The sequence below is a fragment of the Streptomyces sp. NPDC002676 genome (assembly GCF_053592455.1).
The window spans coordinates 392,874-449,891 of record NZ_JBSFVT010000002.1 but is presented as its reverse complement, the minus strand read 5'-3'; the positions used below and the strand labels follow the sequence as shown (position 1 = coordinate 449,891).

Below are 57,018 nucleotides of genomic sequence, written 5' to 3'. Positions count from 1 at the left end.
AGGCGGCGTTCCTGCTGGCCCGTCGTCACCGGCGAATTGAAGGTGTACACGCCCGGGGCGAAGGTGTTGCGGAAGACGCCGTAGCCCGCGCTGGAGAGGTAGAACGGCTGCGAGTTGTTGTAGCCGCCCTCGTTCCAGTCGAAGCTGTTGGCCACGTACATGGTCTGCCCGCGGTGCGAGAAGCTGCCGTTCTGCTCGCCGCCGCCGAAGAACTGCTCGTCCGCGCCCCGCTCCAGGCTCTGCCGCATCCCGCCGGTGGACCAGCGCAGCGGCTTGTCCTCCTGCCAGATCCGGGTGCGGTTGTCCGGTTTGTACAGACCGAACCGCAACGGGCTCTTGTACACGCGCAGGACGGCCTCGGGGGAGCGGATGCCGTAGTAGTCGCCCGCGTCGAAGGATGAGGTGTGCCGTTCGGGGGTGGGCTGGTCGCGCACGATGGCGGTGCCCGCCGGATCGCTCAGCGAACCGGACGGGTCGGCCTGGAGCCGGAGTTGACCACCCGTGAGGAAGTCGGCGCGGGCTGTCAGCTGCCCGGCCCCGATGGTGTAGCTGCCGTCGCCGCCCGAGAAGGACGTGAGGTCACCGGCGTCCGTGGTCGCGGGCAGATACGCGGTGCCCGTGAAGGAGTTGTCGTGGACGTCGTACGGCACGACGACCACGTGGTACGTCCCCGAGGCGCGCGGGATGACCGTGGCCTCGGGGTCCGCGGTACCGGCGCTGGACGCGACCTGCTTGCCGTGGTCGTCGAAGATGTAGAGGTCGAAGTCGTCGGACGGCCGCTCCCACTTGATGGACAGCGGGACGCCGCCCTCGGGGTTGTCGTCCCAGTAGCCGTCCGGCACGGACACGGTCAGGTCGAAGCGGTCGCAGACCTTGTTGTCGGGGTCGCCGGCGGCGTCGGGGCAGCTCTCGGTGCCGCCGCCGGTGCCCTTGGCGTAGACCGGACTCTGCCAACTGACGCTGCTGCGGGCGGAGTCCAGCACGCCGCCGGACGTGGTGTCGGCGGCTGCGGAGGGTGCCGGGGCGACGAGCAGGGCCTGGGCCAGGGCGGTCGCCAGCCCCAGCGGAATCCAGGCCGGCCACGGCACACGGTGTCGGAGTCTTCGCACGGCGGAACAGCTCCCATCGCACCATTGCGGACTGAGTGTTCTTGCTGAGCTTGCCTTGGTGTAGTGCTCGTATGCGCTCAAAACAAGCACCAATCGAGCAACTTCACGCACGAAGCCTCGGGTTGGCGGAGGTCGATGTCAATACCGCCGACGTATGAGCGGCGGCCTTCGTTCCGCCCTGCGTCCGACTTACTGGCGGGTACGCGTCAAGATTTGGCCAAGTGTTGGACGTGCGCGATTACGCATGATCGGGTCTCCAGCGTCGGCCTTGGCGATGCCTTTTCTTGGAGGTCCTGGTGCCCTTGCCAACCCGCAGTAGACGGTGGATCACCGTCTGCGCGCTCACCGCGTCCGCAGCGCTGGTGGCGATACCCCCGTCCACCGCGTCCGGCCGCACGACCAGCCCCTTTGGTGTCCGCGTCCTCGGTCAACTCGCCAAGGAGCGGGCGCATTCGACGGGCCACATGTCGCCCAGCCTGGCGGCGGACGATGACGACGGCAACGAGGCGGACGAGATAGCCGAGGGTGCCGACCAGTTCGCCGAGGCCCGCACCTCGCCCGGCGTCGTCGCCCCGGGCGCCTACGGCGCCGCCTGGGAGGGAATGAACAACCTTCGTAAGACCGACGGCAGTTGGCGTCACCTCACCGGCCTGCCGTACAACTCCGACGACCCCCGCTACCGCGACATCGACTCCAACTCCAGTGGGGGAGCGGGCAACGTCACCGGCCGGATGGCCGCGGTCGCGGCCGACGACGACGGCTATGTCTACGCGGGCAGCGCCGGCGGCGGGGTGTGGCGCTCGCGCACCGGCGGCGGCCACTGGCAGCCCATCAGCGACCGGCTGCCCGCCCAGACCACCGGCGCCCTCGCCCTGGACCGGGGCGGCCGGCTGTGGCTGGGCACCGGCGAGGCCACCACCAACGCGGACGCCTACCTCGGCAGCGGCGTCTACGTCCTGGCCGACCCGCACGACGGCACCTTCTCCCCGCGCCGCCGGGTCGGCGGCGACGAACTGGAGAGCACCACCATCCACCATCTGCGCTTCGGCGGCGGCAAGGTGTGGGCGGCCACCAGCGAAGGCGTGTGGAGCCACTCCACGAAGCGGCTGAGCGGCCCCTGGAAGCTGGAGTTCGCGCCCAACCCCGACTATCTGCCGGGCGGTTCCAAGGCGGGCGACCCCAGCGCGCCGTACAAGAACATCACCAACGACATCGCCATCGACCCCAAGGACCCGTCCAAGGTGGTCCTGGCCGTCGGCTGGCGCGGCGGTGACGCCTACAACGGCTTCTACACGAAGACGGGCGGCGCCTGGACGCGGATCACCAGCGGCCTCGGTGACCTCCCCGCCGACCCGGAAGGCGTCGGCAACGTCACCTTCGCCCGCGCCGCCGACGGCTCCCGCTACTACGCCATCGACCAGTCGCCCGAGCAGATGGCCGAGAACCCGGACAGCGGTCTGGAAGGCATCTTCGTCTCCAAGTCCGGTTCGCCGACCGGCCCGTGGACAAAGATCGCCGACTACAAGGATCTCGCCGCCGACGGTTCGGCCCTCACCTCCAGCGGCTACATGCCGGGTGTCCAGGCCTGGTACAACCAGTTCCTCACTGTCGACCCGAGCGACCCGCAGCACGTGTACGCGGGCCTGGAAGAGGTCCACGAGACCAAGGACGGCGGCAGCACCTGGTCGGCGGTCGGCCCGTACTGGAACTTCGGCTTCTCCTGCTGGAGCATCGACCCGGCCAAGCAGACCGGTGACTGCCACCAGACCACCCACCCCGACCAGCACGGCGTCGCCATCGGCCGCTACCACGGCAAGAGCTGGGTGTACGTCGGCAACGACGGCGGCGTCTACAAGCGCCCGGTCGCCGGCTCCCAGGACGCCTCCGGCCACGGCACCGACTGGACGTCCCTGAACGACGGCACCATCGACACCCTTCAGTACTACTCGGTCGGCATCGGCAAGGACCTCGACCACGGTGGCCTCGCCGTCACCGGCGGTCTCCAGGACAACGGCCAGTCCGTCCTGCGCGGCGGCGACAAGGTGATGGGCTCCAACTTCGGCGGCGACGGCGGCGACACGCTCGCCGACCCCGCCAACGGCTGCAACATCGCCCAGGAGTACGTCTACCTCGCCGTCCAGGTCACCCAGAACTGCGCGGTCAACGACGGAAGTTGGACCACCGACCCGAGCAAGGTCACCTCGTACGGCGTCGCCCCGCCGGACAACGCCACCAGCGAGGCCCGCTTCATCGCCCCGCTCGCCGCGGACCAGAAGAACAGCGCGACGTGGGTCGCGGGCGGCCGTCACGTCTGGGTGCAGACCCACGGCTACGCCATCCGCAGCGGCTCCGAGTGGACCAGCGCGCACGACTTCGGCCCCGGCCGCGTCGCGACCGCCGTCGCCGCCTCCGGCGGCAAGATCTACGCCGCCTGGTGCGGCCCCTGCAACAACCAGGGCTTCGCCCGCGGCATCGCCGTCGGCAACGCGGACGGCACCGGCTGGCACGACATCAACCTGCCGGTGGACGGGACCGTGCCCAACCGCTACCTCAGCGGCTTCGCCATCGACCCGAAGAACGCCGACCACGTGTTCCTCGCGGTCAACGGCTTCTCCCGGCACTGGACCGAGGGCCCCGGCGCGGGCGTCGGCCACGTCTTCGAGTCCACCGACGGCGGCACCACCTGGCACGACATCTCGGCCAACCTGCCTGACGTGCCGACCAACTCGGCGCTCGTGACGGCAGACGGCGGCCTCGTCGTCGGCACCGACCTCGGCGTCGTCTACCGCGCGCCGGGCCACACCGCCTGGCAGCGCGTCGGCAGCCTCCCGGCCGTCGCCGTCCTCCAGCTCAAGACGGGCCCCGACGGCCGCACGCTGTACGCGGCCACCCACGGGCGCGGCATCTACACCATCAGGCTGCGCGACCTCGACTGAGCACACCGCAGGCTGTAAGGCCGTACGGAACGGGTGACCCCGGTGTCTTCGGGGTCACCCGCTCCGCGCATACGGCACCACGGTCACGTCCAGCGTGAAGACCGTCCGGGCGGCACCGGCCACGTCCGGCGCCTTCGCGGTGACGGTGACCCCGGCGCTGCCGAACCGGGTTCCCGCACACCGCAGGGTGGCCCGGGCACCGCCGCCCGCCGCCACCTGCCAGCCGGCCGGCAAGACCAGGGCGGGCGCGGAACTGTGTACGTCCACCCACCGCTTGTCGTCCACACGCGGCTCCAGGACGAGGGTCACCACGGTTCCGGGCCGCACGCACAGCGCCCGGCGCACCGGGTCGCCCGGGGCCACGCCGACCTCCACCTCGCCGCTCACACACTGCTGCGCCGGGGCAGAGGGCGCCGGGGAGGCTGCCGAAGGGGGCACCGCCGACGACGGCCGTGTGGCTCGCGCGCCGGACGGTCCGCCGCCCGTGCCGCGCCCCGCCGGGGCACCGCACCCCGCCAGCACGACGACGGCGACCACCGCGACCGCCGCGCACCCGCCGACCCAGCACCGCATGGCGAACCTCCGCATCACCCTCCGCCCTCCAGCATGCCCCCGCCTGCGCGCAGCCGCCTGCGCAAGCACACAACCCCCTCGCGAAGACAGAGCGCCCCCGTCCCTCGCTCCGCGAAAGTGCAAGAGGCGGAGCACCGGAGTCCATTGCCGCGGAAACCGCCGGGCCGGATCGTTCCGGTTGCAATCGGCCCTTCGGCAACAAGGAGCATCCGTGCGACTCTTGAGCAGAGCGGGCGGCGCCGCGGCAGCGTTCTCCACGGCCGTCGCCCTGGTCCTGGGCGGCGGCACAGCGTCGCCGGTGTCCGCCGCGACAGCGTCCCCCGTGGCCGCCGCCACCTACAGCGTGACCGTGGGCACACCGGTGCCCTTCACCCACCCGACGGACACCCCCGCGACGCCGTACACCGACAAGGACGGCACCTTCCACTACCAGCAGTCCGCCGCCCTCTACGGCGCGAACGACCCGCGCACCTGGGACTTCTACACCGGCACGGACTTCGACAGCGCGACCTTCGACAAGACGCTCAGCAGGTCGGTGAACCCCGCCAACTCCAACGACCGTAACAGCGACACCACTTGGCGCTGCAACAACAGCCCGACCGGCCGCGAGGCGACGTACGCGCCGAGCGGCTCGGGCTACGCGCAGAAGAACTACTGCGACCTGTCGGGCGTCTGGGTCGACCCCGACACCGGCGCCTGGTACGGCCTCGTGCACAACGAGTTCACCCCGCAGCCCTTCGGTGACGGACTGCACTACGACGCCATCGACTACGCCGTCTCCACCGACCAGGGCCGCACCTGGACCATCAAGGACCACGTCATCACGTCCCCGTACAGCACCAGGCGCGGGGACACCACGGCCTTCCCGAACCAGACGTACTCCTACGGCGACGGCGACCAGCGGCTCTTCGTCGACGCAGCCTCCGGTTACTTCTACGTCTACTACGGCTCGCGGATCATCGACAAGAGCGGCGGCTGGAAGGCGTTCCACGAGCACGTGGCCCGCGCCCCGATCTCCGCGAAGATGGCGCCCGGCTCCTGGCGCAAGTGGTACGGCGGCACCTGGTCCCAGCCCGGCACGGGCGGCCGGGAGAGCAACATCGTCCCCGCCGACGCCGGCCACCCCACCGGCTACACGCCCGTCGCCGACGAGTACGACCCGACGAACACCGGCACCGCCGCCGAGCAGATCGCGGCCGGCAAGATGCCCCCGACCTCGCCCCTGTTCGTCATGAACATCGCCTACGACGCCTACCTCGGCCTCTACATCGGCGAACCGCAGGCCGTGGACCAGAGCGGCAACTCGCCGCAGTACCTGTACGCCACCGACGACCTGGCCACCCAGCAGTGGCACCCGATCGGCGACACCGGCAGCTACACGAACGCCTCCTGGTACCGCTGGTTCCTCGACCGCGCCAACCGCACCAGCTCCACGATCGTCGGCAAGACCTTCCGCTCGTACTGCGCCTTCGGCTGCTCCCACAACGCCTCCGGCGAGTACGTCGACGTCACGATCGGCTCCTCCGCCCCCGCCGCACCGCCCATGGACACCACCCGCAGCTACCGCATCGCGAGCGGGGCGGGCCGTGTCCTCGCCCGGGTCCCCGGCGGCTCCGGCACCACCTCCGTGGCGAGCCCCACCGGCGCCGCCGAGGAGTCCTGGGTCTTCGCCCCGACCGGTGACGGTTCCTTCACCATCGCCAACGCGTCCGGCGGCGGGCTGCTCGGCGTCGACTCCACCACGAAGGCGGGCCGCGCCTGGGGCTCGCGGCCCACGGTGACGGCGGCGCCGACGGGTGGCCCCACGGTCGGCCAGCAGTGGTTCGTGATCCCGGGCAGCCCGGCCGACGGCACCTACCGGTTCGTCAACCGCTACAGCGGCCTCGTGCTCGGCCTGTCCGGAGCCTCCGGCCGCCTCGCCGAGACCACCCCGGTCCGCAACTGGACGGACAGCAGCGGTAGTTCGGTCGGCGGTGGCCGTACGCCGGCCGAGCAGACCCTCTCGCTCACCTCGACCGGAGCGGCTCCCGGCACCCCGGTCATCACCGGCGCCCACACCCTGCGCGCCTCGGGCCGGGCCCTCGACGACCCCGACCACTCCACGGCCGCCGGCACCCAGCTCGTCACCTGGACGCCCAACGGCGGCTCCAACCAGAGCTGGGAGTTCACCCGCCGGTCCGACGGCTCCTACGAGATCCGCAACACCGAGTCCCACCTGTGCGTGGACGTCTCCGGCGGCTCCGCCTCCGCCGGCGCCGCCGTCATCCAGTGGACGTGCACGGGCGGCAGCAACCAGCGCTGGCTCGTCACCGCCGTGCCCGGCGCCGGCTACACCCTCGCCTCGCAGAAGAGCGGCCTGCTCCTGACCACGGCCACCACGGCCGACGGCGCCAAGGCGACCCAGCAGCCCGACACCGGCTCGGCACTCCAGCACTGGGCCATCGACGGGAGCTGACCCGCGTACGGCCGTCCGCGCGGGCGGCCGTACAACCCGTGGCTGCAGAGGCCGAGTTGATCCCGCACCCGGCTGGCTATCCTGCACGCATGACGAAGATCGACATGGCGGCATCGGACGCCGAACTGGCCGTGGCGGCAGCGCAGGCGGGCGCTGCCGTGGTGCGCGAGATGCACGGGGAGCCGCTGGCCCGCTTCGAGAAGTCCGCCGGTGACTTCGCCACGGCGGCCGACCTCGCGGCCGAGAAGGCCATCCTCGACGTCCTGCGCGCCGCCCGGCCCGAGGACGCCGTGACGGGCGAGGAGAGCGGACGCACCGGAGCCGAGGAGGCCCGGCGCCGCTGGCTGGTCGACCCGCTGTGCGGCACCCTCAACTACGCCGTGCGCAACTTGCTCGTCGGCGTGAACGTGGCCCTGCGGATCGGTACGGACATCACGGCCGCCGCGACGGCCGACCCGTTCAGCGGCGAGGTGTTCTGGACCGACGGCACGAGGGCCCGGCTCCGCCTCGACGGCAGGGACGAGGACTTGGCGCCGTCGCCGGATTCCCGGCTGGTGGACATCAACCTCGACCCGCCCTTCCCCAACGCGCCCGGCTTCCAGGCGGCGCGCCTGCTGGCCGAACCGGGCTTCGTGCAGCGGTTCCGGCCCCGGGTGGTCTCCACGACCCTCGCGGTGGCCTGGGTCGCCGCCGGTCGCAGGGCCGCCTACGTCACCGACGGCGACCTGCGCGACAGCGTGCACTTCGCGGCCGGGATCGCCCTGTGCCGGGCCGCCGGCTGCACGGTCACCGGCATCCACGGCCAGCCCCTGCACACCGGCGCGGGCGGACTGATCGTGGCGGCCGACCAGGACACACACGCCGCGCTGCTGGAGCTGGCTGAGCGCCAGCGCCGCTGAATTTCGAGGTTTCAGGTTCCGAAGGCTTGTGGCCCGCTTGACTCATCACTTAAATCAAAACATGAACTAAGCCTTGGGGTCGGCGTCTTGACCCACTTCCGCATGGAGCCATGGAGCCGCAGCATGAAACTGAGAAGCCTGGGCACAGCGCTCGCCGCAGCGGCGGCGCTGATCGCCATGCCCACCACCCACCCACCGGCCGCCGCGGCCGAAACCCCCTTGTCGCAGGGGAAGACGGCCACCGCGTCGTCCGAGGAGAACTACGGCACCGCCGCCGCCAGGGCCGTCGACGGTGACACCGGCACACGCTGGTCCTCGGCCGCCACCGACGACCAGTGGCTGGAGGTCGACCTCGGCGCCACCGCCTCCGTCACCCAGGTGGTGCTCAACTGGGAGACCGCGTACGGCAAGGACTACAGGGTTCAGATATCGAAGGACGGCACCTCCTGGACCGACCTGAAGTCCGTCACCGGTGGTGACGGCGGCGTCGACACGCTCGACGTGTCCGGCCAGGGCCGCTATGTGCGGATGCTCGGCGTGCACCGCGCGACCCAATGGGGCTACTCCCTGTGGGAGTTCCAGGTCTTCGGCTCGACGAGCCAGCCCACCTGCGGCACCGCCAACGCCGCGCAGGGCAGGCCCGCCACCGCCTCCTCCACCGAGAACGCCGGCACCCCGGCTTCCGCCGCCTTCGACGGCAACACCTCCACCCGCTGGTCCAGCCAGGCCGCCGACCCGCAGTGGCTCCAGACCGACCTCGGGTCGGTACAGGACCTGTGCAAGGTCGACCTGAACTGGGAGACCGCGTACGGCAAGGACTTCCAGATCCAGGCCTCGGCCGACGGCCAGAACTGGAGCACCCTCAAGAGCGTCACCGGCGCCGGCGGCGGCACGGCCTCCTACGACGTCAGCGGCTCGGGCCGCTACGTCCGGATCTACGGCACCGCCCGCGGCACCGGGTACGGCTACTCCCTGTGGGAGGTCGCCGTGCACACCGGGTCCACGGGCGTACCGCCCGTCCAGGGCGGCGGTGATCTCGGCCCGAACGTCATCGTCGTCGACCCCTCCACCCCGAACCTCCAGCAGAAGTTCGACGACGTCTTCAAGCAGCAGGAGTCGAGTCAATTCGGCACCGGCCGCTACCAGTTCCTGCTGAAGCCCGGCACCTACAACGGCATCAACGCCCAGATCGGCTTCTACACCTCGATCTCCGGGCTCGGCATGAACCCCGACGACACCCAGATCAACGGCGATGTCACCGTGGACGCGGGCTGGTTCAACGGCAACGCCACGCAGAACTTCTGGCGTTCGGCGGAGAACCTCGCCATCAAGCCGTCCAACGGCACCGACCGCTGGGCGGTCGCCCAGGCGGCCCCCTTCCGCCGCATCCACGTCCAGGGCGGCCTCAACCTCGCCCCGAACGGCTACGGTTGGGCCTCCGGCGGCTACATCGCCGACTCGAAGATCGACGGCACGGTCGGCCCGTACTCCCAGCAGCAGTGGTACACCCGTGACAGCTCGGTCGGCGGTTGGACCAACGGCGTCTGGAACATGACCTTCTCCGGCGTCCAGGGCGCCCCGGCGACCAACTTCGACAGCGGCCCGTACACGACCCTCGACACCACCCCGATCTCCCGCGAGAAGCCGTTCCTCTACCTGGACGGCTCCACGTACAAGGTGTTCGTCCCCGCCAAGCGCACCAACGTCCGCGGCGTCTCCTGGCCGGCCGACGCGGGCTCCTCCCTCCCGCTGGACCAGTTCTACGTCGTGAAGCCGGGCGCGACCGCCGCCACCATCGACGCGGCCCTCGCCCAGGGCCTCAACCTCCTCTTCACGCCCGGCGTTTACCACCTCGACCAGACCATCGACGTCACCCGCGCGAACACCGTGGTCCTCGGCCTGGGCCTCGCCACCCTGGTCCCGGACAACGGCATCGACGCGATGCACGTGGCCGACGTGGACGGCGTGAAGCTGGCCGGGTTCCTCATCGACGCGGGCCCGGTCAACTCCGACACTCTGCTGCGGATCGGCACCCCCGGCGCGACTGCCGACCACTCCGCCAACCCCACCACCATGCAGGACGTGTTCTTCCGTATCGGCGGTGCGGGCCCCGGTCTCGCCACCAACTCCGTGGTGGTCAACAGCAACGATGTCGTCATCGACCACACCTGGATCTGGCGCGCCGACCACGGCAGCGGCGTCGGCTGGGACACCAACCGCGCCGACTACGGCCTCCGGGTCAACGGCGACGACGTGCTCGCCACGGGCCTGTTCGTCGAACACTTCAACAAGTACGACGTGTACTGGAGCGGAGAACGCGGCCGGACGATCTTCTTCCAGAACGAGAAGGCGTACGACGCCCCGAACGCCGCCGCCATCACCCACGACGGCATCGTGGGCTACGCGGCCTACAAGGTCGCCGACTCGGTCGGTACGCACGAGGCGTGGGGCCTGGGCAGCTACTGCAACTACACGGCCGATTCCTCGATCGTGCAGGCCCACGGCTTCCAGGTCCCGGCGACCCCGGGCATCAAGATGCACGACCTGCTGGTGATCTCTCTCGGCGGCAACGGGCAGTACGCCCACGTCGTCAACGACACCGGCGCCCCCACCTCGGGCACGAGCACCGTCCCCTCCAAGGTGACCCAGTTCCCGTAGGCGGACCGGCGTCACCCACCGGGACCAGCAGAACAGACGCGCGGCGACCGGGGTGGGTGTGATGGACCCGTCCCTTCGTCAATCAGTGAGGCGACTCATGCGTGTACGTACCTTCGCTGCAACAGCGCTCGTCGCAGGCGCTCTCGCGCTCGGCGGCTCGACGACCGCATTCGCGGCGGACCCGGACCCGACCACCGGCGTCGCACAGAACAGCCCCGGCGTCTTCTCGGGCAACGTGGTCCAGTTCCCGGTCGACGTCGACGCCAACGTGTGCGGCAACACCATCGGCCTCGTCGGGCTGTTGGACCCGGCCTTCGGCACCTTCTGCAGCAACGCGGGCTGACGCCACCCGTGCGCCGGCCCCCTGCCCAGGGGCCGGCGCACGGTCATGCGGTGGCACGCCTCAGTCGTGCGTCGCGGCAGGCCGGTCGATCGTGCTGAGGCCGCGGCGGCGCAGCAGCAGCCGTCTCGCGGGCCGTTCCACCGCCTCGTACAGCACCCAGGACAACGCGAGCGACACGGTGAACGCGATGGCGGTCACCGCCAGCCCCGCGAGCACACCGAAATGCGGCTTGTTGCCCAGCAGGTGCGTGCCGGCGCGCAGCACCAGCAGGTGAATCATGTAGAAGGCGAACGACAGTTCCCCCAGCCGTACCACCAGCCGGTGTCTCCACAGCGACGGCTGCCCCTGCAGATCCGCGATGGCCGCCGCCGGGATGAGCAGCACGAACCCGGCGAGTGTGCAGACCGTGGCCGAGTAGCCCGGCGTGACCTGCGGGACGAGGAAGTAGCCGATGATCGCCAGGGCCAGCGAGGCCTCCAGCCCGGGCCCTCGCCAACGGCCCAGCACCACCAGCCGGGCGGTGACCGTGCCGAGGACGAACTCGGGCAGCCGGGCGCCGGGGAACGAGTACAGCGACTGGGTCGTCCAGTCGTGGGCGTCCGCCCAGGCCAGCACGAGGACCGCCGCTACCGCCAGCGCGCCCACGGCGGCCGAACCGCGCGCGCCGAGCCTGCGCAGCACCAGGAACAGCAGCGGGAACGACGCGTAGAAGAACGCCTCGCAGGCCAGCGACCAGCTGACCGGATTCAGCGTCTGCCACCACGGGTGCCACCAGGAGTGCAGCAGCAGGGCGTTCGCCAGGGCTTGCTTCGCCGTCGGTCTCGGCTGGTGCGCCAGCGTGTACGCCATCACGAGCGCGACGGCCAGCGTGACCAGGTGCACCGGGTAGATCCGGGCGATGCGCCGCCGCCAGAAGCCCAGTGCGCGGTCGCCGGGTCTCGCGGACCACGTCAGCACGAAACCGGACAGCACGAAGAAGAAGGACACCCCCGTGGCACCGGCTCCGAAGGCCCAGAACACGATCCGGCCGCCGCCACCGCCGAAGTAGCCGAAGTTGTTCACGTGCAGTCCGAACACCAGCAGCGCCGCCATCCACCGCAGTCCCGTGAGGGACGGCAGGGACGTCAGGACGGCCGGCGGGGAGCGTCGGCCGGCCGTCGAGCCGGTTCGGGTGGGCGGCGTCGTCCGGGTGGTCCGGGGCGTCGCCGTGCTCATCGAATCACCTGCCGCAGGGGTTTCGCGTGGGGCATGAAGGGGAGCGTTGCCCGTTCACCGCCGATCCATCACGTCACGTGGCAAACATCACACTGCTGCCGAACGACACAACCGCCGCGATGCTACGGACGGCCGGACCGGTACGCCCGTACGAGTGACCCCTGCCTGGGCGTTGCCCCGCGGGCCGGCGGTGTCAGCCGGCCAGGGCGGCGAGGGTGGCGTCGAGGTCGGTGCCCCGGGGCTGGTTATGGGGGAGCTTGGCGAGGAGCTTGGCCATGCCGCAGGTATTGGTGAGGGCGGAGAAGGCCAGGCCACCGGCGACGCCCGCGGAGAGCAGGCGGACCTTGGGCCAGCGCTGTCCGGCGATCAGCCCGGTCAGGACCAGGGAGCCGGCAGCGAGGCGGACCTGGCGGTCCATGGCCCAGGGGGTCCGGGTGGCGCCGGAGGGCCGGTGGGTGTCGTGGCCGAGCTGCGTCCAGGCGGTGGTGCCACCGGTGAGGGTGGCGGCGGTGATCCCCTGCGCGGCCAGGCGCTCGCCGGCGGTCGCGGAGCGGGTGCCGGAGGCGCACACGACGAGGAGGTCGCCGCGGCCGGCGGCTGTCCTCAGGGCGGGCAGGGCCTGGTCCAGGCGGTCGAGGGGGATGTTGTGGGCGCCGGGCAGGTGACCGGAGGCGTACTCACCGGGGGTGCGCACGTCGATGACGGTCAGCTCGTGCAGGCGGGCGTGGGCCTGGTCCGCGGTGAGGGAAGTGGTGGGTGCCACGGGGACTTTCCTTTGCTGTTCAGTGGTTACCCCTTCGCTAGGATACCCAAGGGGGTATCTCGAAGGAGCGTGGGTCGTGGAACTGTCGATGGCGGCTGAGGAACTGAAGACGGCGGTCAACCGGCTGCGCCGGGCGCAGGGCCAGATCGCCGGCGTGATCAAGATGATCGAGGACGGGCGGGACTGCGAGGACGTGGTGACGCAGCTCGCGGCGGCCTCCCGCGCCCTGGACCGGGCCGGCTTCGCGATCATCGCCACCGGCCTGCAGCACTGCCTGACCGACGGGGACACGGAGACCTCCGAGGACCGGGAGCAGATGCGCGCCCGCCTGGAGAAGCTGTTCCTTTCGCTGGCCTGAGCACAGGTGGGGTGCCATGCACCCCACCGCTCCGGCTCCTCGGGCTCAGGTGAACTCATGCGGCTCACGGGGATTCACCGGCTCAGGTGAGGGCGTCGACGAGCATGAAGGCGGCCACGGCCAGGAGCACGACCGCGAAGGTCCGCTGCAGCAGGGCGCCGGTGACCTTGGCGGCCAGGCGCTTGCCGTCCCACGCGCCGAGGATCGCGGCCCCGGCGAAGGGGCCGATCACCGCCCAGTGCAGGCCGGCCGTGGTGGCTCCGCGGGTGGCGAGCGAGGCCATGCTGTTCGCCGAGATGACCAGCAGGCTGGTGCCGACGGCGGCCTGCATCTCGAAGGCCAGCACCGTGACCAGGGCGGGGACCGCGAGGAAGCCGCCGCCGACCCCGAGCAGCCCCGTCAGCGCCCCCAGCCCCGCCCCGGCCCCCGCTGCCTTCGCCGGCCGTACCGCCGGCGCCGGACCGGTGCTCGCCCGGCCGGCGGGACGCAGCATGCGCACGGCAGCGAGTGCGGCGACGGCGGCGAACGCGGCGGTCAGCGTCGGCTGTGGCAGGCGGGAGGCGGCGGCTCCGGCCGCGGCGGCGGGCAGAAGTCCGGCCGCGGCGAAGAGGGCACCGGCTCTCCAGCGCACGTTCCCGGCGCGGGCATGGGCGTACAGGGCGGTGAGCGAGGTGACAGTCACGATGATCAGGGCGGCGGTGGTGGCCGCGGCCGGGGTGAAACCGAGCAGGTAGATCAGCGCGGGCACCGCGAGGACGCTGCCGCCCCCGCCGAGCGCGCCGAGTGCGAGCCCGACCACGGCACCGGCGAGCAGGGCCAGGATCAGCTCGCTCACGCTATGACACCGCTGCCGCCGCGGTCGTCGGTGACCGGCAGGCCCTCGCGGGCCCATGCGGTCATGCCGCCGACGACGTCGGTGGCCTCCACGCCGCGCGCGGCGAGGAGCTCGGCGGCCGTGCGGGAACGGTTCCCGGAGCGGCAGATCGCAACCACCGGCCTGCCCTGCGCGGCCGCCGGAAGCCCGGCCCCCGCCGTCAGGCGGCTCAGCGGCAGGTGCAGCGCGCCGGGCGCGTGCCCGGCCTGCCACTCCGGTGTTTCGCGGACATCCAGCAGTACGGCCTGCCCGTCGCCGGTCTGCCGGTGGGCCTCGTGCGGGGTGAGGCGGCCGGTGCCACGGCGAACACGTGAGAACAGCGAGAACATCGTTTGATCACTCCGTGCGGGTGGTGAGGGGAAAGTCGTTCAGTCGGTGCCGTGGGACCTGGCGAGAGTGAGGCCCGCGGCGCCGGCGGCGTCGAAGCCGTCGTCGACGGCGACCACGTCACGGCCGGCGGCATCGAGCAGGGAGGCGGCGATCGCAGCGCGCATGCCGCCCGCGCAGTGCACCCACACCACCCCGTCCGGCACCTCGCCGATGCGGCCGGGCAGCTCGTGGACCGGGATGTGGACCGAGCCGTCGACGTATCCGCCCGCACGCTCGGAGTCGCGCCGCACGTCCAGCACCACCACCTGCTCACCGCGCCCACGCACCTCGGCGAGGTCGGCGAAATCGGCGCGCGGGAAGGAGGCGAGCGGCTCGCCTTCCCGGACCCAGGTGGCCGCCTCGCCCGTGGCTGCGGCGGCCGGGCGGTCGATGCCGACCCTGGCCAGCTCCCGCTGTGCGCCGGTGACCTGCTCGGGTGTCTCGGCGAGCAGCGTCATGGGCTTGCCCCAGGGGATCAGCCAGGCCAGGTAGGTGGCGAGCTTGCCCGCGCCCTCGAAGTTGAACGATCCGGCCACATGCCCCTCGGCGAAGGCGACCCGGTTGCGCAGGTCCACGACCCATTCCCCGGCAGTCAGCCGGGCGGCGATCTCCTCGGCGTCCGCGGGCTTCGGCGGGGTGAGGTCGAGGGGCGCGGGACCTGCGGCGTTGGCCGGGGCCATGTGCGCGTAGTAGGCCGGGACGTCGTCCAGTCCGGCGAGCAGCTCGGCGACGAAGGTGTCCATGTCCTTGGTCAGTGCGTCGTTGGTCCTGCGCTCCCGGCCGATCGTGCTCGCGTGCCCCTCCGCCTGGGAGGAGGAGCAGAAACTGCCGAAGCCGTGGGTGGGCAGCACCGGGACCTCGTCGTCCAGCTCGTCCGCCAGGCGGTGCGCGGAGGCGTGCTGGGCGCGGGCCAGCTGCTCGGTCAGCCGCGGCTCGACCAGGTCCGGCCGGCCCACGGTGCCGATCAGCAGCGAACCGCCGGTGAACACGGCGACCTCCCGGCCGTCCTCCGCCAGCACGTAGGAGGTGTGGTGCGGGGTGTGACCGGGGGTGGCGATCGCCCGCAGGACCAGGTCCTCGTCCACGAGGAACGTGTCGCCGTCGGCGACCGGGGTGCGGGCGAAGGCGACCGCCGCCGCGGCCGGCACCAGGTAGCGGGCGCCGGTCACGCGGGCCAGCTCCAGACCGCCGGTGACGTAGTCGTTGTGCAGATGGGTCTCGGCCACCAGCGCGATACGCACCCCACGCCGGGCTGCCGCCGCGATGACCTGCTCGAAGTCCCGAGGCGGGTCCACCACGACCGCGACCCTGGCCCCGCCGGCCAGGTAGCTGCGATTGCCCAGGCCCTCGAACTCCAGCGTTTCAACGAAGAACACGACTACGACTCCTCTTGAGCGATGTACCCCCGGGGGTATCTGTCATTCAGCCTAACAGGGGTACCCCCGGGGGTATTCCGGCGAGGCTGCGAAGGTCCGCACCCCAGGGGGAGGCGAGCCCTCCCTCGTTCGGAGGACACCCCGGCCTGCCGCGCCGCTGTCCGCTGGTCGCCGCCGGATGATGCGTGGGTGCTCCCGCGTCACCGCCGGACGGTGCCCTGACGTCGCGCCCGGCGGTGCCGTGTGGAGCAAAGCCGCGCAGAAGCAAATCCTTGGCGGCGACACGCGATCAGAATTGCATCGTTCGTTTTCTTGAATGATTCGTGTTTATGGGGGTAGGTTCGGTCTCATGACCGCCTCCCCGACCCCGAACACCGCCGAGCAGCTCCGCGGTGCCGGCCTGCGCGTGACAGCAGCCCGCGTCGCGCTGCTGGAGACCGTCCGGGACGGAGACCACCTCGGCGTCGAGGCCATCGCCTCCGGGGTGCGTGCCCGCGTGGGCCACATTTCTTTGCAAGCCGTATACGAGGCCCTGCACGCCCTCACCGGGGCGGGTCTCGTACGCCGTATCGAACCGGCCGGCCACCCGGCCCGGTTCGAAGGACGGGTCGGCGACAACCACCACCACATCGTGTGCCGGGCGTGCGGTGTCGTCGCCGACGTCGACTGCGCTGTCGGCGACGCGCCCTGCCTGACCGCATCCGACGACCGCGGCTTCGCCATCGACGAGGCCGAGGTCGTCTACTGGGGCACCTGCCCCGACTGTTCCACCGGCCGCAGTTTCTGAGCACCGTGTTCCGTACAGTTCGGAAGGATTGCCATGACTGACAACTACGACGAGTTCGCCGCGAATAAGTCGGAGGAGGGGAGCGGCGGCTGCCCGGTCGTGCACGCTCGGGCCCCGCACCCGACCCAGGGTGGCGGCAACCGCCAGTGGTGGCCGGACCGGCTCAACCTGAAGATCCTTGCCAAGAACCCTGCCGTGGCCAACCCGCTCGGCGAGGACTTCGACTATGCCGAGGCGTTCAAGGCCCTTGACCTTCCGGTCGTGAAGCGGGACATCGAGGAGGTGCTCACCACCTCCCAGGAGTGGTGGCCGGCCGACTTCGGCCACTATGGCCCGCTCATCATCCGTATGGCCTGGCACAGCGCGGGCACCTACCGCATCAGTGACGGCCGCGGTGGCGCCGGTGCCGGTCAGCAGCGCTTCGCGCCGCTGAACAGCTGGCCGGACAACGCCAACCTGGACAAGGCCCGCCGTCTGCTGTGGCCGGTGAAGAAGAAGTACGGCAAGAGCCTGTCCTGGGCCGACCTGATGATCCTCGCCGGCAACGTCGCGCTGGAGTCGATGGGCTTCACCACCTTCGGCTTCGGCGGTGGCCGCGAGGACGTGTGGGAGCCGGAGGAGGACGTCTACTGGGGTCCCGAGACCACCTGGCTGGACGACAAGCGCTACACCGGCGACCGCGAGCTGGAGAACCCGTTCGGCGCCGTCCAGATGGGCCTCATCTACGTCAACCCGGAGGGCCCGAACGGCAACCCGGACCCGCTGGCCGCGGCCCGCGACATCCGCGAGACGTTCCGCCGCATGGCGATGAACGACGAGGAGACCGTCGCCCTGATCGCCGGCGGCCACACCTTCGGCAAGACCCATGGCGCGGGCCCGGCCGACCACGTCGGCGCCGACCCCGAGGCCGCCGACCTGGCGGAGCAGGGCCTGGGCTGGAAGAGCAGCTACGGCACCGGCAAGGGCGCGGACGCCATCACCTCCGGCATCGAGGTCACCTGGACCACCACGCCGACCCGGTGGAGCAACAACTTCTTCGAGAACCTGTTCGGCTACGAGTGGGAGCTGACCAAGAGCCCCGCCGGCGCCCATCAGTGGAAGCCGAAGGGCGGCGCGGGCGAGGCCACGGTCCCGCACGCCCACGACTCCTCGAAGAAGATCGCGCCGAACATGCTCACGACGGACCTGTCGCTGCGCTTCGACCCGATCTACGAGCCGATCGCGCGCCGCTTCTACGAGAACCCCGACCAGTTCAAGGACGCCTTCGCCCGTGCCTGGTACAAGCTGACCCACCGTGACATGGGCCCGAAGTCCCTGTACCTCGGCCCGGAGGTCCCGGAGGAGACGCTGCTGTGGCAGGACCCGCTGCCGGAGCGCGAGGGTGAGCTGATCGACGCCGCGGACATCGCGGCCCTCAAGGCCAAGCTGCTCGACTCGGGCCTGTCCGTGTCCCAGCTGGTCACCACCGCCTGGGCGTCCGCCTCGACCTTCCGGGGCAGCGACAAGCGCGGCGGTGCCAACGGCGCCCGCATCCGCCTGCAGCCGCAGCGCGGCTGGGAGGTCAACGAGCCCGACGAGCTGGCCCAGGTGCTGCGCGCGCTCGAGGGTGTCCAGCAGGAGTTCAACGCTTCCTCCGGCGCCAAGAAGGTCTCCCTGGCCGACCTCATCGTCCTCGGCGGTGTCGCGGCCGTGGAGAAGGCCGCGAAGGACGGTGGCTTCGACGTCGAGGTGCCCTTCACCCCGGGCCGCGTCGACGCGACCGAGGAGCACACCGACGTCGAGTCCTTCGAGGCGCTGGAGCCGGCCGCGGACGGCTTCCGCAACTACGTCGGCAAGGGCACCCGGCTGCCGGCCGAGTACCTGCTGCTCGACAAGGCGAACCTGCTGAACCTGAGCGCCCCCGAGACGACGGTCCTCGTCGGCGGTCTGCGCGTGCTGGGTGCCAACCACCAGCAGTCGCAGCACGGCGTCTTCACCGAGACGCCCGGCGTCCTGTCCAACGACTTCTTCGTCAACCTGCTCGACCTGGGCACCACGTGGAAGTCGGCGTCCGAGGACCAGACCACGTTCGAGGGCCGCGACGCCGCCACGGGCGAGCTGAAGTGGACCGGTACCCGTGCCGACCTGGTCTTCGGCTCGAACTCCGAGCTGCGCGCGCTCGCCGAGGTCTACGCCTGCGACGACGCGAAGGAGAAGTTCGTGAAGGACTTCGTCGCCGCGTGGGACAAGGTCATGAACAGCGACCGGTTCGACCTGGTCTGATTCGTCGGCCGATCACCACCGCCGAGGGCGTCCAGCCGGTCCGCAGGGGCTGGCCGGGCGCCCTCGGCGTATGTGATCGGCGTCAGCGGCCGAGCGCCGCCGCGCCCGCCTGGGCGTACTTCTCGTCCAGGTCGCCGGACGGGGCGCCCGCGACGCCGATGCCCGCGACCGGGGCGCCCTTGGCGGTCACCGGCGCGCCGCCCGCCAGGAACAGCGTGCCCGGGATGTCCTTCAGGGTCGGCGCCTGCGTCAACCGCTCGGCCAGCTCCGAGGTGGGGGCGTTCCAGGAGACGGCCGTGAACGCCTTCCGCTCGGCGGACTCGTACGACTGCGGGCCCGCCCCGTCGCCGCGCAGGGTGACCAGGGCGTTGCCGTTGCGGTCGACGACGGCCACCGACACCTTCTGGCCCTCCTTCTCGGCGGCGTCCACCGCGGCCTGCGCCGCCTTCGTCGCCGCGTCGAGTGGGCGGCACCCTGACCGTCGAATCGGCCCCCGGCCAGGGCACGGCCCTGTCGGCGTCGATCCCCCTGGAGCCCCGATGAGCACACCGCCCGAGACACCGGGGACGGGCCGCCCGAGCGCACTCCCGTCCGCATCCTCGTCTGCGACGACCACGCCGTCGTACGCGCCGGTCTGCCGGCCCTCCTGCACAGCGCTCCGGACATCGAGGTCGTCGGCGAGGCCGGCAGCGGGGAAGAGGCCCTCGCCCTCGCCCGCAAGGCGGCCCCGGACGTCGTCCTCATGGACCTCCAACTCGGCGCCGGCATCGACGGCGTGGAGACCACCCGCAGGCTGCGCGAGCTCACCTCCGCCCCGCACGTCCTGGTCCTGACGACGTACGACACCGACGCGGACGTCACCCGGGCCATCGAGGCGGGCGCCACCGGCTACCTTCTGAAGGCCGAGCGCGCCGAGAACCTGTTCGCGGCGATCCACGCCGCCGCCCAGGGCCGCCCGGCGCTGTCGGCCCCGGTCGCCGACCGGGTCATGTTCCGGCTGCGCAACCCCCGCCCGGCGCTCACACCACGCGAACGCGACATCCTCGCCCACCTCGCGCGGGGCCTGCCCAACCACGCCATCGCCCGCGCCCTGTTCATCAGCGAGGCCACGGTCAAGACCCACCTGAGGCGCATCTACGACAAGCTCGGCGTGGACACGCGTGCGGGCGCGGTGGCCGTGGCGAAGGAACAGCGGCTGCTGCCCTGAGTGTTCTGAGTAGGAGTACTCATGACACCCCCTCCGCGGGCCGCGAGGATCGGGGCCTCACACCGGTGAGCCGCCCCCGGAGATCACCGGTGGTCGTGCTGCTCGCCGCTGGTTTCCCAGTACCGGCAGTAATATGATCACCTAGTTTCCGGTTGCACCAGTCAGTCAACTTCTGCGCCGCCCGACGGACGCGCGCCCTGCCCGGAGATGCCCCATGTCCTCTGTCAACGACGCCTTGGAAAACGCCCGTATCACGTACGAGCAGCACGTCGCCGCCTGCCGCCAGTGCCAGGCCGATGCCGCTCTCTGCGCCGTGGCGAAACACTTCTGGCGTCAGTACAACAACGCCCGCAGAGACCAGCTCCGTGCGACGGGGTCGGGAGCCCCGACGACCTGACGGATCGTCAACTTGCGCTTAGAATCAAATCGTTGTGCCGTACACCTCGGTTACGTTGCTCCGGGGTGCCGGGCCGTACCGTGTCGACGGACCCTTGGCGAAGGTGCGCAGGACATTCTCCGTGGTGCGCGTGACGAACGTGCGGGTGCGGCCGTCCATGCCGTGGTCGCGGCCGAGCTCGCCGGTGCCGGCCAGCAGGGCCTCCACCCAGCGCATGGTGCCGGTCGCGAACACGCCCGCCCCGCCGGCGGTCGTGTAGTACGCCGAGTCGCTGTGGCTGGGTCGGCCGCCGCAGACCAGCGGGGAGTGCGCCACGATCTCCAGCGGGCCCGGGGTGGGAGCGGCGGGGGTGACCCTGTCGTACTCGACGCCGACCAGGTGGGCGAAGCGGTCACCGGCGCGTACGCCCGTGCCGTCGTACAGCCAGTGATCGGAGGCGTGGACGACGTAGGGGGCGTCCACCGGATACCCCTCGTAGAGCACGCCGGTGAGGGAGGACTCCGGGTCGGGGGCGGGCGGGCGCCGGTAGTCGGTGGTCACCAGCTCCGGGGCGGAGGCGTAACAGGGGTCGCTGCGGTAGGCGGACTTGTAGCAGATCACCGTGCGGTCGCCCGCCCCCTGCCCGGCCTCCAGCCGGACCCGCCGGAAGCACGTGTTCGCGCCGAGGAAGGCGATGTTGGTACCGGCGTCGCGCGCCTGCGTGACGTGCGCCCGCTGCTGTGGCGTCCAGTACTCGTCGTGGCCCAGACAGACGACCGCGTGCGCGCCGCGCAGCACCGCGGGGTCGCGGTGGACGTCGACACCGGTGGTGTAGGCGAGCGGGATGCCCAGGCGTTCGGCCAGCGCCACCAGCGCCCGCTCGTACACCAGGAACTTCTCGGCGCCGTTGCCGTCGTAGGGGCGGTCGAAGCTCACCGCGAGCGAACGCGTGGCGTACCCGCCCGCCGGGCCGTCGTAGAGGCTGTAGCCGCCCCAGCGGTTGTACGCCTGCCAGGTGGCCGGGGCGTGCAGCAGGACCGTGCGGCCCGCCGCCTCCGTGGAGCGGACGATCAGCGGGACGTACCGCTGCCGCCCGGTGTCCGCCTCCAGCCGTAGCAGATAGGCCCCCTCCGGCCAGCCGGTGGTGTCCAGGGACAGCGTCGCGGGCCAGTCGGCGCGCACCGTGCGGGTGGCGGGCAACAGGTGCGGGGGCGGCTGGGCGCGGCCCGGTATCCGGGGCGAGGTCCATATGCGGCGGGCCTGCGCACCGCCGTACCAGCCGACCCGGAAGGCGGAGACACGGAACGACGCGGCGGTGGTCGACACGTGCAGGCCGCACGCCTCGCCCGGCGTCACGCTCACCCGGTCCGTGTACCCGGCCACCGCGTCCGGCGGGCCCGCCGAGCGCAGGCGCCAGTCGGTGGTGCCGGGCGCGTCCCGCTCCGCCTCCGGCCGCAACCGGGTGGCTCGGGTGCCCTGGGCATCCCGATGCGCAGGTGTGCCCGTGCAGGCCGTCGCCGTGCCGAGGCCCAGGCCCGCGCACAGGGTCAGGAAGCGCCGCCGGTCCGGGCGGGGACCGGCCGACGGCGACGTGCCGTGTTCCGTAGCCACCACACCTCCCGGACCGCGCCTCGGGGTTCGTACCTCAGCCAGGCTTGCGAGCCCTGCGCGTCTCGCGCAACCGCGACGCGGGCCGGGCCGCCCGGTATCGGCGCAGGCACGTACGGGCGGGGGCCGCCCGCCGCCGGGAGCCGGCCGTTGACCCGTTCGGGTGAGCCGCACGCCCTACAGCGGCGGCTCGTCCAGGAGTTCCCGCAGCCAGTCGGCGCTGTGCGTGTCTCCCGGGCCGGTGCCGGAGGCGGTCGGGAACAGGCGGCCCCAGGAGCAGGCGCGGCCCAGGGCACTCAGGCGCCAGGCGAGGCTCAGCGCGCGCCGCAGTTCGGCCGCGGTGCGGCCGGTACCCGTCCAGGGCTCCAGGTAGGCGTCGCGCAGCCGGGGCAGGACGTCGGGGCCGTACCGGTCGACGGCCCGTTCGGCCGGGACCCGGAGGCTGCAGAACGGGTGGGAGACGGCGGCGTCGCCCCAGTCGAAGAAGGTGAACCGGCCCGGCGCAGGGTGGAACAGCTGGCCGTCGTGCAGATCCGAGTGGTCGAGGGTGTCCTCGATGCCCACGGCAGCCAACTCCACGCACCAGTCGACGAGTTGCGGCCTGAGTGCGCTGAGCCGCGCGCGGTCTTCCGTCTCCAGCGCGGTGTTCTGCGCGAGCAGCGCGTCGAAGACCTCGGGCAGGGCGGGGGTCCGTGCGCTCGGGACGCCCAGCCGCTCGATCTCGCTCGCGTACGGCACCAGGGCGCGCTGCATGCTCGCGTACTGCCGCAGCAGGTCCTCCCAGGCGCGGGGCTCGACGGCCGTCCGGGAGAGAACGTCCCGGAACAGCTCGCCTCCGTCGGGCAGCAGCGACCAGCCGCGCTCGGCGTCGACGGCCAGCGGCTCCAGCACGTCTCCGGGCACCCGGCGGGCCAGCGCTGCGGTGAGCGGCCCCTCGAACGCGCTGGCCGGCGGATTCGCCTTGAACCAGACCGGGTCCTCGCCCGCGACAGGCACCCGCGCCAGGACGGACCACGGCCGCAGCCGCACCCGCCAGCCCCCGGTCGCCCGCAGCCCCTGCGCCGCGAGCCCGTCCGCCACCCAGTCGAGGGCGGCGGCCCGCCAGGACTCGTCCTCCCACGGAGTCACAGCGTCCTCGTACTGCCCGCGGTCCACCGCCGTCAGTGCTTCGTCCAGCATCACGCCATTCCAGCAACCGGGCCGCCCCGTGGCCAGCGGTTTTCGTCGGTATTGACGGGCCCGGACCACAATCCCGAACCGGGGGTACCGTGCCTCGACGGCGACGCCCCCGGCTGTCGGCCGAGGGCGTCGTTCATTGCGGGGCGGTGGGCGGTGTCAGGCGGTCGTGTGCTGCCTGCGGCGCCGGGTCAGGTACGTGCCCGTGATGCCCGCGGCCAGCAGGGCGCCCACGCCGAGGCCGACCGGCACGGCCGGGGACGACGAGGAGGTGGACGCGGTGTTCTGCATCGCCGGGCCGGGGGTGATGCTCGTGGCCACCGGGGCGACCGGCTCGATCGGGCCGATGTGCTTCACCGAGCCGTCCGCGTGCAGCAGCACCTGCTTGTTGTTCGGGTGCGCGAAGTCGAACATGCCCGCGAGCGAGCCGGCACCGGCGTCGAAGGAGTGGTCGCCGATGCGGCCGGTGTGCCAGTTGTCCTCGATGAACCGGGTGATGGATGCCTGGTTGGTCAGCGTGTGGTCGACCTTGTTGACCTTGCTGTAGGGCGAGACGACGAGCAGCGGCTGGCGGGTGCCGGGGCCGCAGCGGTCCGCGTAGCCGCCGGACGCCGCCGGGCCGGCCTGGCAGGCGGGGCTGTCCGTCGCCTTGCCGTTGGAGCCGAGCGAGGTGTCCTTCGAGCCGTTGCGCGGGGCCGCGTAGGCGTGGTCGTACCAGCCGTCGGAGTCGTCGTAGGCGATCACGATCGCGGTGGACTTCCACTGCGGGGAGCTCTGGATCGCGTTGATCTGCTTGACCAGGAAGTGCTGCTCGTCGGTCGGGTCCGAGTAGGCCGCGTGGCCGTCCTGGAACTCGGGGGCCTTCACGAAGCTGACGGCCGGCAGCTTGCCCGCCTTGAGCGCCGCGCCGAAGTCGGTCAGGTCGTAGTTGTGGTTGGCCTGTCCGGCGTGGCCGATCTCGTCCACGTTCTTGGGCGCCAGGTGGTGCGGGTTGGAGGTGGACTTGTAGTACTCGAACGGCGAGTGGTGCGGGCTGTAGTCGGGCACGGACGCGCCACCGACGTTGGTGTGCGCGGCCTCGCACTTGGCGTAGTGGCCCTGCTGCCCGTCCCACGCGGTGGTCGGGCGGAAGCCGCCCTGGAACCAGCCCCAGCTGACGCGCTTGGCGTTGAGCAGGTCACCGATGTTCCGGCCCTGCATCGAGGCGAGCGCGTTGGTGCTGGTGTGGTTCTTGTCCGAGCAGTCGTCGAAGGCCGGGTCGGGGTCGTTGATGACCGTGCCGACACCCTTGGCGTCGGGGGACGTGACCGTGTACGCGTCCGGCGTCGAGGTCTGCTTCGGGTTCTCGGTGCCGGAGGCGGGGTCCACGGAGATCACGCCGTGCGTCTGACCGGAGACCAGGTTGAGCGCGCCGGGCGTGGAGGGCCCGTAGACCGAGCTGAAGGAGCGGTCGGACAACGAGTAGTGCTGGGCGTAGTTCCACAGCGCGGTCACGGTGTTGCCGTCGTAGTAGTCCATCACCAGGCCGGGCTCGCCGAACAGGCCGCCGCTGCACTTGTCGACCTCGGTGTTCTGCACATACTGGTCGGCCTTGCCGCCGTCGGCGGCGTACTGCTCGGCGCCGTAGCCGTGGTTCTGGTCGCAGGTCATCGCCTGGGACGGGGCGAGCCGCTTCGGCGTGTACTGGTTGGGGTTCTTCGTCAGCAGCCCGGCGTGCGCGAGCGTGTCGATGTTCTGCGGCGTGGTCCGCGACGCGTGGAACTTCGTGCCGTCGGTGTTCGCGGCCTTCGGGTAGGTCGCGAAGTAGTGGTCGAAGGAGACATTCTCGTCGAAGAGCACGACGACGTGCTTGATGGGCGTCGCGGTCGCCGCGTACCCGCCAAAGGGCGTGGCCGCCCAGCCGGCCGCGCCACTGCCGAGCATGGTGAGCGCTGCCGCACCGGCGAGCACTCCCAGGCTGCTCATCGCTGCTCGTCTTCCATCGCTGGCCATGGTGGTTCACCCTCCGAACAGGAACGTCTGTAACGTCGTACGAGCACGGATGCTGCGCGAGGTGTACGGCGCGTCGGCGGAGCCATGGTGGCCCATGAGTGAACAGCGAGTCAGGGAACCTGGGGCAAAGTTTGACGGTGTGTTGACCCGAAAGGGTGCCGAACCACGCCAAGTTGTCCGGACAGGCTCAGCTCAGCAGGGCCCGCCCGTACCAGTCCGACGCGTCCCGGACACCGGGCAGCGCGAAGAAGTAGCCGCCGCCGAACGGGCTGATGTAGTCGGTCAGCGGCTCGCCCGCGAGCCTGCGCTGCACGGCCTCGAACTGCCGCGCCACATCCCGCTGGTAGCAGCAGAACAGCAGGCCCATGTCGAGATTGCCGTTGTGGTCCATGCCGCGGTCGTAGTTGTAGGCGCGGCGCAGGATGCGCCGGCCTTCCGTGGCGGCCGTACGGGGGTTGGCGAGCCGGATGTGGGCGTCCAGCGGGATGACGTCACCCTTCGGGTCGTCGGCGTACTTCGGTGTGTCGTGCTCCTGGTCGCCGTCCAGCGGCGCGCCGGAGGACCGGGACCGGCCGAACATGCGTTCCTGCTCGCCGAGTGAGACCCGGTCCCAGAACTCCACGAGCATCCGGATCAGCCGCACCACCTGGTAGCTGCCGCCGGCCGCCCACTCCGGTTCGCCCGCACCCGCGTCCACCCACACCAGGCGGTTCATCTCGCGGGCGCTGCTCGTGTCCGGGTTGGCGATGCCGTCCTTGAACCCCATCAGATTGCGCGGGGTACCCGAGGGCCGGGGCGGGCTGGTGAAGCCGTCCAGCCGCCAGCGGACCTGCATGCCGCCCCGGGTGTGCCGGGCGATGTCGCGCAGCGCGTGCAGGGCGGTGTCCAGGTCGTCGGCGTGCAACTGGAGGCTGAGGTCGCCATGGCACCAGTCGGCCCGGAGGTCGTCGTCCGGGAAGACGGGCATGGCGGTCAGCCGCCGGGGCCGCAGCGCGGCCAGACCGAACCGGTCGTCGAAGAGAGAGGCACCGGCGCCGACGGTCACGGCCAGCGCCCCGGCGGGCAGCCGGTCGCCGAGGATGCCCGAGTCGGCGGGCGGGGCGGTGATGCCCACCGGTGCGGGTGTCCCGCCGGACGTCAGGAAACGCGCGCGGTCGGTGAGCGTGCGCAGCAGGTCGGCGAGGTCCGCCCGATTGCCGGCAGTCACGTCCAGGGCGGCGAACACGCTCGCGCGGCGCGGCGCGGCGAGCACGGACGCCTGGTGGACGCCGTGGAAGGGCGCCACGGGTGCTGCGTTCGGGCCGGGCTGCGTGGCCGGAGCCGCCGCACCGCCCGCGGCAAGTCCCGCGCCCGCGAGGGCGGCACCGCGCAGGAAACCGCGCCGCGCCACCCCGCCGGTCGGCTCCTGGGAGCTCACACCGTCCTCCTCGGGTCACACAGGGTCGCCACCGAGGCCAGCCGTTCCACCAGGCCGCCGAGGACCGAGTCGGTTCCTTCCCGCTGGGCGCGGCTCAGCCGGTCCAGGGGGATCCACCGGTCGCCGTGCCGGAAGCCGTCGAGCGTGTGCTGCGCGCGGTCCAGCTCCCGGTCCAGGCCGGCCAGACGGGGATAGCGGGTGGCGAGCAGCGGACGCAGCCGGGACAGCACCTGGCGGGTGCCGTCGAGGTTGGCGCGGGCCGTGGCGAGGTTGCTGCCGCTGCCGTAGTCGGTCCGGCCGGTCAGCTCGAACTGCACGGTGTTCTCCAGGATCTCGTGTGCGCGCAGACCCAGCTGGGCCGGGTCCATGCGGGTCTGCGACCAACTGTCGCGCAGCCCCGACACGGCCTTGGCCAGGGCCGCCGCCGGGCCGCGCAGCTCCGCGGCCGACTGCCCGTGCCACAGGCCGTACTCGACGCGGTGGAAGCCGGTGAAGTCCTTGTCGCGCACCCCGCCGGCGAGCCCCGCGTCCGTGCCGTTGATCCGTCCGTCAGCGTCCCCGAAGGCGTCGTACGCCGCCCCCAGCCGCTCGTACTCCAGATGTGCCGGCAGCCAGGCGGAGCGGGCGGCGGCGAGGTCACCCCGGTCGATCGCCTGCCGCAGCCTCCCCGTGAGCCCCACGACCTTGTCGAGCCCGCCGCCGACCCACTTCTGGTACTCGATCGCCGGGGGGATCAGATCGTGCTCCGTGACGGGGACTGCGCCTGGGCCGCGGCGGCCCGAGCCGACGCGGACTCGGGGCCCGGTGACGGCGTCGGCGTCGTCGGGCACGCACAGGAAGGCGTACGTCCCCCGGCCCAGGCGCACGGTCAACTGCCGCGTCGTCCCGGGGCCGATGCCCTCCACCTCGCCGTACGCCGTCCGGCTGCCCGGGTCTTCGAGGTAGACGTCGGCGGCGTCGTCGGAGGTGTTGTGCAGGTCGAAGGTCTGCACCCCGGACACCGGCCGTGTCCAGCCCCGCCCGCAGCGGCTCGGCGACACCTCGACCAAGATGTGCCGGGACGCGTCAGCCGGGTGCCGTCGGCCGAGGAAGGCGGCCAGGGTCCCGGCGCAGCCCACCGCGAGGACGAGGAGCACCACCGCGGCCGACCGCAGGGGCACGGACCGGCTGCGGAGGCGGGGCAGCGGCATGGCGAGCCTTTCGGGGGCGAGCTGGGACGAGGTCCGCGCCGGTGTGAACGCCGAGGGGACACCTTCATGCTAGGCAGTCGCCGGAAACGAACGGTTGTTCAGGTGATTCGGTGACCAAGAATTCCCCCTGGGTTCACCGGCCGTCCCCCGAGAGCAGCCGTCCCGGGTGCGGCCGGTCCCTGGGCGCTCTCACGGTGTGAGCATGAGGTCCTGCTCGGCGAGCGGCGCGCCGGCGTGCCAGTCCAGGGCCTGGCCGAAGCGGACCAACTCCCCGTAGAGCCCGGGCTCGACGCGCTCGGCGAAGACCAGGCCGAGTACCGCGCGGGCGGCGTCGGCGGGGGACTGGGCCTCGCTGAAGTCGCTGAACCAGGGGCGGGAGGTGGCGGTGTCGACCATGCCGGGGCACACGGAGGCGATCAAAGTGTCCGTGGCGAGGTCCTTCGTGCGGCGTTCGGCCGCGACCGCGCGCACGGCGGCGACCTGGGCCACCTTGGAGGGCACGTTCAGCCAGACCGGCCAACCCGCCTCCTGCGCCGTCCTGTTGTGGACGGCGGTGCGCCAGGACTCGACGGCGTACTCGACCTGCTCCAGGCTCGCCCCGTCGAACAGCCGGTGCAGCCTGGGGTCGAGGTGGCCGAGGGTGCCCAGGCCGCTGGCGACGACGAGCAGCCGCCCGCCGGGCCGCAGGATCGGGCCGAAGGAGCGAAGGATCGCGTGGGTGGCGGAGTTGGAGACGTCGATGAACTCGTCGGCGCGCGCGGACTGCGACTCCCCGGGCAGCACCCGGGCCACGGCGTTGGAGATCACGACGTCGACCCCGCCGTACTGCTGCCGCAGTTCGTCGGCCAGTTCGGAGATGGCGGCGGTGTCGGTCACGTCCAGGACCCGCCCCTCGACCCGGCTGCGGGTGCCGGCCAGTTGCGCCACCTCGCGGGCCGCGTCGGTGACCCGCTGCCGGTCGCGGCCGGTGAGCAGGACGAGGTCGTCGGGTCCCATGCCGGCCGCGAGGCCCTCGACGAGCGCGCGGCCGAGCCCCTGGTTGGCGCCCGTGACGAGGGCGATGCGGGAGGCCTTGATTCGAGTTGCGTGGGTTCGCGATGCGTTCATGACTGCAACGTTAGGAACCGTCGGATCATGCGTCCAACGATAGTTACGCACCACTAGTATGCGTAATCGTCATGGACTTCACGGATGTGTCGCTGACCGCGCTGCGGGTCTTCCGCGCGGTGGCCGAACAGGGAACCTTCACCGCTGCCGCGGCGACGCTGGGCTACACCCAGTCCGCGGTGTCGCGGCAGATCGCCGCGATCGAACGGGCCGCGGGCGCCGAGTTGGTGGAGCGCCGGCGCGACGGCGTACGGCTGACCGCGGCGGGCCGCGTGGTGATGCGCCGGGCGACGGTCGTCCTGGACGAGATCGACGCCACCGCGCGGGAACTGTCGGGCCTGCCCGGACAGGCAGGGACCGTGCGCCTCGGCTGGTTCCCGAGCGCCGGAGCCGTGCTGCTGCCCAAAGCCCTTGCCGCCCTGCGTCATTCGGACCCCGGACTCCTTGTCGTCACCCGGGAGGGCAGCACCCCGGCGCTGGTGCGCGCCCTGCGGGCCGGCAGTATCGACCTCGCCCTGCTGGCCTCGGCGCCGCCGTTCCGTCCGCCGGACGCCGAGTCGCCCGCGCTCGTGCTGTGGACGCTCACCGAACGCGCGCTGTGTCTCGCGGTGCCCGAGTCCCACCCGCTGGCCCGCGGTGACTACGTCGACGTGGCCGACCTGCGCGGGCAGCGCTGGATCGCCGGCTCCACCGCCGGTGAGGACGGGCTCATGGGGGTGTGGCCGGGGCTGGACGAGCGGCCAGAGATCGCCCACACCGCCCGCGACTGGCTGGCCAAGCTGCACCTTGTCGCGGCCGGGTGCGGGCTGACCACCGTGCCCGCCTCGCTCGCCTCCGCGGCCCCGCCGGGCGTGCGCATCCTGCCGGTGCGGGGCGGACCCCAGGAGCAGCGCCGTCTGCTCCTGGCCCGACTGCCCCACCCGCCGAGCGCTGCGGTCACGCGGGTGGCGGCGGCGGTCCGCGCCGCGGCACTCGACATCGGCCCGCCGGAGCGGCCGTCACCGTCCCCCTGACCGGGGGTGACACACAGGCATTTCCACGCCTCAGGCCGTGCCTGCTCTCCTGTATGCTCATAACTCGAAACGAGGTACTTCGAATCGAGGTATGAGCATGAGTGTGTCCCGTGTCCCTGCCTCCCCGCTCCCGCTCCGCTACGGCACACATCCGGACCAGGTCGCCGATCTCTTCCTGCCGCTCTACGACAACGCCCCGGCGGACAAAGGGACTTGTCGGCCCGCACCTCTGGTGCTGTTGTTCCACGGGGGGTTCTGGCGTGCCGAGCACGACCGGCAGCACGTCGCCGGATTCGCCCGCGCGCTGGCCACCGACTCCGGGTGCGCGGTCGCCAGCGTCGAGTACCGGCGGGTCGGCGACGGCGACGGCGGCGGCTGGCCGGTCACGCTGACCGACAGCGCGGCGGCCGTCGACCGGCTGCCCGGCCTCGCCGCGCAGGCCGCGCCAGGCCGGATCGACCCGGCGCGGGTGGTGTACGCGGGGCACTCCGCCGGCGGCCACCTGGCGCTGTGGGCCGGTGTCCGGCACCGGCTGCCCGAGGGCGCGCCCGGCCGTACGGTCGCCCCGCCCCCGGTCCTCGGCGTGCTGGCCCTCGCGCCCACGGCCGACCTGGCCCTGGCCGACGAACTGGGCAGCGGTCGCGGCGCGGTCGCCGCATTCCTCGGTGGCGCACGCGACGAGGTTCCGGAGCGGTACGCCGCCGCCGACCCCGCGGTCCTCGGCGCGCCCGCCTGCCGTACGGTCGTGATCCACGGCGCGCTCGACGAGGCGCTGCCCGTGGCCATGGCCCGTGACTACGCGGCCCGCGTCGGCGCGACGCTCCACGAACTGCCCGACTGCGGGCACTTCGAGGTGATCGAACCGGCCTCGGCAGCCTGGCCCGTGGTGGTCGATGCGCTGCGTACGATCGTCACCGGGGAAGGTGAGGCCGCCGGCCGGGAGGTTCAGCGCACCGGGAAACCGAACGCGTAACCCTGCTGCTTCAGCCACGGCAGCAGCGTGCGCAGGGCGGCCACGGTCTGTGAGCGGTCGCCGCCCGCGTCGTGGAACAGGAGCGTCGGGCCGTTGCCCAGCTCACCCTTGACGGTGGCGACGATGGCGTCGGTGCCCGGCCGCTCGAAGTCCTTCGAGTCGACGTTCCAGCCCAGGGGCCGCATCCCGTGCGAGGCCGCCAGTTTCCGGCTGTACGGGGTGAACGCGCCGCCCGGGGCCCGGTAGTACATCGGCCGTACGCCCCCGGACGCCTTCGTTATCTGCCGCTCGGCATCCAGGATCTGCTGCGACTGGTAGGCCTCGGACTTGGTGTCCATGGTGGTGTCGTGGGACACCGTGTGGTCGCACAGCCGGTGCCCGGCCGCCACCACCTGCTTGACCAGATCCGGGTGCGCCTGGGCCTGGGTGCCGACCATGCAGAACGTCGCCTTCACACCGTACTCGCGCAGCACTTGGAGCACCTGCGGGGTCCAGGCCGGGTCCGGGCCGTCGTCGATGGTGATGTTGACGGCGTGGTCGCCGTGGTCGGAGGCGTGGGCGATGGTGGCGGACACGGCCGCCGCCTTCGGCGCGGCGGGGCGGGCCGCGGCGCCCGCGCCGGCCTGTCCCTGGCCGGTGGCCGAGCCGGCCTGCGCCGTCCACACCGACGTCGCGGCGGCCAGTGCCGTCACCCCGACCGCCGCCGCTGCCACCCGGCCGTACCAACCCCGCCCGCTGTGCCGCCCCATGTCCGCCCCGCTCCCAGCCCGTGTGCCGATGTCTCCCGTGCACCTGCCAGGACGGATTTGGACGATCAAGGGATCCCGCTGTTACCAATGGCGGACAATTCCGCGGCGCCCCTGCTACAGGCGGTCCGTTCCGGCGAGTTGCCGGGAGGCCCGGTCGGCGTACTCGCTGTCGCCGAGGCGGACGCATTCCTCCAGGTCGGCCCGCTGCCCGGCCGCGTCCCCGGCCTGCGCCCGGCACTTCGCCCGCTCCCACAGCAGCTCGGCCCGGTCGGCCCCGGGCAGGCCGAGCGCGGCGGTGAAGTCGGCCTCCGCCTGACGGAGTCGGCCCGCGGCCCGGTGCACATAGCCGCGGTTGTACAGCAGTGCGGGGTCGGGACCGGTGAGGTCCAGGGCCCGGTCGAGATCGTCGAGCGCGTCCTGGTGCCGGCCGCGGTCCAGGGCGATCACCGCCCGGTTGGCGAGGGCCTGGTACAGCCCGGGATCGAGATCCAACGCGGCCGAGAAGTCCCGCAGGGCGGCGTCGGCGTCGCCCTCCTCCAGCGCGGCGAGCCCGCGGGTGCACAGCAGGCCGGCGCTGTCCGGGTGGTGGGCGAGACCCTCCTCGGCGTCGGCGCGGGCGCCCGCCGGGTCGCCGTTCTCCAGCAGCAGCGCGGCCCGGTTGATCCGCGCGTCCAGGTGGTCCGGCTCCAGCTCCAGCACATACCCGAAGTCGGCGATCGCGCCCTCCGGGTCGCCGGTGGCCGCGCGCAGGTCGCCCCGGTTGTAGTGGGCCTCGGGGAACGGCGGGCTGACGTCGATGGCCCGCTGGTAGTCGGCGGCGGCCTCGGCGTGCCGGTCCATGCGGCGGTACAGGGCGGCCCGGTCGAAGTAGTACTCGGGGTGGTTCGGGTCGGCCGCGATGACGGCCGTGAAGTCGGCCAGCCCCTCTTCCAGCCGGCCCAGCGCGGCCCGCACCTGGCCGCGGTTGTGCAGCAGCACCGACCGGTGCAACAGGTGTTCCCCTTCGGCGAGTTCGGCGTCCAGCTCGGCCAGCCCCTCGCTGACCAGCTGTTCGGCCCGGTCCAGGTTACCGAGGTGCATCTCCACCAGGGCGAGCCCGTTCTGCTGGAAGACCCGCTGGAAGGAGCGGGACGCCTCGGGCATGAGCGAGGCCAGGGCGATGGCCGTGTGCAGGTGGACCCGTGCGGTGGGATGGTCCCGCTGCTGGGGCGCGCGGTGCCGGGTGTGGAGCATGCCCAGCGCGTAGTTGGAGAAGAGATGGACCATCGGCGTCGTATAGCGGCTGCGCAGGTCGAAGTAGATCTCCCCGGCCCGGTCGGCCTGGCCCAGCACCGCCAGCGCGCTGGTCAGCCGGGTGCTGATCACGCAGTACTGCTCCTCCTGCCGCTCGGGGTCGGCGAGTTCGCGTGCCCGGCCGCCGAGTTCGAGGACCGCGTGGTAGTAGCCCATGTCCACGCAGCGCCCGGCGGCGTCGATCAGCGCCCGCAGCCCCGCGCCGCCGGGGTCGGTGCCGAGCGCCCGGTGGTACGGCAGGGCGCCGAGCCGGAACTCGGTCGCGTCCGCCAGCTCCAGCACGGCGGCGCGGGCGTCGTGCAGAGCGGCCCGGACCCCGGGCTCGGCCGCGTCGTACGCGGCCTTCTGGGCGAGGGATTCGGAGGTGCCGTCGGACTCCACGAAGGCGCGCGCGAGTTCGCCGGGCGTACGGTCGTCTTCGAAGGCGGGCCGCGCGGGGGCCGCCAAGTGGACGGCATAACGCCGCAAGGCACGGCCCAGTTCGGCGGCCCGCTCCGGCAGTTCGGCGCCGTCGGTGCCGATCACGACGCGCAGCCGCGCGGGGTCGGCGCGGCGCAGCAGGATCGCGAGCAGCTCCTGCTCGGTGGCGTCCGCCTCGTGGACCGCGTCGAACGAGACGGTGACCAGGTGCGGGGCATGTGAGGCGGCGTAGGCGTTCAGGAACTCCACGACACCGTGGGCGAGTCGGCGGGTGCGGCCGGGGCCGTAGAAGCGGGTGCGCTCCTCGGGGATGGCCACGGACGTCAGCGTCTCCCGGGAGGGCTGGACGGCATGCTCCACCGCCGGTGCCACCGACAGCAGTTCGATGTCATGGGCCTTCACCAGGCCCGGGTCGGCGGACTGGACGGCGGGCACGATGCGGGTCAGCAGCTCGGCGGTGCCGCCGTACGGACCGCGCAGCCGGCGATGGCTGCACACCGCCAGGACGTCCGGCGCCTGCCCGTCGTCGGCAGGCCGCAGCGCGTCCCTGAGCTTCGCGGCCCGGTCCCGGCGGGTGGCGCCGGTGATCCACAGGTGCGCGGGCGGTGTGTTCGACGACGTGTTCATCGGGCCTGCTCCTCACGAGGGTCGCGGTGGAAAGGCGGACAGCCGGGGTCACGCGGGGGCGGTCCGCCGGGAACGGGCGCGGTCGCGCAGCGCCACCACGCCGGCCAGCCCGAACTGGACCGCGCTCAGCGCGAGGAAGGCGAGCGTGTCCCAGAAGTCGCCGTCGGGATGGGACGGATGGGCCAGGCGCGTGATCAGCAGGTCCACGAAGTGCACTGTGAGCGGGACGACCGCGACCACGGCGGTGGCGATCAGCACCACGACCCCGGCCAGGGCGAACGGCGCGTACCAGCGCGCGACCGCCCGGTCGCGGTCCGACCACTGCTCCTCGTCGACCATGCGGCCGGGCATCCGCAGAATCCGGAAGAAAGCATTACGGATCACCGCGCGCGTCGCCTGATGCAGATCGACACAGCCGAGAGCGGTGGCGAATACGTAGTAAAGATCGGTCTGCAGGAAGAGATAGAACTGCCAGACGAACCGCATTGCCGTAGTGAACGCCAGCGCCAGGGCGAAGCGCCCGGCAAAGGACAGCTCGCCATTTCCTCCCGCGTCCGCGGCTGCCAGGCAGACAAGGACGCAGAAAACCAGCGTGTCCGCCAGCATTCCGGCGAGGAACGGCAGATATCGCTTGCGTTTCTCCACGCTGAGCAGACCGTTCAGGGTCGTCTCGAAAACCACGAAATAGAGGCGGTGGCCGATACCGAGCCGTGAGGGCAGCCCCAGCCTGCGGCCCGCCAGGGCGTGAAACGCCTCGTGCAGGAAAATGAACGGAAGCTGGGCGAACAGCAGGCCCAGTTGCACGGCGAAGAGGGAATCGGTGAAGAACAGATCGCGCGGATGCGGCCGGACCTCGGGGAGGCCGACGAGCAGGACACCGCAGACGACGGCGAGCAGGCCGTAACCGGCCCACGCCCAAGGCGAGAAGACGGCGACGCCAAGACGCCGGAAGCGCACCGCCACGGGCTCCTGCCGCTGCCCCTCGGGCTCACCCGCCGAGCGGACGAACCCCAGGTCGGAGAGGGTGTCGAGGAAGTCCTGCATGTCCACGGGCTCGTTGTAGGTGGCCGTGTACCACGCTGTCGCCTGCTCGATGCCCATCCCCGAGGCCAGCTGCCGCAGCAGGGCCGCGCCGTCCTCGGGGAACAGGGCGTAGGAGTCGGCGTCCGGCCGGCCGACGAGCACCTGACCGGACTCGGGGACGAAGGTCAGCGGATGGAACGCCAGTTCCCCCGGTGGCATGTCCACCCTCTTTCCTCCCCCTTTTCCTCATACGCAGTTTTCCTCATACGCAGCGCCCGGAGCTCGGATACGGCCCCGGGCGCCTCTCGCCTGGTTACTTCGCCAGACACAGCGGCGGCCAGTACGAGCTTCCGTTCGTCGTCAGTTTCACGCCACCCGTCTTGCGCACGACGATCTTCTTCATTGAAATCCCCCCCTTCTGTCATGTGAACGAGCTCCCGTTCGCAATTGGCCGGAGCGAATGAGCGAACCAAAAACGGTAATTCGCCGGGCCCATGACGCTTCCCGACTGTAGCAGTGGCTGTTGGGGCGAACCAGGGGAGGTGATTGTGATTCCCGGGCGTTCTCGGTATTGGCCAAAATCGCTGAGCGAGTGGTGTGGGGAGCGTAGTCACATCGCCGGGGACAATGTCGACGCGGCGGCCCAGGTTCCCTACATTTCCTGGGAACCGGGGCGCGCCGCGGGTCGACTTTTGGTAAAGCGTCGTCGCTCAGAAGTTCGATGCACTCGGGCCGGGACGGCTCCCGGCCCACTCCGCAGCGGGCGGGACCGAGGCGCGGCTAGGTTCGGTTTCGGGCATTCGGCACACGAACAGTGACCAGGCCAGGCAGGCGAAGGCGGCGCTGTGCAGGAGGGCGCGGACGATGTTCCAGGTGACCCACTTGTGCTCGAAGTCCGCGCGGACCGCTGCCAGATTCCTGAGGTGATCGGGGTCGCCGGCGTCCGCCAGGTGGTTGTTCAGGGGGACGCTGACGCTGCCGGTGACCATGAAGGCCACCAGGTACAGGACCAGCGCGGCGATCAGCCAGGGCAGCGCGGAGCGGCCCTGGCCGCGCCAGGCCAGGAAGACGGCGAGGCCGATGAGGGGGATCGAGCCCATGTACGGGAGCATGAACACCGGGTTGATGATGGCCTTGTTGATGCCCTGCATCGCCTCGATGAGGGTGTGGTCGGACGACCGGGCCAGGCCGGGCATGACCGAGTAGGAGAAGGCCGCGAAGAGTCCGGCCATGAGTCCGGTGAACAGGGTGGCCGTGAGCAGCACACCTGTCTGCAGATGCTTCATTCGGCGTCCTTCGGGGTCCAGATGCCGGTGGCGGCGGTGTCACGGGCGTAGGCGGTGAAAGCCCGGGCCGGGCGGCCGAGCACCTGCTGGACGCCGTCGCCCAGGTGCGCGTTGCGGCCGTCCAGCACGGTGGTGAACAGGTAGGTCAGCAGGCCGGTGACCTCGTCCGGGACGCCTTCGGCGGCCAGCGCGGCGGCGTAGTCGGCGGCGGGCACCGAGACGTACGAGACGACCCGTCCGGCCGCCTCGGCGATCACGCCGACGGCGTCGGCGAAGGTGAGCAGCTGCGGTCCGGTCAGCTCGTACGTCCTGCCCACGTGCCCGTCCTCGGTGAGCACGGCGGCGGCGACCTCGGCGATGTCGTCGGCGTCCACGAACGGCTCGCCGACCTCCCCGGCGGGCAGCACGACCTCGCCGCCCAGCACCGGTTCGAGCAGATGGCTCTCGCTGAAGTTCTGGTTGAACCAACTGGCGCGCAGCACTGTCCGGTCGGCGCCCGAGTCCGCCAGAGCCTTCTCGCAGGCCTCGGCCTCCGGCTCGCCGCGGCCCGAGAGCAGCACCAGGCGCCGTGCGCCCGAAGCCACCGCCAGCTCGGCGAAGGAGCCGATCGCCTCCGGCGCCCCGGGGGCTGCCAGATCCGGGTAGTACGCGACGTACACCGCGCGCACGCCCTCCAGCGCGGGCGCCCAGGTCTTCGGATCTTCCCAGTCGAACGGCACACCGCCGAAGCGGGAGCCGATCCGTACCGGCAGATCGCGCCCGGTCAGCTGCCGCACGACACGGCGCCCGGTCTTGCCGGTCCCGCCCAGGACAAGGGTCAGGTCTTCACGCGTCATGGTGAGTCCTCCTCGGTCTCGCTGGTGGCGGGCCCGTCGCTCCTGCCACCCCACAACCATCGGCCGGGCGGCGATCGGCAACAACGACCAAGCGTGCAAGGATCGTTGACCCTGGGGTTCACGAACGGGGGTTGCGATGGAGCGGCGCGAGATCGAGATCTTTCTGACGCTCGGCGAGGAACTGCACTTCGGCCGCAGCGCCGAGCGGCTGCACATCTCGGTGGCCATGGTCAGCAAGGCGATCAAGAAGCTGGAGCGGGCGGTCGGGGCGCCGCTGTTCGACCGCACCAGCCGCCGGGTGACGCTGACCCCGATCGGCCGGCGGCTCTTCGATGACGTGCGGCCCGCCTACCAGCAGATCCTCGACGGCTTCGAACGGGCGGTCGCGGCCGGGCGCGGCGTCGACGGGGTCCTGCGCGTCGGATTCCTCGGCACCGCGGTCGCCCAGTTCGTCCTCCAGGTCGCCGAGGTCTTCCACACCCGGCACCCGGCCTGTCAGGTCGAGATCACCGAGACCCGCTACACCGACGGCGGCGCGGCCCTCCTGCACCACGACACGGTCGATGTCCTGCTGCTCGCGGCCCCGGGCCTCGATGCCGACCTCAGCGAGAGCCCGGTCCTCTTCCGCGAGCCACCGGTCCTCGCCGTCTCGGCGAGACATCCCTTCGCGCGCCGCGACTCGGTCTGCCTGGAGGACCTCTCCCGCGACAAGGTCCTGCGCCCGCGCGGCATCCCCGGCGAACTCGACGCGCTCTCCGTCCCCAGCCACACCCCCGGCGGCCGGCCCATCGAGCGCGGCCCGGACTTCGCGACCATCCAGGAGATGTTCGCCCTGGTGGGGGCCGGCCGGGGCATCTTCCCCGTTCCCACCCACGCGAGCCGGTACGACTCCCGGCCCGACGTCGTCCACGTCCCGATGAGCGACGGTCTCCCCTTCGAATGGCGCCTGATCTGGCGCACCGCCGCGGAGACCCACCGCATCCGTGCCTTTTGCCAGGCCGCCCGCGACTTCGTCGAGGCGAACGGGAACCCGCTCCTGCCCGCATGACGGTCAGAACCGGGCCGCGCCGCCCCGACGCCCGCACCCTCGTCCAGGGGTGGGCCGAAGGTTCAACCCCGCTGCTTCTCCAGCCACTCGACGACATCCGGGGTCACCGGGTCGGTGATGTCCTCGAACTCCTTGTGCTTCGTGAGGAACTTGGCCACGTACGGGCACACCGGAACGATCCGCTTGCCGAGGGCCCGTACGTCGTCGAGGGCGTACTGGACCAGGCGCCCGGCCAGGCCCTGGCCGGCGTAGGCGTCGTCGACCTCGGTGTGGAAGAAGACGCGCTGGTCACCGCGGTCGTGGTAGGCGGTCAGGCCGGCGCGTTCGCCGTCGACCCGGATCTCGTAGCGGTGGCGTGCGTCGACGCGTTCGACGGTCGGTTCGGGGGAGGGCTGGTTCATGGCTGTCCTTTCCGGGGATTCGTGTACCTCATATCACGTGATGAGCGGCGGTGAACCGGCGCAGTCCGTTGCCTTGATCCGATTCCGCCTAGGCGCTGCGGTATTCGTCCGCTTGCGGCGTGCGCAGTTCAAGTCCGTGTCCTGCCGATCCGTCGGCCCCGGGAAGGATGTGGCCGTCGAGGGGGCGAAGGGTCCCCGTGAACAGCAACTGCTCGATGCGTACGTGATCGTGGAACCATTCGAGGTGGCGCAGGTTGGGGACGGCTGCTGCGGCATGAGCGTGGACGTGCGGTGCGCAGTGGCCGGAGACGGTGAGCCCCGCGGACTCGGCCAGGGCGGCTACACGCAGCCAGACCGTGATCCCGCCGCACCGTGTGACGTCGGCCTGCAGACAGTCCACCGACTCCGCGCGCAGCATGTGTCCGAAGTAGGCGAGGGTGTAGCCGTATTCGCCCGCTGTGATGTCCATCGGCAGCGCCGCGCGTACCTGTGCCAGCCCCGTCAGATCGTCGGAGGAGACCGGCTCCTCGAACCAGACGACGCCTTCGGCGGCGAGCTGCCGGCCCACACGAACCGCCTGTTTGCGGCTGTACGCGCCGTTCGCGTCGACGTAGAGCTCTGCCTCGTCTCCGACACTGGCCCGGGCTCGTGCGACACGTTCCAGGTCCCGGCGCTGCTCGGCGCCCCACGACTGACCGATCTTGATCTTCGCGCGCGGGATTCCCTGTTCCTCGGTCCAGCCGCGCAGCTGCCGGTCCTGCTGTGCGTCGCTGTACGTCGTGAACCCACCGCTCCCGTACACGGGAACCTCGGTGGCACACCCGCCGAGCAGCCGCACCAGCGGGAGATCGAGCAGCCGTGCCTTGAGGTCCCACAGGGCGATGTCGACCGCCGAGATCGCGCCGGCGACGAGTCCGGGGCGGCCCAGGTTGCGCACCACACGGCTCATCGCCTCGTTCATCGCCGGAACGTCCCATGCACAGCGGCCTTCGACCGCCTCGGCCAGGTGCTCGGCGACGACCCCGGCCGTCAGAGGTGAGCCGTAGGTGTAGCCGAGGCCGCTCACGTCCCCGCTTGTCGCGCTCACCAGGACGAGCGTCGTCGCGTCCCAGCTGAGGGTGCCGTCCGCTTCGGGCCCGTCCGTGGGGACCGTGTAGGAGGCCGCCCTGATCGACGTCACCGGCGGGTCCGTCGTGCGCGCCGTGCTCATCGGTGACGCCGGGGAAGGAACTCCTGCACTTTGGCCTTGAAGCCCTGCCTGATCATCGCGCCGCGGTCGGAGTCACCCTTCAGGACGGACAGCGCCGCCGCCTCGATCTGGTCCAGGGAGGCGTGCGGTGGGACAGGAGGAACCGCCGGGTCGGTCAGGAAGTCGATGACGAAGGGCCGGTCCGCTCCGAGCGCCGAGCGCCAGGCTTCCGCCACGCCGTCCGGTGTCTCCACCCGAACGCCGCCCAGGCCGATGGAGCGTGCGAAGTCCGCGTAGGGCACGTCGGGGATGGCCTGTGAGGGGAGGAACTGAGGGGCGCCCTCCATCGCGCGCATCTCCCAGGTGACCTGATTCAGGTCCTGGTTGTTGAGTACGGCAACGACGAACCGGGGATCGTCCCACTCCTCCCGGTACTTGGCGACGGTGATCAGTTCGGCCATGCCGTTCATCTGCATGGCACCGTCGCCCACGATGGCGACGCAGGGACGGTCCGGGTGGGCGAACTTGGCGCCGATCAGGTACGGCACACCCGGGCCCATGGTGGCGAGGGTGCCGGAGAGCGACCCGCGCATCGCACCGTGCATGCGCAGGTGCCGGGCGTACCAGTTCGCGGCGGAGCCGGAGTCGGAGGCCAGGATCACGTCCTCGGGAAGCAACGCGTCCGCCGCGTGGACGACGTACTCGGGGTTGACCGGATCCGCCTCGACCTCGGCGCGGCGCTCCATGACCTCCCACCACCGGGCGGTGTCCTTCTCGATCTTCGCGCGCCACGCCCCGTGCTCCTTCGGCTGCACCTTCGGCAACAGCCTCTTGAGCGTCTGCTCGGCATCGCCGACAAGGATGACGTCGAACGGGTAGCGAAGCCCCACCATGAACGGGTCGATGTCTATCTGCACGGCACGCGCCTGGCCGAACTCCGGCAGGAACTGCGTGTAGGGAAAGCTGGATCCGATCACCAGCAGGGTGTCGCAGTCCCGCATCATCTCGTACGACGGCCGGGTGCCGAGCAGCCCGATGGCGCCCGTCACGTACGGCAGGTCGTCCGGGAGGGCGTCCTTGCCCAGGAGGGCCTTGGCGACGCCCGCGCCGAGCACGTCGGCGAGTTCTCTCACCTCGGCCTGGGCGCCACGCGCTCCTTGCCCGATGAGGATGGCGATCCTGTCGCCGTCGCCCAGGATCCGGGCCGCCTCGTCGCGGTCCGCCTCGGCCGGGACCGGTGCGGGGTGCACGGTACCCAGGGTGGAGGGCACCATCTTGAATGCGTGTTCCGGCGGGGAGTAGTCCAGCTCCTGCACGTCCGCCGGAATGATCATCGCGGTGACGGTTCTCATGGCCTGAGCGGTACGCAGGGCCCGGTCGAGGACGTTCGGGAGCTGCTCGGGGACGGTGACCATCTCGCAGTAGGCGCCCGCGACATCCTTGTACAGGCTCATCAGGTCGACCTCCTGCTGGTAGGAGCCGCCCATGGCACTGCGGTTCGTCTGGCCGACGATCGCCACCACGGGGACGTGGTCCAGCTTGGCGTCGTACAGGCCGTTGAGGAGATGGATGGCGCCGGGCCCGGACGTCGCCGCGCACACGCCCGGTCGCCCCGAGAACTTGGCGTAGCCGACCGCCTCGAACGCGGACATCTCCTCGTGCCGGGACTGGATGAAGGCGGGCTGGTTGTCGGCACGGCCCCAGGCGGCCAGCAGACCGTTGATGCCGTCGCCCGGGTAGGCGAAGACGTGGGTCACGTCCCAGGCACGCAGTCGCTGGAGGATGTAGTCGGACACCTTCATGGTGGAGGGCTTCCCTTCAGCAGGCCGGGCGGCCGTCGGGCCGGTCGGTCCCGGACGTTGAGGAGCTGTCCAGGGCGCGCGCCAGGACCTCCGCGAGATGCAGGGGGCGACGGCCGGTGCGGCCCTGTTCGATCTGGGTACGGCAGCTGAATCCGTCCGCGATCACCAGAGCGTCCTGGGGAGTTCGGCGTACGGCGGACAGGACGCCCTGCTCACCGATCGCCATGGACAGCCCGTAGTGGCCGCGTTCGAAGCCGAAGTTTCCTGCGAGGCCGCAACAGCCCTCGTCCAGAACGCGGGCGTCCATACCCGCCCGGCGCATCAGTTCACGATCCGCGTCGAACTTCATCACCGCGTGTTGATGGCAGTGGGTCTGCACCGTCGCGGCCCCGCCCACGTGGGGCGGACGCCAGTCGTCAGGTGTGCCGTCGACGAGGATCTCGGCGAGAGTGCGGCACTGCCGTGCGAGCCGCTGGGCGTCCTGGTCGTCCGGGAGCAGTTCGGCGGCGTCCGCGCGGAAGACCGCGGTGCACGACGGCTCCAGGCCCACGATGGGGACACCGTGTTCGAGCCAGGGCCGCAGTCGCCCGAGTGTGTGGCGCAACACGCGCTTGGCGGTGGCCAGTTGGCCGGTGGATATCCAGGTGAGACCGCAGCACAGGGTGGAGACGGGTACGGCGACATGGAATCCGGCGTCCTCCAGCAGCCGTACCGCCGAACGGGCCACCGAGGGACGGAAGTAGTTGGTGAACGTGTCCGGCCACAGCAGGACCGCGCGGTCGTCGGCGGGGTCCGGCTCGGGCCCGGCGCGCTCCTGCCATGTCTGGACGAAGGACCGCCTCGCGAACGCCGGTGCCTCCCGCTCCACCGACACCCCGGCGATCCGCTTGCCCAGGGGCGCGAGTCCGGGGGCCTGCAAGGCCGAGTTCACCAACCCCGGAGCGAGGCGCGACATCCGTGCCCACAGCGGCAGCCAGCCCAGTGAGTAGTGCGCGGCAGGGCGGAGTCGGTGCGCGTAGTGGTGGGCCAGGAACTCTGCCTTGTACGTCGCCATGTCCACCCCGACCGGACAGTCGGACTTGCAGCCCTTGCACGACAGACAGAGGTCGAGCGCGTCCCGCACCTCGGTGGAACGCCAGCCGTCGGTGACCGGGGAGTCCCCGTGGCCGTCGAGCATCTCGAACAGCAGCCGGGCCCGCCCCCGGGTCGAGTGCTCCTCCTCGTAGGTGGCCCGGTAGGAGGGGCACATCACGCCGCCCGTGTGGGTACGGCAATTGCCTACACCGACGCAGCGCATGACGGCGTTGGTGAAGGAGCGCTCGTCGTCGGGGTAACCGAAATGGGTGGCGGTGCCACGGGGACGCCAGGCCGGGCCCAGGCGCAGGTCGTCCTCGACGCGGTGCGGTGCCACCACCTTGCCGGGGTTCATCCTGTTGTCGGGATCGAACAGCGCCTTGACCTCACCGAAAGCGGCGACGACGCGCTCGCCGAACATCCGCGGCAGCAGCTCACCACGAGCCTGACCGTCTCCGTGCTCGCCCGACAGCGAACCTCCGTAGGAGACCGCGAGATCAGCGGCGCGGAAGAGGAAGTCGCGGAAGCACGCGACCCCTTCGGCGCTCTTCAGGTCGAACGGGATACGGGTGTGCACGCACCCCTGGCCGAAGTGGCCGTACAGGGAAGGCCGGTCGTAGCCGAACTCGGTGAACAGCTCCCGCAGATCGCGCAGATAGTCGCCCAGCCGGTCCGGCGGGACGGCCGAGTCCTCCCAGCCCTCCCAGGTCTCGCGCTCGTCCGGTGGCCGCGCCGTCACACCGAGCCCCGCCTCGCGCGCCCTGAGCAACAGATGCTCGCGCTCGGGATCTTCGGAGAAGGCCACCGTCCCGTCCGACTCGCTGCGCCCCAACCCCCGCAGCAGTTCATGGGCTTGTGCCTCGACGTCCTTGGCGCTGTCACCGGTGAACTGGACCAGCAGCCAGCTCTCCCCCTCGGGGAAGCGCTCCAGCGAGTCGAGATGGGCGTGTTCCTCGCGCATCAGCTGCGCCATGCGCCCGTCGAGTGCCTCCAGCTGGGCGGGGTTGCTGTGCGCCAGCAGCCGGGGCACGTCGTCCGCCGCCGCGCAGATGTCGTCGTACCCGACCACCACGATGGCCTCGGCCTCCGGCACCGGCACGAGGTCCAGTTCCGCGCGCAGGACGGTGACCAGAGTGCCTTCGCTGCCCACGAGCGCACGGGCGAGATCGAAGCCGTTCTCCGGGAGCAGCGCGTCCAGGTTGTAGCCGGAGACCCGGCGGGGGATGTCGGGGAAACGGAGCCTGATGTCCGCGAGATACCGGTCGACGATCCCGCGCAGCCCCCCGTACAGTTCCGCCCGCCGGCCACCGTCCCGCACGATGGCGTCCAAGGCCGCTCGATCGGTGGGACCGACCCAGCACCGTGTCCCGTCGTAGGTCAGGATCTCCAGCCGCCGGACGTTGTCGACCGTCTTGCCATAGGCCTGGGCCGTGCCTCCGCACGAGTTGTTGCCGATCATGCCACCGAGCGTGCAGTGGCTGTGCGTGGCCGGTTTCGGGCCGAACATCAGGCCGTAGGCGCCGAGGCGGCGGTTCAGCTCGTCCAGGACGATACCGGGCTCGACGATGCACCGGGACCGGCTGGGCTCCACGGACACCAGGCCGTGGCAGTACTTGGTCCAGTCGATGACGACGGCGGTATTGGTGCACTGCCCCCCGAGACTGGTGCCGCCGCCACGGGACAGGACAGGCGCACCGAATCGCGAGCACACCGCGACCGCCGCCACGCCCGCGTCGATGTCGAAGGGCACGACGACGCCGATCGGGACCTGCCGGTAGTTCGACGCGTCCGTCGCATACGCGCCACGGCTTCCGGCGTCGAAGCGCACCTCCGCCGCCACCTCGTCGCGCAGTGCGGTCTCGAGGGCCGCCGCGTCGAGATCCGCAGAGCCGGCCGACACCGCGGCCGACCCCTGCTCGCCCTGTGCCGGTGCCCGGTGATCGGCGACCATGACACCTCCTCACGGTTGGGGCCTCGTGCCAGGACCGCCCTGCGAGTACCCGGTCTCTGCCCGGGTACGCCTGCTGTCCGTGCGTCGAGGGGCGTCATGGTCGTTGCCGGTTCGCCGTGCCGCTATGGGCCCGGGTTCGTGCCGGAGCGGCCGAGCAGGCGGGAGAGCCGGTGGTCCGGGTCAGGGGCGGAGGACGTCGAAGGGGGCGGGTCCTCATCGGTGCCGGGCGCCTCGGTGATGTCCAGGAAGACGTGGTCGGCCTGAGGCCACTCGGCGGCGATCCGCCGCTTGAGCCGGACACAGACCAGCTCGACCTCCTCGCTGTCGATCCCCGGCGCCAGGTCCACGCGCGCGGCGACCAGCACCGAATCCAGCCCCAGCCGCATGGTCAGGAGCGCCGCGACGTTGTCGATCTCGGGCTGGGACGCGAGGAAGTCACCTATCCGGTCACGCAGTTCCGTGTCGACCGCCTCGCCGATCAGCCGGTCCCGCGCCTCCCGGGCCAGCCGATAGGCCACACACACCAGCAGGAGCCCGATTCCCATGGAGGCGCCGGCCTCCCAGGCCACCTGCCCGGTCGTCAGATGCAGCCCGATGCCGGCCGCCGCCACCAGCACGCCCGCCACGGCCGTCGCGTCCTCCGCGATCACCGTGCGCAGAGCCGGGTCGGCCGCGCCCTCACGGTGCCGGCGCGCCTGGTGGAGGGCGCGGGCCAGGGAGGCGCCGTCGGCCAGCAGCGCCACCCCGAGCACCGCCAGCCCCGCCAGGTAGCCCTTCGACGACTCCTGCTGGTCCGTGCGCAGGGCCTGGACGCCCTGGTACACCGAGAAGCAGCCGCCCATGACGAAGATCCCCACCGCGGCCAGCAGCGCCCAGAAGTAGCGCTCCTTGCCGTATCCGAACGGATGACGGTCGTCGGCGGCACGCTTGCTGCGGCGTACCGCGATGAGCAGGAACACCTCGTTGAGGCTGTCCGCGACCGAATGCGCTGCCTCCGAGAGCAGGGCGGGCGACCCGGCGAAGAGCCCGGCGGCCGTTTTGGCCGCGGCGATCACGAGGTTGGCTCCGAGGGCGACGAGGACGGTGACCCGAGTGCTTACGTCCCGGGCCGTGGAGCCTCGATCGCGCCTGCCGTCCGTGCCCGTCACCGACGCAGCCCTCCAGCCTGCCGTGTGGCTCGCATGAAACCCCGCTGCCGAGTACCCGGTGCTGACCAGGTTGTGTCTGGGTACCCGGCAGACGGGCGCGGTGACAGCGCCGTACCGGGGTGCGGAAGGGGGCCGACGTGGCCAGGAACGTGCGCGACATCATGGCCGATGCTCCGACAGCGGTGGACTCGCAGGCGTCGGTGACATCGGTGGCTCAGGTGATGCGCGACCAGGACATCGACCTCGTCCTGGTCATGGACGACGGCGAGCCGATGGGCCTGGTCAGCGATCGCGACCTGATGGCCGGTGCTGTTGCGGGCGAAACCGACCCCCATCGGATGCCCGACGGCAACCCCGTGGGCCTCGTCCGCCTCGGCGACCCGGCCCTCGAGACGTCCTCCGCGCCCACGGTGGCACCGACGCCGGATCTGCACGGCGGCGCCGCAGCGGATCCTGGCGCGTGAGGACGAGGGGACGACGGGAAAGGAGAGTCGACCGATCATGCGTATCGCGTTTCTGACAGCACCCGATGGAGTCGAACAGGTGGAGCTCACCCGGCCCTGGCAGGCGGCCGTGGAGGCCGGGCACGAGCCGGTGCTGGTGTCGACCCGGTCCGGTGAGGTCCAGGCCTTCCACCACCTCGACAAGGCGGACAGGTTCACGGTGGACGCGGTGGTCGGCGAGGTGTCCGCGGATTCCTTCGGCGGCCTGGTGCTGCCGGGCGGGGTCGCCAATCCGGACTTCCTGCGGATGAATGACAAGGCCGTCGCGTTCGTGAGGGAGTTCTTCGAGCTGGGGCGGCCGGTCGCCGCGATCTGTCACGCGCCGTGGACGCTCGTGGAGGCGGACGTGGTGCGGGGCCGTGAGCTGACCTCGTGGCCGAGTCTGCGCACCGACATCCGCAACGCGGGCGGCACCTGGGTCGACGAGCAGGTGAAGATCTGCGACCACGGGCCCAACAAGCTGGTCACCAGCCGCAAGCCGGCCGACCTGGAGGCGTTCTGCGAAGCTTTCCTGGAGGTGTTCGCACAGGAGTTGGCGGGACGCTGAGCCATGGCCGGAACGGGAAGCGGGGGCCAGGGGGGTCAGGCTCATGACGCGACGCCCTTCCTCCCGGACCGGCGCGCGGGCCTGACCGGGCTGAGCAAGGCGGCTGCGCTGTGCCGCGGGTGCCCGCTCTATCAGGAGGCGACCCAGACGGTCTTCGGAGAAGGCGACGCGGACGCACGCGTACTCCTGCTCGGGGAGCAGCCCGGGGACCAGGAGGACCGGGAGGGCCGACCCTTCGTCGGCCCCGCGGGCAAGGTGCTGAGGCGAGCCCTGGCGGACGCGGGCATCGATCCGGAACGGGTCTACGTCACCAACACCGTCAAGCACTTCAAGTTCACAATCCCGGAAGGCCGTAAGCGCCGTATTCACAAGGCCCCGAACCTGCGTGAGATGACGGCCTGCAGGCCCTGGCTCGAGGCCGAGCTGCGGGTCGTGTCGCCTCAGGTGGTCGTCGCGCTCGGAGCGACCGCGGGCAAGGCCCTGCTCGGCCCGGAATTCCGGGTGACCGAGCAGCGCGGAGCCGTACTGCCCTGGCCCGGCCTCGACGGGAGCGGCGACGCAGACGGTGCGGGTGGGACCGACGGAGGGATCAGCGCACTGGTGGCGACGATCCACCCGTCCGCCGTACTGCGGGCCACCGACCGAACGGCGGTCTACGACGGCCTGGTCGCCGATCTCCGACTCGTCGCGGACGTCCTGGCGGACGGCGACGGGCGGGCCCGGAGCGACTAACGGCAGTGACCACGCTGCGGCCACCACGGGTAATCGTAGGTCACCAGTAGTGACGACGGCCTGCGACGGCGTGACCGGCCGAGCCCAGAACCCACAGGACGATACCGATCACCACGAGTACGAGACCGATCGTCCACAGGATGCCGATTCCAGTGAGGAGCCCGATGAGCAGCAGAATGATTCCGAGGATGATCATTTTGACCTCCAGAGAGGCGGACGTTTTCGCTCCGAGTACCCGGGCCGGTGCACCGCACACGGCATTCACGCCGGCAACGCAGGCCGTAGGTCCCGACTCGGCGGCTCAGCGCACCCGGCCCCGTGGCTTGAGCGGCACGGACGGCAGCTCGGGTGCGGGCAACGGGTCCCCGTCGTACCCCCGCACTTCGCCGAATCTCGCCCCCGCAATCTGGCGCTGTCGCAGGAACGCTGAGTGACTGAAGCGGGCGCTCAGCCGGCATCGCAGAGGATGCTTTCGGCTCCAAGATCTTCGCCCTGCGGCGTACCCCGTCCCAAGAAGGCATCTGCGTCCGGCCACGGATAGCGAGACGGCTGCGTGGGCGCCGGCCGCAGGCCCTGGGCCCGCGACGGTCCGACCTGGCACAGGTTGTAGGGACCCCTCCAGGGGCGTCTACACCAGTCGATCGCGGGCATGAAATCGCAGGTCAGGGCCTACTGGTCCGAGAGGGTCAGCCCAGTTCGTGATAGCTGCGTGATAGCGGGTGATACGGCGAGGCCGGCCAGCAGCCGTTCCGACGGGACCGCCGCGCGGAGCCGTGAGACGCCGAAGCCGCACCGAAGCGCGCAGCTTCGGCGTGAGATCGGTTGCGCTCGCACGAGTGGTTCCCGGGAGCGGTGGAGGAACGCCTGCCCGAGCAGCCGACCCGTCGCAGGAAGGCACTCCCCGGTGCGAAATACTCTCCCGATGAGTTCACGCACTTCTCCGATCAGTCAGCCGATCACGATACGGAGGGCCGTCGCGCGGGATGCCAAACGGCTCACGCGGCTCGTGCGTGGCTCAGGCGCCTACGAGGGTAAGTACGCAGCGGCAGTCGCGGGCTACCGGGTCGGTCCTGATTACATCGAAGCACACCGCGCCTTCGTGGCCGTCGGCGCCGACGAGCATGGAGGCCGGGTCATCGGGTTCTACTCGCTCGTCCTTGCTCCACCGGAGCTCGACCTGCTGTTCGTCGCCGACGAAGCGCAAGGACGTGGTATTGGACGGCTGCTCGTCGCGCACATGCAGTCCGAGGCCCGTGCCGCCGGGCTCGACCGTGTCAAGGTCGTGTCGCATCGTCCCGCCGAGGAGTTCTACCACCGCGTCGGTGCAGTGCGGACCGGGACCGCGCTCGCGAACCCGCCCGCCGTGCCGTGGGACCGTCCCGAATTCGAGTTTCGCATTCCTTCGGAATGACGCGGTGTGCCGGTTCGCAGGGCACCGGCTTCGCCTGCATGGTGGCCGGCATGCAGGAGCCGCTGGACGCCACGCGCTCCGTGTGTGCCGTCGTCTCTGCCCTGGCAAGGGGATCGCCTGCGCCAGCGGCCGCCGACACACCGTGGCCACTTCGTCTCGCAGATCAGGGTTGTGTGAACTACGCAACGCGGCCGACCTCGATCGTGTGGGGAACGAGCCGAGGTGTACGCGATTCGATGGCCATGGAAGCGCCGGAGGCGAGGGAGTCGCCGGGAAGGTCCGACTCGGCGTTCGGGTCGCCGTCGGCGTCGACGATGGCGATGGTCCTGCCGGAGCCGCTGGCGGAGGCGGCGGAGGTCAGGCCGTAGGCCGACTGCAGGTCGCTGCGGCCGTAGCCGGTGGGGGAGCCCGCGGCGGCGTTCGGCCGGACGGTCCGGGGTGCGATGCCCTTCTTCGCCGCCTGCTCTTCCTGGAAGGCGGTGGTGCCGCTGGTGACGCGCAGGGCGTTGCAGGATGCGTAGCCCTTCTTCGGGGTGCCGGCGCACTGCAGCATCTCCAGGCGGAACCGCATGGACGGTTCCCTGCGATCGGCGACCGACGCCGGCCTCGCGGCCGGAGCCGACACGCTCGTCGTGGTCGATCCGCAGGCGCACCTGTTTCCGCGCGACCTCCACAATGAGTTGATGGCCGCGGGGGCGCACACAGCGGTGACGATCGATCCCGATCCGGCATCAATACGAGCGTTCGGCTCGGACCTGAACGACCGGACGACCTGGGAGCCGGCTTACCAGGCGGGTCTTCACCAAGCCGCCGATGCCGCCGAGCGGCTCTGCTCCGTCTGGAAGGCCGGCTTCGACACGGACTGACCGCAGCCCGCGCCCCGGAGTGATGCCGCACTCCATCAGTTGAGTGCACTCATGCTGCGAGGGCCCCGGGGCGTTCGACGAGCCGGCCGTGTTCGAAGCGGGCTCCGGCACGGACGAGTGGGACGAGGTGTGCGCCGTTGACGGCCTGCCAGCGGGCCTGAGCCGACTCGACGAGCTTGAACAGTCTTCGGGGAGTTGCGGCACGATGGCGGCAGGATCGCCGATGAGAACCGCGAGCATTCCTCTGATGTCCTGGGCGAACGCGTCGACTGCTCCTGTGACTTCGACCTCACCGCCCAGCCCGCGGACGATGCGGATCTGCTCGCCGCCGGGGCTCATCGTTTCTCGTCGGTACGTCACCTCGACTCGCTGTTGGAGCACCAACTCCACCTGGCGCTCGGCAGGACCTGGCGGAGGGTCGGACCGGCGCCCCTGGCAACGTGCGGGTTGCCCGGTCCGGACAACCGCAACGTTGATCTTTCCCTCTTCCACCGCGAGCGAGAGGGGGCGCCATGAGGGCGAACTGGCAGCGGGTGGTGGCCGCCGGCGTATGCGGCGCAGTGCTGAGTTGTGGGGGCCTGGCGTGGCCGGCCGCGGCCGGCGAAGACCCCCCGAGGATCACCCAGGCGTATGCGGGCCCACGCCCCGGAGAGGCCATCGGTATCGATCTGCTCAACTACGAAAGAAAGCCGGGCGTGCACCTGGTGGCCGAATCGCCGGTCTTCGCGGCCCCGATCCGGATGGACGACCCTGCGCTGGACACCGACGGGGAAGGCGTCAAGGCGCCCATCCCGGCGTCGGCCAAGCCCGGATCGTACCCGCTCGTCGTCAAGGCCCGAGGCAAGGTGGTGGCCCGCGACACCATCGACGTCAAGCCGCCCAGGCGTCCGTTCATCGAACTGGACGAAAACCGCGCGAGACGGCCGGGTACCACGGTGAGTCTGTACTTCGACGACCTGTACCCCGGAGAGACCGGCAATTCCTTTACCGCCCATTCCGCGGCATTCACCTCGCCGATCCGCCTCGCACGCAACAAGGAGTCCTGGAACAACACCCGCTATTTCATCGCGCTGAACGTGCCGTTGCGGCACACCGTCCAAGACGGGACGTACGCGGTGCGGGTGACCGATGCGGATGGGAAGCGGAAAGCGGAGACTCGGCTGGAAGTCCGCTCAGCCCATCCCGGAGACGACGACTATCTGGGCAAGGCCAGGGGCCCCGCGTTCTTCGGGGAGGGGGGCCATCTGCTCAGCGCCCGGGCCAAGGGCTTCACGATCGCGGCGGGCAGGACGGTGTACGTCAGGTGGCAGGATGCGTACCCGGACCCCGGGGAGGAGGAGCGGATGACCGCGACATCTCCGGCGTTCCAGGCCCCGGCCAGGCTGAAGGCCGATGATCTCAAGGGCCATGAGGGGGATGCCCCGATCTTCTGGGGCCCGGCGAGGATCAAGCCCGACCTGAAGCCGGGCTCGTATCCCGTCACCGTCGTCAGCCACCACGGGCGAGTGAAGAAGACCGGCTACCTCACCGTCACCCAGGGAGCCGCCGTCGACGACGATGAGGACGGACTGTCGACCGCCGTGTGGGCGGGTGCGGGCACCGCTGCCTTCGCTCTGGGCGCCGCCGCTGTGGTGCTCGTCCGGAGGCGCAGGGGGGCGTCCGTTTCCTGACCCGGCGAACGGGTCCGCCACCGTATGCCGTCGCTCAGCGGCCGCCTTCCATATCGGCGGTCGTCCAGTGGAGATCTCTGGTGCGGTGGAGAAGTCGTTGGTGCGGGGTAGTGAGGTCATGGCGGCTTTCCCGGCTGCGTAGGGCGCCGGCATCGGGAAGCCGTTGAGTGCGGCGATCGACGAGACGTTGAGGACGACGCCGGAGCCCTGCTCGACCATCCTGGACCGGTCGCTCAGCGCGAGTAGTCCGCTGGGCCGGATACCTGTCCGGGGCCGCCTTCAGGTTGTCGTGTGCCAGGTTCAGCAGCCGTTCGGCAGCGCGGTGGGCGGAGTTTGGGGATGTCTGACAGCCGTGCACGTGGACGAAGATGTCCGTGGCCCGGGCGGGCGGGGCGAGGCGCTCCGTGAAGGTGTGGCGCAGCCGGTGGTCGGGCACCGGCTCACCAGTGTTGGCGTCGAGCAGCCACCCGGCCGGTGTGTTCCCATCGTCACTGCCGACCGCGAGGTCAGCGATCGGGCTGCAACTCCTGGTGCGGGCGCGGTGACTGCGCGACTTGCGCCGGCCATTGCGGTAGGGTCCGGCGCTTGAGTAACCGTGCGACCGGGGCCGGTCAGAGGCCGCCGGTGTTGAGCAGCCGGTTGGGAGTGTCGGAGCGGACGCCATGCACGACACCGCGGGTGGCCGTGTGGTCGAGCCAAACGTGGACCTCTTTGGCCGTGGCGTGGGGGTGAGCCGACAGGTACAGCGCGATCACGCCGGTCGCATGCGGCGCGGCCCAGGACGTCGCGCCGTCGTTCTCCGTGGTCGTACCCCCGCCGGCGAGGGCGGCGGTCACCTTCTGGCCGGGGGCGTACAGGTCCACGCACCGTCCGTAGCCCGATCCGTAGGAGTCGGTGTCGCTCCACGCGCGGTCGTTCGATGTGGAGGCCGCCACGACGATCGTGCCGGGGACGCCGGCCGGGGAGTGCTTGCAGGCGTCGTCATGAAAGTTGCCGGCGGACACCACCGTCGGGATCCCCACGTCGACCATCTTCTTCACGGCGGACTCCAGGGCCGCGGACCGGTGGTCGAGGTTGAGCGACATGTTCACCACCGCAGGCTTCTGCGCGTGCGCGGTGACCCACTTGACCGACTTCACCAAGGCCGCCTCGGCCGCCTCGGGGGAGCCGCCGCCCTCGCTCTCGCACAGGATGCCCTGGACCCGTACGAGATCCGCCTTGGGCGCCACCCCGTACCTCGCCCCGCCGATGATGCCCGCGACGAACGTGCCGTGGCCCATCCCATCCTCGCTGAAGCAGTCACCGGAGTCCTTCGGGCCCACGAAGTCGGCGCCGAGGTGGGCGCGTGCGCCGAACTCCTTGTGGGCGATGTCCATCCCGGTGTCGATCACGTAGACGTGAACGCCCTTGCCCGTGGCGGTGGTGGTGAACTTCCCGTTCAGCGGCCGCGACCGCTGATCCAGAATGTCCAGGTTCCACGGCACGTGCCGGGTGATGGGCGACGCCTCGGTCTGCGCGATCCCGGACAACTTCCCCACGGTGCCGGGAGACGCCGGCGCCGAGCCGGACGACGCCCCGTCCCCGGAGGACGCCACGGACTCCCCCTTCCCGTGCGCGGAGAGCTCCCCGCCGCTCCTCCCAGCCGCCGCGCCGGCTTCCCCACCGCAGGCCGAGGCCCCGAGCACCGTCGCCATGGCCACCGCAATGAGACCGGCCTTCGTCACGTTCCGCGTCACAACGCCCCCCACATCCCTGCTTCGTACACAGTCGGCGCACAAGACGACCACAAGGCGTGGGCGGTTGCAGCGGGGCGTGCGGTACCGCGCACCTTGTCGCTCTCGCTGAAGGTGCCGGTTACCGGGTCCGCGTCGGTGTACGCGGTGATCACGACGACCACCAGCTCGTCGCCTTCATGCACATCTTCAGCATCGCTCAACAGCGCGGCTGCGACTGGGGAGACCCGGTGAGTGCGGGACTCCGCAGCGGACAAGTTGCCCTCGACACACCGTCGAGTCCGGCAAGACCGAGGGCGTGACGCTCCCCGGCGCGGTCGGTCGCCTCGGGCCCGATCAGGGGTGCGGCGCCACGCCCTCGTCGACGGGCAGTGCAACGGGCTCCTCCACCGGCTGTGCGACTGCCTTGGCGGAGGCCGCGTCGGCACCGTGCGCTCCATGCGTCCCACGCACGGCCGACGCCGGACTCATGCGGCGCAGAGCCAGATGAAGCACCGGCATCAACACGCAGGTGGCCGCGGCGGACTGCCACAGAAGAGCGTCGAGCCGGCCCGCCGCCAGATACGCGCCCGCGGCCACTGCGGCCACCGCACACACACCGCGGTCCACGATGCTCTCCACCGACAGCAGCGTGGCACGCGGCGCTCCCTTCGGGATGGCGTCGTTGATGAGCTTGCGCTGCACCGGATAGCCGAACCCGGTGATCGCAGCGAACGCGCACAGCAGTCCGACCACGGCCCAGGGACCGCCGACAGTGGTGCCGGCGAGTGCGGCGGCGAGCGCGACGCTCAGCAGGGACACCCAGGCCGCGGGCGACAGCCGCCGGCTCAGCCACTGGGGCCGGGCGGAGGCCACTGCCTCGGCGACCGTCATCGCCGCGAGGACACTGCCGTGGCTGCTCTCCGCGATGCCGTGCTCGAGCAGCACCGGCTGGAACAGATTGACCTGGCAGATCCGCGACAGCGTGAAGACCGCCACGCCCTGCACCATGAGCAGGGCCAGCCACGGTGACGACCGAAGGGCGCGCAGGGCGGCGCCCGTGTCCCGCAGCAGAGTTCCCCGCCGCCGCCCACGAGTGCTCGCCCCCGCACCCGTGTGACCGGCGGCGATCCGGGGCAGGGCGAGGGCGCAGCCGTAAGACCCCGCCGCGCTCGCCGCGCTGAGTACGTACGGCGACTGGTGGGCCACAGACATCAGCGGTCCGACGAGCGGCCAGCAGACGATCTTGGCAGCGAGCCCGAGGGCACGCGCCGTGCCCTCCGCCCTGAGGTAATGGGCGTCCGCTCCCTCGGCGCGCAATCCGTCGTACAGGCAGGCGCTCGCCGCGCCCGAGGTCAGGGAGCGCCCGGCGGCGATCGCGAGGAAGTGCACGAGGAAGCCCGTGTACGAGGGAGCCAGCACCGGCACCATGTTCGCCGCCGTCATGACCACCGCGCCGGCGCGCAGGCAGTTGCGGGCACCGACGCGGTCGGCGACGACTCCCGTGGGTATCTCGAACAGGCAGAAGGCGATGTAGTAGATGCTCTGGATGCCGAAGATCTGGCCGTCCGACAGGCCCGCGGCACGCTGGTAGGCGTAGAACACGGGCATCCACCACAACAGGTTGAACAACAGCTGGAACCCGTTGTTGAGGCGGATGATGCGGCGGGCGGCCGGGGTCATGGCCGGATCCGCGGAGCGGTGCCACACAGAGGTCATGGAGCGCCTCACCGGGCGTACGGGCGGACCTGGACCAGATGGAACGCCCCCTCAGCAGTCATGAGCCACTCGATGTCCAGGGCGTCGTCGGGGTCTCCCGCGCTGAAGTGGGACTGCAGCAGACGCCCGACCAAGGCCAGGTCGCCCAGTGACGTACGCGTGTCCGACGGGAGGTCCTCACCCGACGAGCCGACGTCCACGGTGCGCCCGCCGCCCTCGACCGTGTTGTACAAGTACTGGTGGGGCAGGACCGTGCCGTCGACCACCCGCTCCGGCGAACCGGCCGTGCAGTTGACGTAGACGTTGCGGAAGTCCTCACGTCGGGTCGGATTGCAGGTCACCAGCACACCCCCGAGGTCGGCGGGCACATACCGCTGGATGATCACTCCCATGTAGGTGTCGTCCAGCGCGATGCCGGCCTCGTGCCGCAGACGTACGCTCCGTGGCGACAGCAACGACGTCCATACCTGCCGCACCGCGTCCAGCAACTGCTCCTCGCCGCGCACGGTGGTGACCGAGTCGTAGATGCCGGCCGCCGAGAAACCCGGCAGGTCCTCGGCGTTGGAGGACGAGCGCACCACGAGACGACGTTCGTCGGCCAGCAGACCCGGCACCGCGCCGGTGACGGCCCGTGCCACCTCGTCGGGGATCGGCGTGCGGTGCATCAGGCGCTGCAGGTCCAGGCAGAGGGAGTCGATCACGTCGAGCGCTTCGAGTTCGAGCGCCATCTTCAGCTTGCCGATGCCCTGTTGCAGAGCGGGCGACGAGGTGAGGAAGAGATGGTGCAGGCGGAACGGGAGCGCCACCCCCTCGGGTGCCCGGATGATCGCCGCCACGCGTTCGGCCGCGGCGGCCCGCAGCCGTTCCACAGGCGCTTCCGGCTCGCCGAGACGCAGGGCCAGGTGGGCGAGCAGATCGGGCCGCGGCGGGCGCGGGCGTGCGTAGAACGCGGTCAGGTCCGCCGTGCGGCTGTCCAGGACATGGTGCAGCTCGCCGAGGTTGGCGGCCTTGGTGCCGTAACTGTCGCGGTCGGCGCGCCGCAGCCGGGGCAGAGCCATGATCGGCGCCTCGTTCAGCAGGGGTGCGTCGATGTGGATGCGCTGCTGGTGCCAGACCGGGCTCTCCAGGACCGGGGCGTCGGACAGCCGCTCCAGGGTGATGGCGTCCTCGGAGACCCGGTAGCGGACCCACGCGCCGTCCAGTCCGTCCCGCCGCACCAGCGCGTCCAGGTCGCGGACGATCGCGTTCGGGATGCCCCAGCCGGACGCCAGGACGTTGGTGTGCGAAAGCGGCGTCGTGGGCTCCGTGTTGACGAACCCCGCCACCCGGGGCACGTCGTCGGGCAGGCAGGCCATCGCGACGATGTCCGCCCAGCCGAGCTGTGGGGCGGCGCTGTGGTACTCCGCCGGATGGCGGAACCAGCGCAGCCGGCCTTCGGCCACGCCCGGGTTGAGGCAGGTCCGGGTCCGGTTGCCGAACAGCTCCTGGCTGAGGATGCGCGGTACGCGTGCCTCACTGACCGAGGCGAGTTCGTGCTCCTGCCCGTGGTTCGCCGGTTTCAGCAGCAGGGGGAGGCGTCCGTCCACCCTTGCGCGTACGTAGTCGTAGAACTCCTCCAGCAGTGCGGCATGCATGGTGTCCGCCTCGGTCGTCTCCAGGACCAGGAAGGGCCGCTCGGAGCCTTCGGCGTCCTCGTCGCTGTGCAGGGACAACACCCCGAGCAGGAAGCGGCGGTCAGGCGCCATGTACACGGATGCGTTGAACGCGTCCAGGCCGGTGTCGAGTTCGTCCATCCTCATGCCGAGGATGCGCGTGGCGATGTAGTCGACGTGGAAGGGGTGCACCGGGGTGTCGAGCAGGTGCCAGGTGTCCTCGGACCTGTCCACCACGACCTTCAGGTACGGGTGTCCGGCGAGCACGCCGGACAGCGCGCGGAACAACGGCAGCGAGAGATTGGCGCCGACGACGGTACGAT

Annotated in this window: 49 protein-coding genes and 3 pseudogenes (2 of these 52 running past the window's edge); 19 read left to right on the top strand and 33 right to left on the bottom strand. The window is 71.2% G+C overall.

The features are described from left to right. Positions 1-1,088, bottom strand: the start of a protein-coding gene (locus ACWD3E_RS09125; RefSeq protein WP_451386888.1) for a TIM-barrel domain-containing protein. The gene continues 1,534 nt to the left of window position 1, outside the view; 1,088 of the gene's 2,622 nt are visible here — the first part of the coding sequence; it begins with the start codon at positions 1,086-1,088; the stop codon falls past the left edge of the window. A gap of 317 nt (positions 1,089-1,405) precedes the next feature. Here ACWD3E_RS09125 and ACWD3E_RS09120 point away from each other — a divergent pair, with 317 nt between their 5' ends. Further along, the gene (locus ACWD3E_RS09120; RefSeq protein WP_451386887.1) at positions 1,406-4,045 is read left to right on the top strand and encodes a glycosyl hydrolase; all 2,640 of its coding nucleotides are present in this window, start codon (positions 1,406-1,408) and stop codon (positions 4,043-4,045) included. Between the two features lie 54 nt (positions 4,046-4,099). Here ACWD3E_RS09120 and ACWD3E_RS09115 read toward each other — a convergent pair whose 3' ends face one another. Further along, positions 4,100-4,618, bottom strand: a complete 519-nt coding sequence (locus ACWD3E_RS09115; protein ID WP_451386886.1) for a hypothetical protein — start codon at positions 4,616-4,618, stop codon at positions 4,100-4,102. A gap of 211 nt (positions 4,619-4,829) precedes the next feature. On the opposite strand from ACWD3E_RS09115, the gene ACWD3E_RS09110 reads away from it, so the two are divergent. The 4 genes from ACWD3E_RS09110 to ACWD3E_RS09095 all read left to right on the top strand — a co-directional run bounded on the left by ACWD3E_RS09110 (position 4,830) and on the right by ACWD3E_RS09095 (position 10,973). Beyond that, entirely contained in the window at positions 4,830-7,073 is a 2,244-nt protein-coding gene (locus ACWD3E_RS09110) for an RICIN domain-containing protein (RefSeq protein WP_451386885.1), read from the top strand. An 89-nt stretch (positions 7,074-7,162) separates the two neighbouring features. Beyond that, the gene (locus ACWD3E_RS09105; protein WP_451386884.1) at positions 7,163-7,972 is read left to right on the top strand and encodes an inositol monophosphatase family protein; all 810 of its coding nucleotides are present in this window, start codon (positions 7,163-7,165) and stop codon (positions 7,970-7,972) included. 123 nt (positions 7,973-8,095) lie between these two features. After that, a complete protein-coding gene (locus ACWD3E_RS09100; RefSeq protein ID WP_451386883.1) occupies positions 8,096-10,630 on the top strand; it encodes a discoidin domain-containing protein in 2,535 nt (844 codons plus the stop codon). A gap of 97 nt (positions 10,631-10,727) precedes the next feature. Next, a complete protein-coding gene (locus ACWD3E_RS09095; RefSeq protein WP_451386882.1) occupies positions 10,728-10,973 on the top strand; it encodes a chaplin in 246 nt (81 codons plus the stop codon). A 60-nt stretch (positions 10,974-11,033) separates the two neighbouring features. Here the strand turns inward: ACWD3E_RS09095 and ACWD3E_RS09090 are convergent, their stop codons facing one another. Together ACWD3E_RS09090 and ACWD3E_RS09085 are read right to left on the bottom strand one after the other, a co-directional pair. Next, complete coding sequence (locus ACWD3E_RS09090; RefSeq protein ID WP_451386881.1) at positions 11,034-12,188, bottom strand: acyltransferase family protein; 1,155 nt, start codon at positions 12,186-12,188, stop codon at positions 11,034-11,036. Between the two features lie 193 nt (positions 12,189-12,381). Then, entirely contained in the window at positions 12,382-12,951 is a 570-nt protein-coding gene (locus tag ACWD3E_RS09085; protein ID WP_451386880.1) for a rhodanese-like domain-containing protein, read from the bottom strand. A 76-nt stretch (positions 12,952-13,027) separates the two neighbouring features. Here ACWD3E_RS09085 and ACWD3E_RS09080 point away from each other — a divergent pair, with 76 nt between their 5' ends. After that, entirely contained in the window at positions 13,028-13,309 is a 282-nt protein-coding gene (locus ACWD3E_RS09080) for a metal-sensitive transcriptional regulator (protein WP_451354153.1), read from the top strand. 82 nt (positions 13,310-13,391) lie between these two features. Here ACWD3E_RS09080 and ACWD3E_RS09075 read toward each other — a convergent pair whose 3' ends face one another. The 3 genes from ACWD3E_RS09075 to ACWD3E_RS09065 are packed head-to-tail and all read right to left on the bottom strand — an operon-like array spanning position 13,392 to position 15,928. Further along, positions 13,392-14,144 (bottom strand): sulfite exporter TauE/SafE family protein, encoded by a 753-nt coding sequence (locus ACWD3E_RS09075; RefSeq protein ID WP_451386879.1) that lies wholly within the window; start codon positions 14,142-14,144, stop codon positions 13,392-13,394. After that, positions 14,141-14,512, bottom strand: coding sequence for a rhodanese-like domain-containing protein (locus tag ACWD3E_RS09070; protein WP_451386878.1), 372 nt, complete (start codon positions 14,510-14,512; stop codon positions 14,141-14,143). The genes ACWD3E_RS09075 and ACWD3E_RS09070 overlap by 4 nt, the downstream gene beginning before the upstream one ends. Positions 14,513-14,551: 39 nt before the next feature. Continuing rightward, positions 14,552-15,928: an MBL fold metallo-hydrolase gene (locus ACWD3E_RS09065; RefSeq protein WP_451386877.1), complete on the bottom strand. Its 1,377-nt coding sequence runs from the start codon at positions 15,926-15,928 to the stop codon at positions 14,552-14,554. Positions 15,929-16,277: 349 nt separating this feature from the next. On the opposite strand from ACWD3E_RS09065, the gene ACWD3E_RS09060 reads away from it, so the two are divergent. Continuing rightward, positions 16,278-16,715, top strand: a complete 438-nt coding sequence (locus tag ACWD3E_RS09060) for a Fur family transcriptional regulator (protein ID WP_451354149.1) — start codon at positions 16,278-16,280, stop codon at positions 16,713-16,715. Positions 16,716-16,748: 33 nt separating this feature from the next. Then, positions 16,749-18,977 carry a catalase/peroxidase HPI gene (gene katG, locus ACWD3E_RS09055; protein WP_451386876.1) on the top strand — a complete coding sequence of 743 codons (2,229 nt, stop codon included), beginning with the start codon at positions 16,749-16,751 and terminating at the stop codon, positions 18,975-18,977. Between the two features lie 82 nt (positions 18,978-19,059). On the opposite strand, the gene ACWD3E_RS09050 is transcribed toward katG, so the two are convergent. Beyond that, positions 19,060-19,593 carry a GlcG/HbpS family heme-binding protein gene (locus tag ACWD3E_RS09050; RefSeq protein WP_451387121.1) on the bottom strand — a complete coding sequence of 178 codons (534 nt, stop codon included), beginning with the start codon at positions 19,591-19,593 and terminating at the stop codon, positions 19,060-19,062. Here ACWD3E_RS09050 and ACWD3E_RS09045 point away from each other — a divergent pair. Then, complete coding sequence (locus ACWD3E_RS09045; RefSeq protein ID WP_451387120.1) at positions 19,573-20,184, top strand: response regulator; 612 nt, start codon at positions 19,573-19,575, stop codon at positions 20,182-20,184. The two genes, ACWD3E_RS09050 and ACWD3E_RS09045, sit on opposite strands and share 21 nt — an antisense overlap. Before the next feature lie 214 nt (positions 20,185-20,398). Then, positions 20,399-20,581, top strand: coding sequence for a hypothetical protein (locus ACWD3E_RS09040; protein WP_451386875.1), 183 nt, complete (start codon positions 20,399-20,401; stop codon positions 20,579-20,581). Between the two features lie 24 nt (positions 20,582-20,605). On the opposite strand, the gene ACWD3E_RS09035 is transcribed toward ACWD3E_RS09040, so the two are convergent. The 6 genes from ACWD3E_RS09035 to ACWD3E_RS09010 all read right to left on the bottom strand — a co-directional run bounded on the left by ACWD3E_RS09035 (position 20,606) and on the right by ACWD3E_RS09010 (position 29,020). Further along, positions 20,606-22,171, bottom strand: a complete 1,566-nt coding sequence (locus ACWD3E_RS09035; protein ID WP_451386874.1) for a N,N-dimethylformamidase beta subunit family domain-containing protein — start codon at positions 22,169-22,171, stop codon at positions 20,606-20,608. Between the two features lie 174 nt (positions 22,172-22,345). After that, entirely contained in the window at positions 22,346-23,347 is a 1,002-nt protein-coding gene (locus ACWD3E_RS09030; RefSeq protein ID WP_451386873.1) for an aminoglycoside phosphotransferase family protein, read from the bottom strand. Positions 23,348-23,503: 156 nt separating this feature from the next. Continuing rightward, a complete protein-coding gene (locus tag ACWD3E_RS09025) occupies positions 23,504-25,309 on the bottom strand; it encodes a phospholipase C (RefSeq protein WP_451386872.1) in 1,806 nt (601 codons plus the stop codon). A 214-nt stretch (positions 25,310-25,523) separates the two neighbouring features. Then, complete coding sequence (gene efeB / locus ACWD3E_RS09020; protein WP_451386871.1) at positions 25,524-26,753, bottom strand: iron uptake transporter deferrochelatase/peroxidase subunit; 1,230 nt, start codon at positions 26,751-26,753, stop codon at positions 25,524-25,526. Further along, positions 26,750-27,943, bottom strand: coding sequence for an EfeM/EfeO family lipoprotein (locus tag ACWD3E_RS09015; protein ID WP_451386870.1), 1,194 nt, complete (start codon positions 27,941-27,943; stop codon positions 26,750-26,752). Before ACWD3E_RS09015 ends, efeB begins: the two co-directional genes overlap by 4 nt. Positions 27,944-28,132: 189 nt before the next feature. Further along, a complete protein-coding gene (locus ACWD3E_RS09010; protein WP_451387119.1) occupies positions 28,133-29,020 on the bottom strand; it encodes an SDR family NAD(P)-dependent oxidoreductase in 888 nt (295 codons plus the stop codon). 101 nt (positions 29,021-29,121) lie between these two features. Between ACWD3E_RS09010 and ACWD3E_RS09005 the strand changes: the two genes are divergently transcribed. Together ACWD3E_RS09005 and ACWD3E_RS09000 are read left to right on the top strand one after the other, a co-directional pair. Next, complete coding sequence (locus ACWD3E_RS09005) at positions 29,122-30,063, top strand: LysR family transcriptional regulator (protein WP_451386869.1); 942 nt, start codon at positions 29,122-29,124, stop codon at positions 30,061-30,063. 97 nt (positions 30,064-30,160) lie between these two features. After that, positions 30,161-31,036, top strand: a complete 876-nt coding sequence (locus tag ACWD3E_RS09000; RefSeq protein WP_451386868.1) for an alpha/beta hydrolase — start codon at positions 30,161-30,163, stop codon at positions 31,034-31,036. Here the strand turns inward: ACWD3E_RS09000 and ACWD3E_RS08995 are convergent. From ACWD3E_RS08995 to ACWD3E_RS08975, 5 genes are all read right to left on the bottom strand, one after another. After that, positions 31,009-31,785: a polysaccharide deacetylase family protein gene (locus tag ACWD3E_RS08995; protein WP_451386867.1), complete on the bottom strand. Its 777-nt coding sequence runs from the start codon at positions 31,783-31,785 to the stop codon at positions 31,009-31,011. The two genes, ACWD3E_RS09000 and ACWD3E_RS08995, sit on opposite strands and share 28 nt — an antisense overlap. Before the next feature lie 114 nt (positions 31,786-31,899). After that, entirely contained in the window at positions 31,900-34,125 is a 2,226-nt protein-coding gene (locus tag ACWD3E_RS08990; RefSeq protein ID WP_451386866.1) for a tetratricopeptide repeat protein, read from the bottom strand. 48 nt (positions 34,126-34,173) lie between these two features. After that, positions 34,174-35,373, bottom strand: coding sequence for a hypothetical protein (locus ACWD3E_RS08985; protein ID WP_451386865.1), 1,200 nt, complete (start codon positions 35,371-35,373; stop codon positions 34,174-34,176). A gap of 485 nt (positions 35,374-35,858) precedes the next feature. Beyond that, on the bottom strand, positions 35,859-36,434 hold the full coding sequence (locus tag ACWD3E_RS08980) for an anthrone oxygenase family protein (protein ID WP_451386864.1): 576 nt from the start codon (positions 36,432-36,434) through the stop codon (positions 35,859-35,861). Beyond that, complete coding sequence (locus ACWD3E_RS08975) at positions 36,431-37,270, bottom strand: NAD(P)H-binding protein (RefSeq protein WP_451386863.1); 840 nt, start codon at positions 37,268-37,270, stop codon at positions 36,431-36,433. The genes ACWD3E_RS08980 and ACWD3E_RS08975 overlap by 4 nt, the downstream gene beginning before the upstream one ends. 136 nt (positions 37,271-37,406) lie before the next feature. Here ACWD3E_RS08975 and ACWD3E_RS08970 point away from each other — a divergent pair, with 136 nt between their 5' ends. Further along, entirely contained in the window at positions 37,407-38,318 is a 912-nt protein-coding gene (locus tag ACWD3E_RS08970) for a LysR family transcriptional regulator (protein ID WP_451386862.1), read from the top strand. 62 nt (positions 38,319-38,380) lie between these two features. On the opposite strand, the gene ACWD3E_RS08965 is transcribed toward ACWD3E_RS08970, so the two are convergent. The 5 genes from ACWD3E_RS08965 to ACWD3E_RS08945 form a co-directional block, all read right to left on the bottom strand. After that, positions 38,381-38,719 (bottom strand): GNAT family N-acetyltransferase, encoded by a 339-nt coding sequence (locus ACWD3E_RS08965; protein WP_451386861.1) that lies wholly within the window; start codon positions 38,717-38,719, stop codon positions 38,381-38,383. A gap of 88 nt (positions 38,720-38,807) precedes the next feature. Continuing rightward, positions 38,808-39,929 carry an enolase C-terminal domain-like protein gene (locus ACWD3E_RS08960; RefSeq protein WP_451386860.1) on the bottom strand — a complete coding sequence of 374 codons (1,122 nt, stop codon included), beginning with the start codon at positions 39,927-39,929 and terminating at the stop codon, positions 38,808-38,810. Further along, complete coding sequence (locus ACWD3E_RS08955; protein ID WP_451386859.1) at positions 39,926-41,710, bottom strand: thiamine pyrophosphate-requiring protein; 1,785 nt, start codon at positions 41,708-41,710, stop codon at positions 39,926-39,928. Before ACWD3E_RS08955 ends, ACWD3E_RS08960 begins: the two co-directional genes overlap by 4 nt. Before the next feature lie 16 nt (positions 41,711-41,726). Next, positions 41,727-44,735 (bottom strand): FAD-binding and (Fe-S)-binding domain-containing protein, encoded by a 3,009-nt coding sequence (locus ACWD3E_RS08950; protein ID WP_451386858.1) that lies wholly within the window; start codon positions 44,733-44,735, stop codon positions 41,727-41,729. 122 nt (positions 44,736-44,857) lie between these two features. Next, on the bottom strand, positions 44,858-45,883 hold the full coding sequence (locus ACWD3E_RS08945; RefSeq protein ID WP_451386857.1) for a cation diffusion facilitator family transporter: 1,026 nt from the start codon (positions 45,881-45,883) through the stop codon (positions 44,858-44,860). Positions 45,884-46,020: 137 nt separating this feature from the next. Between ACWD3E_RS08945 and ACWD3E_RS08940 the strand changes: the two genes are divergently transcribed. Genes ACWD3E_RS08940 through ACWD3E_RS08930 form a run of 3 tightly spaced genes read left to right on the top strand, consistent with a single transcriptional unit; the run spans position 46,021 to position 47,665 of the window. Further along, positions 46,021-46,347, top strand: coding sequence for a CBS domain-containing protein (locus ACWD3E_RS08940; protein WP_451386856.1), 327 nt, complete (start codon positions 46,021-46,023; stop codon positions 46,345-46,347). Between the two features lie 37 nt (positions 46,348-46,384). Beyond that, positions 46,385-46,933 carry a type 1 glutamine amidotransferase domain-containing protein gene (locus tag ACWD3E_RS08935; protein WP_451386855.1) on the top strand — a complete coding sequence of 183 codons (549 nt, stop codon included), beginning with the start codon at positions 46,385-46,387 and terminating at the stop codon, positions 46,931-46,933. Between the two features lie 3 nt (positions 46,934-46,936). Next, a complete protein-coding gene (locus tag ACWD3E_RS08930; protein ID WP_451386854.1) occupies positions 46,937-47,665 on the top strand; it encodes a UdgX family uracil-DNA binding protein in 729 nt (242 codons plus the stop codon). 40 nt (positions 47,666-47,705) lie between these two features. On the opposite strand, the gene ACWD3E_RS08925 is transcribed toward ACWD3E_RS08930, so the two are convergent. Both ACWD3E_RS08925 and ACWD3E_RS08920 read right to left on the bottom strand, forming a co-directional pair. Beyond that, positions 47,706-47,861: a DUF6131 family protein gene (locus ACWD3E_RS08925; RefSeq protein WP_451386853.1), complete on the bottom strand. Its 156-nt coding sequence runs from the start codon at positions 47,859-47,861 to the stop codon at positions 47,706-47,708. Between the two features lie 105 nt (positions 47,862-47,966). Then, positions 47,967-48,065, bottom strand: a pseudogene (locus tag ACWD3E_RS08920) (pirin family protein); the annotation flags it as partial. A gap of 522 nt (positions 48,066-48,587) precedes the next feature. Here ACWD3E_RS08920 and ACWD3E_RS08915 point away from each other — a divergent pair. Continuing rightward, the gene (locus tag ACWD3E_RS08915) at positions 48,588-49,076 is read left to right on the top strand and encodes a GNAT family N-acetyltransferase (RefSeq protein WP_451386852.1); all 489 of its coding nucleotides are present in this window, start codon (positions 48,588-48,590) and stop codon (positions 49,074-49,076) included. Positions 49,077-49,254: 178 nt separating this feature from the next. Here ACWD3E_RS08915 and ACWD3E_RS08910 read toward each other — a convergent pair whose 3' ends face one another. Continuing rightward, a complete protein-coding gene (locus ACWD3E_RS08910) occupies positions 49,255-49,647 on the bottom strand; it encodes a hypothetical protein (protein WP_451386851.1) in 393 nt (130 codons plus the stop codon). Between ACWD3E_RS08910 and ACWD3E_RS08905 the strand changes: the two genes are divergently transcribed. Continuing rightward, positions 49,646-49,942 carry a hypothetical protein gene (locus tag ACWD3E_RS08905; protein WP_451386850.1) on the top strand — a complete coding sequence of 99 codons (297 nt, stop codon included), beginning with the start codon at positions 49,646-49,648 and terminating at the stop codon, positions 49,940-49,942. The genes ACWD3E_RS08910 and ACWD3E_RS08905 overlap by 2 nt on opposite strands. A gap of 49 nt (positions 49,943-49,991) precedes the next feature. Here ACWD3E_RS08905 and ACWD3E_RS08900 read toward each other — a convergent pair. Then, positions 49,992-50,147: pseudogene (locus ACWD3E_RS08900) on the bottom strand (IS256 family transposase); the annotation flags it as partial. Positions 50,148-50,454: 307 nt separating this feature from the next. On the opposite strand from ACWD3E_RS08900, the gene ACWD3E_RS08895 reads away from it, so the two are divergent. Further along, positions 50,455-51,612: a hypothetical protein gene (locus ACWD3E_RS08895; RefSeq protein ID WP_451387137.1), complete on the top strand. Its 1,158-nt coding sequence runs from the start codon at positions 50,455-50,457 to the stop codon at positions 51,610-51,612. A gap of 96 nt (positions 51,613-51,708) precedes the next feature. On the opposite strand, the pseudogene ACWD3E_RS08890 reads toward ACWD3E_RS08895, so the two are convergent. From ACWD3E_RS08890 to ACWD3E_RS08870, 5 genes and pseudogenes are all read right to left on the bottom strand, one after another. Next, a pseudogene (locus tag ACWD3E_RS08890) lies at positions 51,709-51,831 on the bottom strand (SDR family NAD(P)-dependent oxidoreductase); the annotation flags it as partial. A 392-nt stretch (positions 51,832-52,223) separates the two neighbouring features. Next, entirely contained in the window at positions 52,224-53,207 is a 984-nt protein-coding gene (locus ACWD3E_RS08885; protein ID WP_451386849.1) for a S8 family peptidase, read from the bottom strand. A 137-nt stretch (positions 53,208-53,344) separates the two neighbouring features. Next, positions 53,345-53,548 (bottom strand): hypothetical protein, encoded by a 204-nt coding sequence (locus ACWD3E_RS08880; RefSeq protein ID WP_451386848.1) that lies wholly within the window; start codon positions 53,546-53,548, stop codon positions 53,345-53,347. Between the two features lie 133 nt (positions 53,549-53,681). Further along, positions 53,682-55,043, bottom strand: a complete 1,362-nt coding sequence (locus ACWD3E_RS08875) for an MFS transporter (protein WP_451386847.1) — start codon at positions 55,041-55,043, stop codon at positions 53,682-53,684. Positions 55,044-55,051: 8 nt separating this feature from the next. Beyond that, positions 55,052-57,018, bottom strand: partial view of a PEP/pyruvate-binding domain-containing protein gene (locus ACWD3E_RS08870; protein ID WP_451386846.1) — the 3' portion only. It continues 46 nt past the right edge of the window; only the last 1,967 of its 2,013 coding nucleotides appear in the window; the start codon falls outside the window, past its right edge; it ends in the stop codon at positions 55,052-55,054.

Coding starts and splice junctions, on each gene's coding strand:
- ACWD3E_RS09115 (WP_451386886.1), bottom strand. CDS start 4,618: ATGCGGTGCTGGGTCGGCGGGTGCGCGGCGGTCGCGGTGGTCGCCGTC.
- ACWD3E_RS09105 (WP_451386884.1), top strand. CDS start 7,163: ATGACGAAGATCGACATGGCGGCATCGGACGCCGAACTGGCCGTGGCG.
- ACWD3E_RS09100 (WP_451386883.1), top strand. CDS start 8,096: ATGAAACTGAGAAGCCTGGGCACAGCGCTCGCCGCAGCGGCGGCGCTG.
- ACWD3E_RS09095 (WP_451386882.1), top strand. CDS start 10,728: ATGCGTGTACGTACCTTCGCTGCAACAGCGCTCGTCGCAGGCGCTCTC.
- ACWD3E_RS09090 (WP_451386881.1), bottom strand. CDS start 12,188: ATGAGCACGGCGACGCCCCGGACCACCCGGACGACGCCGCCCACCCGA.
- ACWD3E_RS09070 (WP_451386878.1), bottom strand. CDS start 14,512: ATGTTCTCGCTGTTCTCACGTGTTCGCCGTGGCACCGGCCGCCTCACC.
- ACWD3E_RS09060 (WP_451354149.1), top strand. CDS start 16,278: ATGACCGCCTCCCCGACCCCGAACACCGCCGAGCAGCTCCGCGGTGCC.
- katG (WP_451386876.1), top strand. CDS start 16,749: ATGACTGACAACTACGACGAGTTCGCCGCGAATAAGTCGGAGGAGGGG.
- ACWD3E_RS09040 (WP_451386875.1), top strand. CDS start 20,399: ATGTCCTCTGTCAACGACGCCTTGGAAAACGCCCGTATCACGTACGAG.
- ACWD3E_RS09030 (WP_451386873.1), bottom strand. CDS start 23,347: ATGCTGGACGAAGCACTGACGGCGGTGGACCGCGGGCAGTACGAGGAC.
- ACWD3E_RS09025 (WP_451386872.1), bottom strand. CDS start 25,309: ATGAGCAGCCTGGGAGTGCTCGCCGGTGCGGCAGCGCTCACCATGCTC.
- ACWD3E_RS09015 (WP_451386870.1), bottom strand. CDS start 27,943: ATGCCGCTGCCCCGCCTCCGCAGCCGGTCCGTGCCCCTGCGGTCGGCC.
- ACWD3E_RS09005 (WP_451386869.1), top strand. CDS start 29,122: ATGGACTTCACGGATGTGTCGCTGACCGCGCTGCGGGTCTTCCGCGCG.
- ACWD3E_RS09000 (WP_451386868.1), top strand. CDS start 30,161: ATGAGTGTGTCCCGTGTCCCTGCCTCCCCGCTCCCGCTCCGCTACGGC.
- ACWD3E_RS08995 (WP_451386867.1), bottom strand. CDS start 31,785: ATGGGGCGGCACAGCGGGCGGGGTTGGTACGGCCGGGTGGCAGCGGCG.
- ACWD3E_RS08990 (WP_451386866.1), bottom strand. CDS start 34,125: ATGAACACGTCGTCGAACACACCGCCCGCGCACCTGTGGATCACCGGC.
- ACWD3E_RS08980 (WP_451386864.1), bottom strand. CDS start 36,434: ATGAAGCATCTGCAGACAGGTGTGCTGCTCACGGCCACCCTGTTCACC.
- ACWD3E_RS08975 (WP_451386863.1), bottom strand. CDS start 37,270: ATGACGCGTGAAGACCTGACCCTTGTCCTGGGCGGGACCGGCAAGACC.
- ACWD3E_RS08970 (WP_451386862.1), top strand. CDS start 37,407: ATGGAGCGGCGCGAGATCGAGATCTTTCTGACGCTCGGCGAGGAACTG.
- ACWD3E_RS08965 (WP_451386861.1), bottom strand. CDS start 38,719: ATGAACCAGCCCTCCCCCGAACCGACCGTCGAACGCGTCGACGCACGC.
- ACWD3E_RS08960 (WP_451386860.1), bottom strand. CDS start 39,929: ATGAGCACGGCGCGCACGACGGACCCGCCGGTGACGTCGATCAGGGCG.
- ACWD3E_RS08955 (WP_451386859.1), bottom strand. CDS start 41,710: ATGAAGGTGTCCGACTACATCCTCCAGCGACTGCGTGCCTGGGACGTG.
- ACWD3E_RS08950 (WP_451386858.1), bottom strand. CDS start 44,735: ATGGTCGCCGATCACCGGGCACCGGCACAGGGCGAGCAGGGGTCGGCC.
- ACWD3E_RS08935 (WP_451386855.1), top strand. CDS start 46,385: ATGCGTATCGCGTTTCTGACAGCACCCGATGGAGTCGAACAGGTGGAG.
- ACWD3E_RS08930 (WP_451386854.1), top strand. CDS start 46,937: ATGGCCGGAACGGGAAGCGGGGGCCAGGGGGGTCAGGCTCATGACGCG.
- ACWD3E_RS08925 (WP_451386853.1), bottom strand. CDS start 47,861: ATGATCATCCTCGGAATCATTCTGCTGCTCATCGGGCTCCTCACTGGA.
- ACWD3E_RS08915 (WP_451386852.1), top strand. CDS start 48,588: ATGAGTTCACGCACTTCTCCGATCAGTCAGCCGATCACGATACGGAGG.
- ACWD3E_RS08905 (WP_451386850.1), top strand. CDS start 49,646: ATGGACGGTTCCCTGCGATCGGCGACCGACGCCGGCCTCGCGGCCGGA.
- ACWD3E_RS08910 (WP_451386851.1), bottom strand. CDS start 49,647: ATGCGGTTCCGCCTGGAGATGCTGCAGTGCGCCGGCACCCCGAAGAAG.
- ACWD3E_RS08895 (WP_451387137.1), top strand. CDS start 50,455: ATGAGGGCGAACTGGCAGCGGGTGGTGGCCGCCGGCGTATGCGGCGCA.
- ACWD3E_RS08875 (WP_451386847.1), bottom strand. CDS start 55,043: ATGACCTCTGTGTGGCACCGCTCCGCGGATCCGGCCATGACCCCGGCC.